Origin of the sequence: Paenibacillus sp. FSL R5-0749, from assembly GCF_038595085.1 — a bacterium.
Taxonomy (GTDB): Bacteria; Bacillota; Bacilli; order Paenibacillales; family Paenibacillaceae; genus Paenibacillus.
The window spans coordinates 4,668,100-4,725,770 of record NZ_CP152005.1; the positions used below are offsets into that span (position 1 = coordinate 4,668,100).

Annotated in this window: 53 protein-coding genes and 1 other annotated feature (2 of these 54 only partly in view); of the genes, 4 read left to right on the plus strand and 49 right to left on the minus strand. The window is 46.1% G+C overall.

Annotation, left to right across the window (positions count from 1 at the left end; genetic code table 11):
* The 36 genes from ileS to MKY85_RS21055 all read right to left on the minus strand — a co-directional run.
* Positions 1-1,861 carry the 5' portion of an isoleucine--tRNA ligase gene (gene ileS / locus MKY85_RS20880; protein ID WP_342570674.1) on the minus strand. It extends 1,238 nt beyond the left edge of the window, so the window shows 1,861 of its 3,099 coding nt (coding positions 1-1,861); it begins with the start codon at positions 1,859-1,861; its stop codon lies off the left edge, out of view.
* 521 nt (positions 1,862-2,382) lie between these two features.
* Positions 2,383-2,675 (minus strand) — a binding site (T-box leader).
* Between the two features lie 57 nt (positions 2,676-2,732).
* The gene (locus MKY85_RS20885) at positions 2,733-3,242 is read right to left on the minus strand and encodes a DivIVA domain-containing protein (protein ID WP_339235898.1); all 510 of its coding nucleotides are present in this window, start codon (positions 3,240-3,242) and stop codon (positions 2,733-2,735) included.
* Positions 3,243-3,389: 147 nt separating this feature from the next.
* On the minus strand, positions 3,390-4,172 hold the full coding sequence (locus MKY85_RS20890; protein ID WP_339256407.1) for a YlmH/Sll1252 family protein: 783 nt from the start codon (positions 4,170-4,172) through the stop codon (positions 3,390-3,392).
* A gap of 238 nt (positions 4,173-4,410) precedes the next feature.
* Positions 4,411-4,671 (minus strand): YggT family protein, encoded by a 261-nt coding sequence (locus MKY85_RS20895; RefSeq protein WP_090810047.1) that lies wholly within the window; start codon positions 4,669-4,671, stop codon positions 4,411-4,413.
* A 16-nt stretch (positions 4,672-4,687) separates the two neighbouring features.
* A complete protein-coding gene (locus MKY85_RS20900; protein ID WP_253439303.1) occupies positions 4,688-5,155 on the minus strand; it encodes a cell division protein SepF in 468 nt (155 codons plus the stop codon).
* Positions 5,146-5,847, minus strand: a complete 702-nt coding sequence (locus tag MKY85_RS20905; protein WP_339235904.1) for a YggS family pyridoxal phosphate-dependent enzyme — start codon at positions 5,845-5,847, stop codon at positions 5,146-5,148. Before MKY85_RS20905 ends, MKY85_RS20900 begins: the two co-directional genes overlap by 10 nt.
* A gap of 6 nt (positions 5,848-5,853) precedes the next feature.
* The gene (gene pgeF / locus MKY85_RS20910) at positions 5,854-6,753 is read right to left on the minus strand and encodes a peptidoglycan editing factor PgeF (protein WP_342570675.1); all 900 of its coding nucleotides are present in this window, start codon (positions 6,751-6,753) and stop codon (positions 5,854-5,856) included.
* Between the two features lie 51 nt (positions 6,754-6,804).
* On the minus strand, positions 6,805-7,197 hold the full coding sequence (locus MKY85_RS20915; RefSeq protein ID WP_339235908.1) for a YlmC/YmxH family sporulation protein: 393 nt from the start codon (positions 7,195-7,197) through the stop codon (positions 6,805-6,807).
* Positions 7,198-7,371: 174 nt separating this feature from the next.
* Positions 7,372-8,154, minus strand: a complete 783-nt coding sequence (sigG, locus tag MKY85_RS20920) for an RNA polymerase sporulation sigma factor SigG (RefSeq protein ID WP_017687309.1) — start codon at positions 8,152-8,154, stop codon at positions 7,372-7,374.
* A 111-nt stretch (positions 8,155-8,265) separates the two neighbouring features.
* Positions 8,266-8,988: an RNA polymerase sporulation sigma factor SigE gene (gene sigE / locus MKY85_RS20925; RefSeq protein WP_017687308.1), complete on the minus strand. Its 723-nt coding sequence runs from the start codon at positions 8,986-8,988 to the stop codon at positions 8,266-8,268.
* 11 nt (positions 8,989-8,999) lie between these two features.
* Positions 9,000-9,980 carry a sigma-E processing peptidase SpoIIGA gene (spoIIGA, locus tag MKY85_RS20930; RefSeq protein WP_342570676.1) on the minus strand — a complete coding sequence of 327 codons (981 nt, stop codon included), beginning with the start codon at positions 9,978-9,980 and terminating at the stop codon, positions 9,000-9,002.
* Between the two features lie 261 nt (positions 9,981-10,241).
* Complete coding sequence (gene ftsZ / locus MKY85_RS20935) at positions 10,242-11,357, minus strand: cell division protein FtsZ (RefSeq protein ID WP_253439311.1); 1,116 nt, start codon at positions 11,355-11,357, stop codon at positions 10,242-10,244.
* Between the two features lie 150 nt (positions 11,358-11,507).
* Positions 11,508-12,794 carry a cell division protein FtsA gene (ftsA, locus tag MKY85_RS20940; RefSeq protein WP_339235912.1) on the minus strand — a complete coding sequence of 429 codons (1,287 nt, stop codon included), beginning with the start codon at positions 12,792-12,794 and terminating at the stop codon, positions 11,508-11,510.
* A 294-nt stretch (positions 12,795-13,088) separates the two neighbouring features.
* Complete coding sequence (locus MKY85_RS20945; RefSeq protein ID WP_339235914.1) at positions 13,089-13,856, minus strand: FtsQ-type POTRA domain-containing protein; 768 nt, start codon at positions 13,854-13,856, stop codon at positions 13,089-13,091.
* 58 nt (positions 13,857-13,914) lie between these two features.
* A complete protein-coding gene (murA, locus tag MKY85_RS20950; RefSeq protein ID WP_339235916.1) occupies positions 13,915-15,198 on the minus strand; it encodes a UDP-N-acetylglucosamine 1-carboxyvinyltransferase in 1,284 nt (427 codons plus the stop codon).
* Positions 15,199-15,215: 17 nt separating this feature from the next.
* A complete protein-coding gene (gene murB, locus MKY85_RS20955; protein WP_253439319.1) occupies positions 15,216-16,121 on the minus strand; it encodes a UDP-N-acetylmuramate dehydrogenase in 906 nt (301 codons plus the stop codon).
* A gap of 150 nt (positions 16,122-16,271) precedes the next feature.
* The gene (gene murG / locus MKY85_RS20960) at positions 16,272-17,381 is read right to left on the minus strand and encodes an undecaprenyldiphospho-muramoylpentapeptide beta-N-acetylglucosaminyltransferase (RefSeq protein ID WP_339235919.1); all 1,110 of its coding nucleotides are present in this window, start codon (positions 17,379-17,381) and stop codon (positions 16,272-16,274) included.
* 7 nt (positions 17,382-17,388) lie between these two features.
* Positions 17,389-18,486, minus strand: a complete 1,098-nt coding sequence (gene spoVE, locus MKY85_RS20965; protein ID WP_339235921.1) for a stage V sporulation protein E — start codon at positions 18,484-18,486, stop codon at positions 17,389-17,391.
* A gap of 48 nt (positions 18,487-18,534) precedes the next feature.
* Positions 18,535-19,956, minus strand: a complete 1,422-nt coding sequence (murD, locus tag MKY85_RS20970; RefSeq protein ID WP_339235924.1) for a UDP-N-acetylmuramoyl-L-alanine--D-glutamate ligase — start codon at positions 19,954-19,956, stop codon at positions 18,535-18,537.
* Between the two features lie 3 nt (positions 19,957-19,959).
* Positions 19,960-20,928 carry a phospho-N-acetylmuramoyl-pentapeptide-transferase gene (gene mraY, locus MKY85_RS20975; protein ID WP_047843751.1) on the minus strand — a complete coding sequence of 323 codons (969 nt, stop codon included), beginning with the start codon at positions 20,926-20,928 and terminating at the stop codon, positions 19,960-19,962.
* A 12-nt stretch (positions 20,929-20,940) separates the two neighbouring features.
* Positions 20,941-22,353 carry a UDP-N-acetylmuramoyl-tripeptide--D-alanyl-D-alanine ligase gene (gene murF, locus MKY85_RS20980; RefSeq protein ID WP_339243147.1) on the minus strand — a complete coding sequence of 471 codons (1,413 nt, stop codon included), beginning with the start codon at positions 22,351-22,353 and terminating at the stop codon, positions 20,941-20,943.
* Positions 22,353-23,840 (minus strand): UDP-N-acetylmuramoyl-L-alanyl-D-glutamate--2,6-diaminopimelate ligase, encoded by a 1,488-nt coding sequence (locus MKY85_RS20985; protein ID WP_339235926.1) that lies wholly within the window; start codon positions 23,838-23,840, stop codon positions 22,353-22,355. Before MKY85_RS20985 ends, murF begins: the two co-directional genes overlap by 1 nt.
* 140 nt (positions 23,841-23,980) lie before the next feature.
* Complete coding sequence (locus tag MKY85_RS20990; protein WP_339235928.1) at positions 23,981-25,933, minus strand: stage V sporulation protein D; 1,953 nt, start codon at positions 25,931-25,933, stop codon at positions 23,981-23,983.
* A 94-nt stretch (positions 25,934-26,027) separates the two neighbouring features.
* Entirely contained in the window at positions 26,028-28,361 is a 2,334-nt protein-coding gene (locus MKY85_RS20995; protein WP_339235931.1) for a penicillin-binding transpeptidase domain-containing protein, read from the minus strand.
* 12 nt (positions 28,362-28,373) lie between these two features.
* Entirely contained in the window at positions 28,374-28,802 is a 429-nt protein-coding gene (locus MKY85_RS21000) for a hypothetical protein (RefSeq protein ID WP_339235933.1), read from the minus strand.
* A gap of 27 nt (positions 28,803-28,829) precedes the next feature.
* Positions 28,830-29,780: a 16S rRNA (cytosine(1402)-N(4))-methyltransferase RsmH gene (gene rsmH, locus MKY85_RS21005; RefSeq protein WP_339235935.1), complete on the minus strand. Its 951-nt coding sequence runs from the start codon at positions 29,778-29,780 to the stop codon at positions 28,830-28,832.
* Between the two features lie 18 nt (positions 29,781-29,798).
* Positions 29,799-30,236, minus strand: a complete 438-nt coding sequence (gene mraZ / locus MKY85_RS21010; RefSeq protein WP_017687291.1) for a division/cell wall cluster transcriptional repressor MraZ — start codon at positions 30,234-30,236, stop codon at positions 29,799-29,801.
* 274 nt (positions 30,237-30,510) lie between these two features.
* A complete protein-coding gene (locus tag MKY85_RS21015) occupies positions 30,511-31,776 on the minus strand; it encodes an adenosylhomocysteinase (RefSeq protein WP_278298908.1) in 1,266 nt (421 codons plus the stop codon).
* Positions 31,777-31,820: 44 nt separating this feature from the next.
* The gene (gene bshC / locus MKY85_RS21020; protein WP_342570677.1) at positions 31,821-33,452 is read right to left on the minus strand and encodes a bacillithiol biosynthesis cysteine-adding enzyme BshC; all 1,632 of its coding nucleotides are present in this window, start codon (positions 33,450-33,452) and stop codon (positions 31,821-31,823) included.
* A 157-nt stretch (positions 33,453-33,609) separates the two neighbouring features.
* Entirely contained in the window at positions 33,610-35,379 is a 1,770-nt protein-coding gene (locus MKY85_RS21025; RefSeq protein ID WP_339235942.1) for an ABC transporter ATP-binding protein, read from the minus strand.
* A gap of 17 nt (positions 35,380-35,396) precedes the next feature.
* The gene (locus MKY85_RS21030) at positions 35,397-36,323 is read right to left on the minus strand and encodes an ABC transporter permease (RefSeq protein ID WP_083657091.1); all 927 of its coding nucleotides are present in this window, start codon (positions 36,321-36,323) and stop codon (positions 35,397-35,399) included.
* Between the two features lie 2 nt (positions 36,324-36,325).
* Positions 36,326-37,258, minus strand: a complete 933-nt coding sequence (locus MKY85_RS21035) for an ABC transporter permease (RefSeq protein ID WP_339235945.1) — start codon at positions 37,256-37,258, stop codon at positions 36,326-36,328.
* 190 nt (positions 37,259-37,448) lie between these two features.
* Entirely contained in the window at positions 37,449-39,146 is a 1,698-nt protein-coding gene (locus tag MKY85_RS21040) for a peptide ABC transporter substrate-binding protein (protein ID WP_339235947.1), read from the minus strand.
* Positions 39,147-39,299: 153 nt separating this feature from the next.
* Positions 39,300-39,674: a DUF3397 domain-containing protein gene (locus MKY85_RS21045; RefSeq protein ID WP_339235950.1), complete on the minus strand. Its 375-nt coding sequence runs from the start codon at positions 39,672-39,674 to the stop codon at positions 39,300-39,302.
* Positions 39,674-40,633 carry a 2-dehydropantoate 2-reductase gene (locus MKY85_RS21050; protein ID WP_342570678.1) on the minus strand — a complete coding sequence of 320 codons (960 nt, stop codon included), beginning with the start codon at positions 40,631-40,633 and terminating at the stop codon, positions 39,674-39,676. Before MKY85_RS21050 ends, MKY85_RS21045 begins: the two co-directional genes overlap by 1 nt.
* A gap of 150 nt (positions 40,634-40,783) precedes the next feature.
* A complete protein-coding gene (locus tag MKY85_RS21055; protein ID WP_215077527.1) occupies positions 40,784-41,434 on the minus strand; it encodes an RsfA family transcriptional regulator in 651 nt (216 codons plus the stop codon).
* A gap of 313 nt (positions 41,435-41,747) precedes the next feature.
* Between MKY85_RS21055 and MKY85_RS21060 the strand changes: the two genes are divergently transcribed.
* Positions 41,748-41,984: a DUF2626 domain-containing protein gene (locus MKY85_RS21060; protein WP_076332330.1), complete on the plus strand. Its 237-nt coding sequence runs from the start codon at positions 41,748-41,750 to the stop codon at positions 41,982-41,984.
* 183 nt (positions 41,985-42,167) lie between these two features.
* Positions 42,168-43,247 carry a hypothetical protein gene (locus tag MKY85_RS21065; RefSeq protein WP_339235958.1) on the plus strand — a complete coding sequence of 360 codons (1,080 nt, stop codon included), beginning with the start codon at positions 42,168-42,170 and terminating at the stop codon, positions 43,245-43,247.
* On the opposite strand, the gene MKY85_RS21070 is transcribed toward MKY85_RS21065, so the two are convergent.
* Positions 43,239-44,516: an ABC transporter substrate-binding protein gene (locus MKY85_RS21070; RefSeq protein WP_342570679.1), complete on the minus strand. Its 1,278-nt coding sequence runs from the start codon at positions 44,514-44,516 to the stop codon at positions 43,239-43,241. The genes MKY85_RS21065 and MKY85_RS21070 overlap by 9 nt on opposite strands.
* 222 nt (positions 44,517-44,738) lie before the next feature.
* On the minus strand, positions 44,739-46,073 hold the full coding sequence (locus MKY85_RS21075; protein WP_024628438.1) for a PhoH family protein: 1,335 nt from the start codon (positions 46,071-46,073) through the stop codon (positions 44,739-44,741).
* Between the two features lie 152 nt (positions 46,074-46,225).
* Between MKY85_RS21075 and MKY85_RS21080 the strand changes: the two genes are divergently transcribed.
* Complete coding sequence (locus MKY85_RS21080) at positions 46,226-46,924, plus strand: YhcN/YlaJ family sporulation lipoprotein (RefSeq protein WP_342570680.1); 699 nt, start codon at positions 46,226-46,228, stop codon at positions 46,922-46,924.
* Between the two features lie 7 nt (positions 46,925-46,931).
* On the opposite strand, the gene MKY85_RS21085 is transcribed toward MKY85_RS21080, so the two are convergent.
* From MKY85_RS21085 to MKY85_RS21110, 6 genes are all read right to left on the minus strand, one after another.
* Positions 46,932-47,384 carry a pyridoxamine 5'-phosphate oxidase family protein gene (locus MKY85_RS21085; protein WP_124116004.1) on the minus strand — a complete coding sequence of 151 codons (453 nt, stop codon included), beginning with the start codon at positions 47,382-47,384 and terminating at the stop codon, positions 46,932-46,934.
* A 98-nt stretch (positions 47,385-47,482) separates the two neighbouring features.
* Positions 47,483-48,544 carry an LCP family protein gene (locus MKY85_RS21090; protein WP_339235969.1) on the minus strand — a complete coding sequence of 354 codons (1,062 nt, stop codon included), beginning with the start codon at positions 48,542-48,544 and terminating at the stop codon, positions 47,483-47,485.
* A gap of 91 nt (positions 48,545-48,635) precedes the next feature.
* Entirely contained in the window at positions 48,636-48,932 is a 297-nt protein-coding gene (locus MKY85_RS21095) for a YlaH-like family protein (RefSeq protein WP_342570681.1), read from the minus strand.
* A gap of 297 nt (positions 48,933-49,229) precedes the next feature.
* Positions 49,230-51,074, minus strand: coding sequence for a translational GTPase TypA (typA, locus tag MKY85_RS21100; protein ID WP_339235973.1), 1,845 nt, complete (start codon positions 51,072-51,074; stop codon positions 49,230-49,232).
* A 176-nt stretch (positions 51,075-51,250) separates the two neighbouring features.
* The gene (locus MKY85_RS21105) at positions 51,251-51,745 is read right to left on the minus strand and encodes a hypothetical protein (protein WP_339256452.1); all 495 of its coding nucleotides are present in this window, start codon (positions 51,743-51,745) and stop codon (positions 51,251-51,253) included.
* Positions 51,746-52,043: 298 nt separating this feature from the next.
* Positions 52,044-52,703: a TerC family protein gene (locus tag MKY85_RS21110; RefSeq protein ID WP_342570682.1), complete on the minus strand. Its 660-nt coding sequence runs from the start codon at positions 52,701-52,703 to the stop codon at positions 52,044-52,046.
* Positions 52,704-52,790: 87 nt separating this feature from the next.
* Here MKY85_RS21110 and MKY85_RS21115 point away from each other — a divergent pair, with 87 nt between their 5' ends.
* The gene (locus MKY85_RS21115) at positions 52,791-53,501 is read left to right on the plus strand and encodes a TerC family protein (RefSeq protein WP_339235981.1); all 711 of its coding nucleotides are present in this window, start codon (positions 52,791-52,793) and stop codon (positions 53,499-53,501) included.
* A gap of 121 nt (positions 53,502-53,622) precedes the next feature.
* On the opposite strand, the gene thiI is transcribed toward MKY85_RS21115, so the two are convergent.
* The 5 genes from thiI to MKY85_RS21140 all read right to left on the minus strand — a co-directional run.
* Positions 53,623-54,864, minus strand: a complete 1,242-nt coding sequence (gene thiI / locus MKY85_RS21120; protein WP_342573447.1) for a tRNA uracil 4-sulfurtransferase ThiI — start codon at positions 54,862-54,864, stop codon at positions 53,623-53,625.
* Positions 54,865-54,870: 6 nt separating this feature from the next.
* Positions 54,871-56,019: a cysteine desulfurase family protein gene (locus MKY85_RS21125; RefSeq protein WP_342570683.1), complete on the minus strand. Its 1,149-nt coding sequence runs from the start codon at positions 56,017-56,019 to the stop codon at positions 54,871-54,873.
* A gap of 170 nt (positions 56,020-56,189) precedes the next feature.
* Positions 56,190-56,942, minus strand: coding sequence for a lytic transglycosylase domain-containing protein (locus MKY85_RS21130; protein ID WP_342570684.1), 753 nt, complete (start codon positions 56,940-56,942; stop codon positions 56,190-56,192).
* A 193-nt stretch (positions 56,943-57,135) separates the two neighbouring features.
* Positions 57,136-57,549 carry a hypothetical protein gene (locus MKY85_RS21135; RefSeq protein WP_253439370.1) on the minus strand — a complete coding sequence of 138 codons (414 nt, stop codon included), beginning with the start codon at positions 57,547-57,549 and terminating at the stop codon, positions 57,136-57,138.
* Between the two features lie 35 nt (positions 57,550-57,584).
* Positions 57,585-57,671, minus strand: partial view of a DUF1540 domain-containing protein gene (locus MKY85_RS21140; protein ID WP_076211597.1) — the final stretch only. The gene runs 132 nt beyond the window's last position; only the last 87 of its 219 coding nucleotides appear in the window; the start codon falls outside the window, past its right edge; it ends in the stop codon at positions 57,585-57,587.

A 57,671-nucleotide genomic window follows, 5' to 3' on the forward strand; every position in this document is an offset into this window, starting at 1 on the left:
ACAACAAAGCCCAGCGGAATGCATCGGTACCGTATTCTTCAATTACTTCCCAAGGATCGATCACGTTACCTTTGGATTTGGACATCTTCTGTCCGTTCTCATCAAGAACGTGTCCTGTAGCCATAACTGCTTTGTAAGGCGCTTTGCCTGTCAAAAGGGTAGAAACCGCCAGCAAGCTGTAGAACCAGCCACGTGTCTGGTCAATCCCTTCACAGATCATATCAGCAGGATACTGCTGTTCGAATACTTCTTTATTTTCAAATGGATAGTGCTGCTGGGCAAACGGCATGGAGCCGCTGTCGAACCAGACATCGATCACTTCCGGTGTACGTTTCATCTCATATTTGCCACAAGAGCTCATGACTTTAACGTCATCCACATATGGTTTATGCAATTCAAGATTCTCAGGCACATCCCCTACCGCACGGGCACGTAATTCTGCAATGCTGTGTGGAGCAAATTGTTCACCAGTCTCCTCGCACACCCAGATGTTCAGCGGAGTTCCCCAATAACGATCACGGCTGATGTTCCAATCCACCAGATCCTCAAGGAATTTCCCGAAGCGACCTTCACGAACATGACCTGGATACCAATCCACTTCACTGTTGTTGGCAATCAATTGGTCCTTGATGGCTGTTGTTTGGATAAACCAACTGTCCATTGCATAGTACAAAAGCGGTGTATCACAACGCCAGCAGAATGGATAGCTGTGTTCATATTTTTCTTTGCTAAACAAACGTCCATTCTCAGACAGATATCGCACGATATCAATATCACAATCCTTCACGAAACGTCCGGCAAAGTCAGTAACCTCAGCGACAAATTTACCTTCCAGGTCCACCATGTTCACAAAGCTGATACCATTTTCACGGCACACACGGTAGTCATCTTCACCATGGGCAGGAGCCATGTGTACGATACCCGTACCACTTGCATCCGTTACAAAGCCTGCACCCAGAATGATGTTGGCTTTCTCAGCCTGAACGTAGTTGAACGGAGGATCATACGTTTTGCCAACCAGATCGGCACCTTTCAGTGCACCAATGATCTCATACTCACCCTTGGTATCTTTCATTACTTTCTCTACCAAATTCGTTGCCATGATGTACACTTCATCACCTTGACGAACACGGGAGTAGTCCATATCCGGATTCACGGCAAGTGCGACGTGTGAAGGCAGCGTCCAAGGTGTCGTTGTCCAAGCAAGCACGAATTCTCCGCTGTCATTCAGCTTGAATTTTGCTGTAGCGCTCAGGTCTTTGACGTCTTTGTACCCTTGTGCAACCTCATGGGAACTCAGTGTCGTCTGGCAAGATGGGCAATACGGGCTCACACGATGGCCCCGATACAGCAGGCCTTTCTCATGGATTGTCGCGAGGATGTTCCATACACTCTCAATGTAGTTGTTATCAAGGGTGATATATGGGTTATCCATATCTGTCCAATATCCGATACCCTCTGTCAGATCACGCCATTGTTGCTCGTACTCGAATACACTCGCTTTACATTCGTTAATGAATTTCTCCACACCGTAATCTTCGATTTCCCACTTGTGGGAGATGCCAAGCTTCTTCTGTACACCCAGTTCTACGGGCAGGCCGTGTGTATCCCAACCCGCTTTACGAACAACACGGTAACCCTTCATCGTGTTATAACGACCAACGAAATCCTTGATTACACGTCCCAGTACGTGACCGATATGCGGTTTTCCGTTCGCTGTAGGCGGCCCTTCATAAAATACAAAGTTTGGCTTGCCCTCGCGGTTTTCGATGGATCTTCTAAATGTATTCTCCGTTTTCCATTTATCCAACACGCGTAATTCTCTGGCACGTGCCTTCTCTTTGACGTCAACTCGTTGCATGGTGATCATCTTCCCTTTCTTTGGTTAAGATTGTGGACCGTCCACAAAAAGCGTTTCAATCCCCCTAAATCCCCCTTTGCCAAGGGGGACCCCATAGGCGCTCCGCCCTCTGGACACCCGGGATGGCTTGTCGATTGGGGGACAGTTGCGCCGCTTGTGGGCGAGGGTTTATGTGCGTGGTGGCGGCCATTTTGCGGCTTGTTCCCTGCGTGAACGCCGCATGGCCTTACCGCGCGCGAGGCGGATGTTGCCGGGTGCTTCGCTCTCCCGGCGGGCGGCTCTCTCCTTGAGGCACCTTCGGGCCTCATGAACGTTCGCCTTAGCGAACCCCGTGTGCCGGGTGCTTCGCTCTCCCGGCGGGTGGCTCTCTCCTTGAGGCACCTTCGGGCCTCATGAACGTTCGCCTTAGCGAACCCTGTGTGCCGGGCGCTTCGCTCCCCCGGCGGGTGGCTCTCTCCTTGAGGTCCCTGTGGGCCTCATGGACGTTCGCCTTTTTTGGACACAAAAAAGCCCCATCCCTGGAAAGGGACGAGGCTATACTCGCGTTACCACCCTAATTCTGTTCATCACAAACCACATCCAGGCAAGCCTGGGTATGCTCTGTCATCAACAGCGCTTATGCCCCGCTAAACTACCGCAGGGTGCCGTTATAACGTACGGCTTACGGTTCGGCTTACACACGGCAATCACGATCACCGCTTCAGCGTCACTTCTCCGGGGAGATATTCGGCTATAACTCATCCATTGGTTTGCACCAACCACCAACTCTCTGAGGGATGAGATCATAACGTACTGAACCCGTCATGGAATCACTATTCATTATGAATATAGTTATAGCCTCTTTGCAGACAAAAGTCAACCAGGCGAGAGACTAATAAATTTCTTTCATCTCCCGCTCACGGTCACGCACTTCCTGCTCCCGGCTCTCCAGCACTTCCCAACCATCCTGAGTCAACAGTTCAAGCTGCGCTTCAACAAGCGTGCGGAAACGGGCACGATAGATCGATGCCTGCTTTTTCAGTTCCTCTACTTCCAAAGCAATCTTTCGTGATTTACCCAACGCTTCGTTCACGATCCGGTCTGCATTTTTCTCTGCTTCCTTAACGATCAACTGCGCTTCTTTCTTCGCATTATTCTTCACATCATCAGCAGCTTCCTGCGCAATAATGATTGTTTTGCTGAGCGTTTCTTCAATCGTTGCAAAATGATCCAGCTTTTCCTGAACGGACAGCAACTGATTGCTCAGCTCTTTGTTTTCGCGAATGACGCCTTCGTAATCTTTGATGACTTGATCCAGGAATTCATTGACTTCATCCTCGTCATACCCGCGCAAACGTCGGGAAAATTCCTTGTTGTGTATGTCCAGCGGCGTTAATGGCATGCTGTCCACCTCCTGTAAAAGTTCCTTCCCGTCCAGAGAAGGTTTGCAGCATAAATCTTTGACTTAATGTATATCGGATACACCGCGTATTTTCTACACCTTTATGATAAACATTTCGACAAGAAAGCGGATTTTCCTGCAACAGACTCAGGCAAATTTGCCGATTTTCACTCGGCATCGTCCTTTTTTGGTCATCCCATCCTGTTCAATGACCTTGAAGCGGCCAAATCCCTGAATGGATACGACATCACCCGCTTTTAGTGATTTGGACGGATCTTCCTCAACCTTCCAGTTTACACGACAGCGTCCAGCTTTGATTGGCACCAACACTTTACTGCGACTAAGCCGGTATACATCTGCACAGATTCCATCCAAACGAAGCGAAGCGACTGTAATGTCCATCGTCTCCAGTTTGTTCTCTGACCACCGCATCTGTTCCAAAGGAAGTAACTCTGTGAACACATGTAACCGATGCACCTGATTCAGTTGAAGCGATAAAAAAGCGCCGGTTTCCGCCGCCACCACTGTATGGCAACCGTCCTCCAGCACTTGGATATCCCCGATCTTTCCACGTTTCATCCCAAGTCCGAGCAGGGAACCCATATAGTCCCCGTGCTCCAGCTCTGAGATTTTCTGATCATCAGACGTGATACTGAGCACCTGCATACCCATATCCTCATCATCCAGATACATGTAATCAGGTGCAACCAGCGCACGCTTTCGCTCAGCAGCCTCGTAACCACCATCCAGACGAATCTGCACGTCATTACGACGATTGACAAGAGTTTGTAAGATAAACACCTGTCTTGGGTCAAGAAAGTCAGTTAGCTTCATCTCATGATACTTGCCTGCACCCTCAACCCAATCTGAAGCCTTATCTACGAAATCTCGCTCATCATGGCTAAAATGTTCGTAAATTTCACCGCTCATCTATGTCACCCTACCCTAATAGTCCGTGTTCAAAAAGACCGGTTTTCAGTACCGAGAAGATGGGATAAAGCTAGAAATGGAGCAGCGGAGCGTAGAGAAAACTACGTGAGCAATCACAATGTTTCCGAAGGAAACATTCTTCGTAAGCCTCCCACTTATTTCAGCTGAATTCCATATTCGATGCTGACGATGCCACTAGGCATCCTTCGTAATCAAAAGCGGACTCTTTGAACAACCTCTAATATACAAAATACCGAAGTATGGAGATCAATCCATTAAGCGCGAGTTGCAGAACGATCAGCGCCACAATCGGGGAAATATCCAGTACACCGAACAAAGGTGGGATAAATCGACGAAATGGTCTTAGATATGGCTCCACAAATTTGCCTAGCCATTCACCAATGAAGCTTTCCCGCGCATTAGGAAGCCAAGACATCAATATGTAGACGATGACCATGTAAAAGTAAATCTGGTATAACGTGTACAGCACGCTTTCAATCTGATACAAAAGTGGCTCACCTCATTCTGTTATAATCTTGCTCGCTGTCAGCCAGTATTTCCGTAATTGATCCCTGAATTTCAACCGTATCTGGCGTGCAGAGAAAAATGTTTCCGCCGATTTTGGAAATACCGCCACCCAATGCGTATACCGTGCCACTCAAAAAATCTATAACACGCAGCGCTTGGTCCTGACGTATCCGCTGTAGGTTTACCACAACGGTACGATGCGAACGCAGATGGTCGGCAATCTCCTGAGCCTCGTCATAAGAACGCGGTTCATACAGGACAACTTTAACATTTTTCTGGGAATGAATGCTCACCACATTATTCCCCCTTTGGTTTCTACGTTTATCGAGACTGGAGGTTTCAGCTTCCTGCTGTTCAGCCTCATTTTCCTCCTGCGAAGCCATCCGTTCACGTTCCACAATCTCTTCCTCTTCCTGAAGTCCGAGGAAATTCATAAATTTATTCATTACGCCCATCGTGAACCCTCCTCTTTTCCTACGAGAATCGATCCCAGCCGTACCCAGGTTGCCCCTTCTTCAATGGCCACTTCAAAATCATTGGACATCCCCATCGACAGCTCAGTTAATGGCTCTGCTGTAAGGGCCTGTCCATTCAATTGATCTCTCAGCTCACGCAATCCACGAAATACAGGACGCGTCAGCTCCGGATCTTCCTCATGAGGTGCCATCGTCATCAGGCCAACGACCTTGAGATTGTTGAACGAACGAATATCACGCAAAAAAGAACTTGCCTGTTCAGGCTGTAAGCCATACTTGCTCTCTTCACCCGAAATATTCACCTGCAAAAACGTTTCCACTTGCATGCCAAGTGAAGCTGCTTTTTTATCCAACTCCTTCGCCAACGACAAACGATCGAGTGAATGTATGTAACGAAACTTCCCGATCACGTCTTTCACCTTGTTCGTCTGCAAATGACCGATAAAATGCCAGGTACCCTGTTGACCAAAAGCTTCCCATTTGGCCTGTGCATCCTGCCATCGATTTTCTCCAATATGCTCAAGACCATGATTCAGCACCGATCCCGTTGTTTCCAGTGAGACATATTTCGTGACTGCAATCACATTCACATCATCACGATGACGGTTACTGCGCCGACATGCATCCTCGATCTTCTGATTTACCTGTTGTATACGCTCCTCCAATGACACAGAGGGTCACCTCTCTTCCAGCCCAATCCAGCTCGCCATCCGCCCTGTAACACCATTTTCCTTCCGATAGGAGAAAAATAATTCGGGATGACAACTTGTACACCATGTTGTACATTCGATATGATCCGGCAATATTCCTGCTTTCATCATAATGTGTCGATTACATTCTTTCAAGTTTAACATCGTTTTACCGTTATCTACGGATCGATATGCTTTTTTAGAAGCAGAATCCTTGTATTCATCATTAACCGGGGAATCATCAAACCAAACCCGTACATGCTGCATAACCGCCTCATCCACTTCATAACAGCAATCCCCAATGGACGGACCGATTGCAGCTCGAATCTCCTGTCTGCGACTTCCGTACTCCCGTTCCATCGTCTCCACCATGGATACAGCGATACCTGCGACTGTTCCTTTCCAACCGGCATGAGCAAGACCAACGGCCTGTTGCACAGGGTCATAGAAATAAAGCGGGACACAGTCTGCATAGAAAGAAGTCAACAGCACACCCGGCACATTTGTAACCAATCCATCCGTATCCTGCAACGCCGACTGACGATCAAGCAATCCTCTGCTCCGATCTTCAGCTTTAATTACAGCCACATGTTTGCCATGCACCTGTTCTCCACAGGTCCAGGCCTCCGCTTCATAGCCAAGCTTCCCGGTTACAAGCCTGCGGTTGTTAAGCACAACTTCAGGATCATCCCCCACATGATAAGCACAGTTAAGTGTAGCATAGGGTACACTTCCGACTCCCCCATGTCTTGTCGTAAATCCGACCGATAACTGTTCAAACTGCTGTCTCCAGGGCTCAACATATAATAATAACGGGTCAGAACCGAAATCTGAATTAGGGTTCTCTATCCGTTCAAGTAATTCCTTATTCAATACAAAGGGTTCCATTCTCTCACCTCACCACTTCCAGTGTACCAAATGAGCCACATTCTGTCTCCTTTATATCGTTCGACGCTGATTACGGTCTGATCGTTCAATGCGTTCCACACGCTCCGTGCGGAGATGCTGCTGTTCGTCATACAGGCGCGCTTCCCGATCACGCTCGTCATACGTGGTTTCCTTCACCTCATCCATCTTCACAAGAATCACATCCGAACCAATCTTTACGATATTTCTCCAGGGAATCACCAGATCCGTTCCCCCGCCAAAAAGTCCCATAAACCGGCTGTACCCCGGCACAACAATCGCTTCAATTCGCCCCTGCTTCAGATCCAGCTCCAAGTCACTGATCTGACCTAGGCGCTTACCATCCGTAATGTTAATGACATCCTTAGTCTGAAAATCCGAGATTTTCATGCCTCGTGCCGCCACTTCGCTCGTATTTACTTTCATTCATTCCCGCCCCCTGTTGTTCCTCTTCTTTCCGTTCCAAACGCTTCTATACAATATATGTTTCAGGGGCGAAAAATGTCCTGTTTTTCATCAAATGTGGAGACGGCTTAACACAAAAAGACGACCAACGGTATACATAGCCCCGATTGATCGTCCTCCTGCCCTTACCTTGTGTTACGACTTCACATGTTTTTGCATCTGTTGTATCGCTGATTTCTCCAGACGTGATACCTGTGCCTGGGAAATGCCAATTTCATCAGCTACTTCCATCTGGGTCTTCCCTTCGAAAAACCGCATGGACAAAATCATTTTTTCCCGTTGGCCGAGACGATGCATCGCTTCGCGGAGCGCAATTTCCTCGATCCACGACACATCCTTGTTTCGGTCATCACTGATCTGATCCATAACATAGATCGGATCTCCACCATCATGATAAATCGGTTCAAAGAGCGAAACCGGGTCCTGAATGGCGTCCAATGCAAAAACAACATCTTCCTTCGGCACATTCAGTACTTCCGCAATTTCGAATATCGTCGGTTCCCGGGAATTTTTATTCGTCAGGCTGTCACGGACCTGAAGTGCTTTGTAAGCAATATCCCTCAAGGAGCGAGATACCCGAATTGGGTTATTATCACGCAGGTATCGACGGATTTCACCGATAATCATCGGCACCGCGTAGGTTGAAAATTTGACATTCTGGGATAAATCAAAATTATCAATGGCTTTCATCAGGCCGATGCAACCAACCTGGAACAGATCATCGACAAACTCCCCCCGATTGTTAAAACGCTGAATGACACTGAGTACCAGACGCAAGTTGCCATTCACTAATTTCTCTCTTGCTGAGCGATCATGGTGTTGCTGAAGGGAATGAAACAATTCCCTCATTTCAGTGTTGGTGAGGACAGGCAATTTTGCGGTGTCCACGCCACAAATCTCGACTTTGTTTCGGGTCATCGTGATTTACCTCCCAAGGAGAAACATTAATGTACATTATCTCCGGGGCAGGCTTTTTTATTCGTACTTGGCACCCTTGCCAGTAATACCCATTCTGAGCATTGATGGTTTTCAGACCATTTTATTGAACTCCTTGCGAAGTCTTTTAATGATTCTTTTTTCGAGACGAGAGATGTAGGATTGGGAGATTCCAAGTAGATCTGCTACGTCCTTTTGTGTCTTTTCTTCCCCATCCGTCAAGCCAAAACGAAGCTCCATAATCATTCGCTCACGCTCCGTTAATTTTTCCAGTGCCTTGTGCAAAAGTTTTCGGTCTACCTGCTCTTCAATATTCCGATAGATTGTATCGTTTTCTGTACCCAGTACATCCGATAATAATAGTTCATTTCCATCCCAATCAATGTTAAGGGGTTCATCAAAAGAAACTTCAGTTCGGATCTTACTATTACGTCTCAGGTACATCAAAATTTCATTTTCGATACACCGTGAAGCATAGGTTGCCAGTTTGATTTTCTTTTCCGGGTCGAATGTATTAACTGCCTTAATCAGTCCGATGGCTCCAATGGAGACCAGATCTTCAATATTGATTCCTGTGTTCTCAAACTTGCGTGCGATGTATACCACCAGACGCAGATTGCGCTCAATGAGCATCGCGCGAATGGCCGAGTCTCCCGAAGATAATTTTTGCAGTAAAAATTCTTCTTCTTCCCTTGTCAAAGGCGGCGGAAGTGCCTCACTTCCCCCGATATAATAGATCTCTTCACTTTTGAGTCCCAACAAAAATAACAGACGGTAATATTGCAGCTGCGCCACCAGTTTCCATTTCACAAGCATGTACGTTCCTCCTATACCACATTCAGCGGCTTTTCTGTTGCTCCCGCAGAGAGAGCCGTAGACTGCGCAGAAGCAGCGTCTTGCACAAGTTCAGGATGAATCACGGCCTGATATTTCCCATCCGACGACAAAACACCTCCATCCAGCCCAATGAGTACCCTTGTCGTCTCATAACATGTTTCCCCCATCGTCACCTTCACCCGGTCCGGCTTCATTGCCAGCATAAACGCAGTGCCTTTGTTAATGCCTCGATAGGGCACTAGCCGCAGTCGATCCTGCCACTGAAAACTTTCCTGATCAAGTTCCATAATAAGGTTGTCCGGCGCCTCGTTCTTGAGTCTGCCCTTCCACGAAGCCGGTAACATGTCTTGCCACAACGAAACCTCCATCACCATGACTGGCATACGCGATAAGGGATCTGTAAGTTGATTGCCCGTATCCAGAAGGCCTGTACAAGAAATGACTACCTCATCGATGCAGACCTCAACTTTACCCAAATAGGTCGTCATGCGATCTGTTTTCCGTTTTGAGCTCTGCACAGCTTTGAATACAAACAGGACAGCAAAGAATACGATAAACGTGAACCAGAAGGCAATCTTCAGATCAAATGACATCCCGCCAGAAGCCGTGAACCAAATGCCGTTAAACAGCTCACCGGAGCTCTGAAGCATGTAATGCACACCCAGAATACCTCCGGCAGCGACAAAATTAATCACATAGAAGGTACCCAGCGTCCTCGTAAAAGCCTGCAGACCCTTAAAACCAAAAGCAATCGTAAGCATGACCAGCGAGAACCCGAACTTGATCAAAAAAGTGAACATAAAATCAAACTCCGGTACAAACATCATAACCACGTATAACGCGCCCACAATGGCTGACAGTAACCATCGCCACCAAACCAGCTTCGTTTTTCGCATCCAGGCGGTCATGCCGATGAGTGCACCGTCAATACACAGGTTTGTCAAAAAAATAAGATCCACATACACAACCAAACTCTTCACCTGCCTGCGCGCAACATATCGAAATACCGGTATCCCGATATCCTGATATTCATGAGCATATTCACAAGTATACGGAGACCCCTGTTCAAAGTCTGTCTAATCATGGGGGTGTGTTTCCAACTTTTTTTGTCGGAATTGCTCAGCCCTTTTGTTCAGAATTTGTTCAATGCTGTATGCTATGATATTTAAAAAAACAGAAAAACCCGGTCGCTCCATAAGGAGTACCGGGTTATCCATAATTTGATTTGGGTATTAATCGTTATTATTATTGCGTGAACGATTGCGTAAAAATGTCGGAATATCCAGCTGATCATTGCTCGGCTGATTTCCGAACGGACGCAGATTCGGCGAACGTGTATCGGTTGTCTCCGTTGTTGCCGGAGCTGGCTTACGTCCTTGTGGAGGTGGAGCAGGTTTGTCTTCGAAACCAGTTGCGATAACTGTAACCTTGATCTCCTCTTTCAAGTCTTCATCGATGATGGCACCAAAGATCATGTTTACTTCCGGATCGGAAGCAGAAGTTACGATCTCTGCCGCTTCGTTCACTTCATACAGGGACAGATTAACGCCACCCGTAATGTTCATAATTACGCCGCGAGCACCTTCAATGGATGTTTCAAGCAAAGGACTCATAATGGCTTTGCGTGCTGCTTCTGCCGCACGATTCTCACCTGTTGATTCACCAATCCCCATAAGAGCAGATCCACGTTCATGCATAATCGTTTTGACGTCAGCAAAGTCAAGGTTGATTAGACCCGGTACAGCGATCAAATCCGAGATACCTTGTACCGCTTGACGAAGTACATTATCCGCTTGACGGAATGCTTCAAGCATCGGTGTCTTTTTGTCTACAATTTCGAGCAACCGATCATTCGGAATAACGATCAGCGTGTCCACTTTTTCCTTGAGAGCTTCAATACCTTGCTCTGCATGGCTGGAACGTTTACGTCCTTCAAATGTAAATGGGCGAGTTACGACACCCACTGTAAGTGCACCGCACTCTTTAGCGATTTCAGCAATAACCGGAGCCGCACCTGTACCTGTACCACCGCCCATACCGGCTGTAACAAATACCATGTCTGCACCTTTCAACGTGTTCATGATCAGATCGCGGGACTCTTCCGCTGCTTTTTTACCTACATCCGGGTTGGCGCCAGCGCCAAGACCACGAGTCAATTTATCACCGATTTGCAATTTATGCTCGGATTTCGCCAGGTGTAATGCCTGAGCATCCGTGTTCACCGTAATAAATTCAACACCTTGTACACCATTTTCAATCATACGGTTGACTGCATTGCTTCCGCCGCCGCCTACACCGATGACTTTAATTTGAGCCAAGCTCTCCATCTCGAAATCAAATTCCAACATATTATTCCATCTCCCCCTCAATGTGCATGGATGGCCCGTCCAATTTTTGCTTTGAACCGAATCAATTTCATATATCGACGAACGAAAGCGTTTATGTTAGTACCAGCGCATTCAGACGGCTTCAAGAATGTATGAAATGGATCCAACCTGTTATATAAATTCACTGAACATATTCTTCAGCCGTTCGAACAGACCAGGTTTTTGCTCCGATTCCTGTGCCGTATTTGGCTTCGGACGGTTGGTCGGTTTCTTATTATTATTATTATTATTGTTGTTATTTCCACCGCCGTTATTGATCGAGGGACGAATGCGCAAACTGCGAATTACACTGTGCAATATGCCGACTCCGCTTGTGTAGCCAGGGTCACGCACACCAATGTAATCCGGAACTGCAACTCGTACTGAAGCCGCAAGCTCATGCTGAGCGACCTGCAGAACCCCAGGCATAGAGACCGTACCTCCCGTTAGTATATAACCTCCAGGAAGCTCATTGTAACCAAGACGCTTCACTTCTTGAGAGATCATCTGGAATATTTCCTGAACCCTAGGTTCAATAATAGCCGCCAGATCCTCCTGTGAAAATTCCTTGTCTACATTACTGCCGATTCGGGTTACTTTGAACATCACATCCGCAGCAGCATCATCCAACCAGGCGCATCCGTATTTCAATTTCACCTTCTCCGCCTGATCCGTCAACGTGCGTAAGCCATAGGCGATATCATTCGTTACGAATTCCCCACCAATAGGCAATGTTGATGTTGCAACAAGACTGTCTTCTTCAAAAATGGCGATGGTTGTTGCGCCTGCTCCAATATCCACAAGCACTGAACCCATCGTTTTTTCATCTTTGGACAAAGCCAGTTGACCCGCTCCGAGCGACATGAGAACCAGATCGCTTACTTTCAGACCCGCTTTTTCCACGCAGCGCAAAAGATTATGTATCGCGGTTTTTGCACCCGTAATGATCGTTGCTTCAACTTCCAGACGAACACCAATCATTCCACGGGGGTCCTGTATGCCCTCCAAGCCATCTACAACATATTGCTTGGCGACAACATCAATAATTTCCCGTTCCGGCGGAACTGCAATTACTTCGGCTGCTTTCAACACCCGTTCCATGTCTTCTTCTCCGATTTCACGATCCTCGTTAGAAACAGCCACGACACCGTGACTGCTCATCAGTCCGATATGATTTCCCGAGATTCCAACATACACTTCGGATATTTGAATACCCACCATACGTTCTGCATGATCCACTGCGTTGCGGATCGACTGCACCGTCTGATCGATATCTACGATTACACCTTTGCGAATTCCCTCCGAGTCGGCAGATCCAACTCCTATAATATTAAAGGTTCCATTATTCATTTCCCCAATAATAGCGCGAATTTTGGATGTACCGATGTCCAAACTAACAATGATGTCATTGTTGCTCAAGTCTGTGGCACCTCCTGACTCCAATAGTAAATTACGTTCGAATTTAAACACTCTTAAAACATATTCAACACACTTCAGGCTTTCCCTCTTTTTTCTACAATGTTTTTGGGTGTCAAAATCTGGTTGCGAGACATAAAACCTTGAAGAAAAAAGAAGGAGGCAACTCATGTGCCATAAGTTCAAGTGTATCATTTTTTCTTCATCTCAGAAAGAACAAGTTTCATTGCTCTGACGGGGCCCAACCCCCGACCAGCCTAGGCTTTCATATTCAGTACAGCCTCATCATGGCAAAGGTCAAGGGCTTGCTCCTGGCTCAGCATCATCTTCCGGGTCATCCGGGATGAACGGGACATAGGTATCTGCCTCAAGCATGGTGATTTTCCCAGGCCGTTCGGTCTCTATCACCTGATTTAGATATTCCACTTTATCCGATAAAAGAGAGACGGTCGTAATCACTTCAAACTGTGATTTGGTATACATCCGAATCTGATCCGGAAATGAAGGCGTTGGGTTCGGAATAATTTCCGAAATATCCGTCGTCAATTCATTCGGGATTTTAGCCAGTGTCTGACTCAGTTTGGCTTTGAGTGGATCATCAGCCTTCCATTGAGTCAATATGGGCTTCTCCACAGCAACACCAATTGTAGCCGGAACCGTCAAGCTTGTCCCACTGGCCAAAATCGCTTTAAGTGTACCGTCAGAACCAAGCTCATACGCAACGGTGTCATATTCCTGAACCTTGATATGGATAATACCCGGAAATTGCTTGTCCACGGTAACAGTTGAAATGGCCTTGTTGGTCTTGAGACGCTCAATCACCTCGGCAGTACTTGTCCCAAAAAATTGATCGCCTTCTTTCAGACCACTTTTCTCCAGTAGCTCTGAAGTCGCTGTATATACATTACCCGTAATTTCTATTGCCGAAATCCGACTCATGGAAGAACGAAAGAATAATACAGCGAGCAATACAATAAATAGTAATAAGAGAATAATTACAATTCTACGGCTTGTGTTTCCTTTTGGCCGATTCTTCTTCAGAACCGGAATTTGACTTTTAGGCATAAGTAGCGCTCCACAAAGCCTCAGGTCCCCTCCCTTCAAGAAGGGGACTCCAAGGACGTTAATTGGCAAAATCCAACTGTTTTGAAACGGGTGACTGTCGCTCAACCGATGCTCCAAGACTTTGGAATAACTTCTCGATCTGATCGTAGCCCCGGTCAATATGATGCACTTGCTCCACAACCGTTTTGCCTTGAGCAGCCAGACCAGCAATGACCAGAGCTGCACCTGCACGAAGATCGGTTGCTTCTACTGTAGCCCCGTACAGACGGGGAACACCACGGATAAATGCTGCGTTCAGATCGACTGAAATATCAGCCCCCATCACATTCAGTTCATCCACATGTTTGAACCGGCCCTCGAATACCGTTTCCTTCATCACACTGAATCCGTCTGCCAGACTGAGCAGCACCATGATTTGCGATTGCAAATCTGTCGGAAATGAAGGATACGGAGAAGTCACAATACGGTCTACTGATTTGGGACGGCTCATACAGCTCACCGTCATTATATCATTGCAGACTGTGATTTGAACACCAGTGCGCTTCAATACATGTATAAGTGAAGTAAGATGAGCAGGATTGCAGTGTGTAAGCGTAACATTGCCACGTGTTGCTGCTGCTGCAATCATCACAGTTCCGGCAACGATTCGATCCGGTATAATCTCATAGGAACAAGGCTTCAGTTTCTCAACGCCATTGATCGTAATCGTATCCGTTCCTGCACCAATGATACTTGCACCCATAGCATTCAGAAAGTTTTGCAGATCCTGTATTTCAGGTTCTCTTGCCGCGTTGCAAATGGTTGTCGTCCCTTTAGCCAGAACGGCTGCCATCATGATATTCTCGGTTGCTCCCACACTCGGGAAATCCAAAAGAATATCTGTACCCACCAGATTGCGGCCATGGCAGATAATCTGTTGGTCCTGCTCTTCAATTAAAGCTCCGAGCGCTTCCAGGCCCCGGAGGTGAAGATCAATTTTGCGTTCTCCGATGGCACAGCCTCCTGGCTGATACACTGACACATGCCCAAACTTAGCCAGCAATGGTCCCATCAAAAAAATGGAAGAGCGCATCTGCTTCATTAGATCTTCTGGCACATCATATGACCGAATCTGCGAGGTATTAATGGTCACTGTTCCCTGTTCATGCCGACACGTGCATCCAAGCCGTTCCAGGATATACAGCATCACTTCAATGTCCAGCAAGTGTGGAACGTTATGCAGTGTAACTTCTCCATCTGCCAACAAACTTGCGGCCATAATCGGTAAAGCGGCATTTTTTGCTCCATGGATGCGTATGGATCCTGAGAGGGGTTTCCCGCCTTCAATCACCAATTTGTCCAATGTATCACCTCCGGGGTTTACCGTTCACCCACTACGAAGACTTCCGGTACCAGGTTAATACCGTTTTGAGATGATATAGTGCTCTGAATCTGCTGCATTAGGGTGATAACGTCCTCTGCTGTTGCTTGGCCTGTATTGACAATGAAATTGGCATGCATGGTGGATACCTGTGCGCCTCCCTGATTCATGCCTTTGAGCCCTGCTGCTTCAATCAGACGGGCTGCATGGTCACCCGGTGGATTTCGGAATACACTGCCTGCACATGCCATCTGCAGTGGCTGTGTGCGTCGTCGGCGATCTTTGTAAGCTGCCATGGTTTCCGAAATGACTTTGCGTTCTCCATGCTGGAGTTCAAATGTAGCTTCCAGCACGATGCCTCTCCGATCATGCAGAACAGAGTGGCGGTAAGCAAAATCCATGTCCTCCTTGCTGTAACGTACCAATTCCCCTGTCTCCAGTACAATCTCAGCGAATTTGAATATCCGTGACACATCCGATCCATGAGCACCTGCATTCATGTATACGGCTCCACCGACAGTGCCGGGGATACCGCTGCCGAATTCCAGACCGGTCCATTCCTTTTTGGCAGCAACCACACTGAGTTTAACAAAAGAATGTGCTGCTCCGGCAGTTACACCACCTTCGTGAAATTCGGCATAATCAAAGCCATCGCCTGGTTTCACAACAACACCACGTATTCCTTTGTCTGACACCAGCATGTTTGAGCCCCGTCCAAGTTGCATCCACGGAATCTGAAACTTGTGAAGCAATTGAACGAGATTCATCATCTGCTCTTTATTCTCGGGAATGACCAGTGCATCCGCAGGACCGCCGATCTTCCATGTGGTGTATTTGGCTAGCGATTCGTTTTCAAGAACTCTGCCAACATTATTCTGGGATAGTAACGACATCCACTGGTGCATGTTTGCTTCCTCCTTTGCTTCCAAACCGATGAGCACGGTATTCTGTTGTTGCTAAAGAACGTGCTCTGGCGCCATGGAACGATGGTCACGATTTATACGGTATCTTATGTCAGCCCCGTCTTGTGTGTGACAATCGCCCACAAACGCACTTTACCGGCGTGCAGCAAGACGCTGAATTTCATGAACAAGCACTTCAGCAGCATCGGGTTTACCCAATTTCCGGGAGGCCTCAGCCATTCGTTTTCGTCCCAATTCATCATTCATAATTTTGGCGATGGCTTCATACAGGACTTGGCCTGTAAGATCCTTCTCCAGCATCGTGAGTGATGCGCCCCCACCTTCAAGCGTACGTGCATTGGCTTCCTGATGATTGTTAGTCACGTTAGGTGACGGAATCAGAATGGAAGGAATGCCCAGTGACGTAATCTCCGCAAGGAATGATGCACCTGCGCGGTTTACAATCAAGGATGTACAGGCAAGCACCTCAGGCATATTATGCACGTAAGGCAAGACATGCAGATGGTTTGGCATTGTACCCAATGAGCTGCGAATGGCTTCACGCGTTTCATCAAAATAGGTATCCCCTGTCACATAAACCACATGTACATCGTCCAGTTGTTCCAGCATTGGCGCCATGTCCACCATGGCCTGATTGATTGCTTTTGCCCCTCGACTGCCACCAACCACAAGAACAACACGGCTGTTCATCGGTACACCTAACGTGGCAAAACCACGATCACGGCTAGCCTGGGCTACCGTAGTCGCCCGTGGATTACCGGTGTAGATCACCTTTTTCGCGCCGGAAAACGATTTTTCAGAACCTTCAAAGCTAACTGCAACCGTGTCCACATACCGCATCAAAAATTTGTTCGTCAGACCCGGGATGGCGTTCTGTTCATGAATTATACTCGGAATTCCCAGTTTTGTTGCTGCATATACCACAGGTCCACACACATATCCACCTGTACCTATCACAACATCCGGTTTGAATTCCTTCAGCATTTTTTTGGACTTGCGTACACCTTGAATGAAACGCATGACCGTTTTCAGGTTGTCGATGGACAGTTTCCGTCGAAAGCCGGTAATATCAATGGATTTAAAAGGGATATTTTCCTGGGGAACCAGCTTGCTTTCCAACCCTCTGGTTCCTCCAATGTATAGAAATGTCGAGTCCGGGTTCTCCGCCTCGCATTGTCTTGCTATGGCAACGGCCGGATAGATATGTCCACCCGTACCGCCACCGCTTAGAACGACTCGCATCGCATAGTCACCTCGCATAACGGGATAAATTCACTAAAATGCCTAGTGCTGTGAGCATGAGGGTCAATGATGATCCGCCGTAGCTGATCAAAGGCAAGGTAATGCCCGTTACAGGCATCATGCCAATGACAACACCAATGTTAATAATAACCTGTACGGCTACCATACCTACGATACCCACACCCAGCAGACTGCCGAAGGCATCCGGAACGGTCATGGCTACACGCATTCCTCTCCACACCAGCACCAGAAACAACAATAATACAATCATTCCACCGATAAAGCCGAGTTCTTCGGCCAAAATACTAAAAATAAAGTCCGTTTGCGGTTCAGGTACATAACTGTACTTCTGCCGGCTCATACCCAGTCCCAATCCCGCCAGTCCACCAGGACCAATCGCGTATAAGGATTGAATGATCTGATATCCGGCACCCAACGGATCGGACCACGGGTCCAAAAACGCTGTGATACGCTGCAACCGATAGGGTGCTGCTGCAATCAAAGCTGCAAACCCCGCTACGCCGCCAAGAGCAAGCAAGCTCAGATGTTTCATTCGCGCTCCGGCTGTAAAAATAATAAGCATCGATGCGCCCATCATCACGGTGCCAGTCCCCAAATCAGGTTGCAGCATAATAATTCCAAAAGCCAAACCGATCAATCCCAGCGGTGGCAGAAGCCCCGTTGTGAAGGTCTTGATTTTGCCCGGTTCCTTGCTCAGCCAGTGAGCGAGAAACAGAATCATGCCCAGCTTCATGAATTCTGAAGGCTGGATACCGAACGAGCCTATGCCTAACCAACTTCGTGCACCGCCGCGAACCACACCGATCCCAGGAATGAGCACCGCAATGAGCATAATAAAACAGGCAATCAATATCGGCTTGGCATATTTCCTCCACACCCGGTAGTCTACGTTAGCGGTGACGAACATGGCCATAAGCCCAAGCACCGCAAATAGGGCCTGTCTTTTAACAAAATAGAAAGAATCGCCATAGTCATGAAAGGCAAGCACCGAGCCCGCACTGTATACCATTACGATGCCGATGGCAAGCAATGCCAAAATACTAATCAGCAACCAAATATCTGGTGCCGGTCGCGTCTGTTTCATCAGGAGGCCACCCCTTGCATGGAAGTAGGGGCTTTTCCACCCCCCTACTTACAAGTTATGCGCCGCCTCTTTAAAAATGCGTCCCCGCTCTTCATAGGAAGCAAACATGTCCCAACTTGCACATGCCGGAGATAACAAAACGACATCACCCTCACTGGCAAGCTTCGAAGCTTCCTGCACAGCAACAGTTAACGTCCGGGCAGCGTCCTCTTCATTATCGACGACCTTAATTTGCTTTAATCCGGCAAGTTCCGCGACTTTGGCAATTTTCATCCGTGTTTCTCCAAGCGCAACGACAGCTTTTACCCGTTCCTGGAACAAGGGTAACAACTCCATCATGTCTGACCCGCGATCCAACCCTCCAGCAATTAATACAACCGGCTCCTTAAACGAGTTCAGAGCCATGACCGTAGCCTTCGAATTGGTCGCTTTGGAATTGTTGTAATACGCAGCGCCATTATGATCTAGTACATATTCAAGTCGGTGCTCAACCGCCTTGAAGTCTGCAAGCGGCGCAGCCAGTATCGCTGGATCAGCTCCTGCAGCTACGGCAATAGCCACAGCAGCCATTGCATTTTCCACATTAAATCGTCCAGCGATGCCAATGTTCTCAATATCAATGATCATGTGCTGATCTCCGTTTTCATCCGCGTAGATAATCTGGCGCTTCACATCATCCTCTTCTCCATCCACATAAGGAGGATCTGCATACACACCTGTATCCAATTTCTCAATCATAGAGAAGGGAAGCAATCTGCTTTTGATGTAAGGAACCAGACCACGACATACCGCATCATCCCAATTCAGAATGGCTACGTCGTCAGGCTGCTGATTGGCGAACAGTTTGGCTTTGGAGGCCACATAATCATCCAGATCCCCATGATAGTCCAGATGCGTCTCTGTAACGTTAAGCAAGCACGCAATACGAGGACGGAAATCAACCGTTCCTTTGAGCTGGAAACTGCTCAGTTCGACAACCATCCAGTCATCTGGAGAAGCTTGCTCTGCCGCTTCAGAGAGAGGTGTCCCAATATTACCGGCAACAATTGGCTTGAGACCGGCATGTTCCAGCATTTTGCCCACCCAAGTGGTTGTTGTGGTCTTGCCGTTGGAGCCCGTAATCCCGATCATGGGTGCAGCACATAGATGATAAGCAACCTCGACTTCGGTCACCACTTCAATGCCCAATGCCAAAGCTTGCTGCACAGGAGCTGCACGGTATGGGATACCCGGATTTTTGACGACCAGCTTCACATCACTGTGAATCAGATCGTCCGGATGTCCTCCGCATACAACAGAAATTCCCAAAGCCTCCAATTCGGAAGCTTCGGGACATTGATCTCTCTCTTTTTTGTCATTAACTGTAACTTTCGCTCCGGCGCGATCTAGCACTTTGGCGACCTGTACGCCGCTTTTGGCCAATCCGAGCACGACTACTTGTTGTCCGCGATATGATTCAGGATGGTTCATGATCTACAACCCCTTGTTGAGATAAAGTCCAAGAGCGGCCAAAATTGCGCCTACCGCCCAGAAGGTAATAACAACCCGCCATTCCGACCAACCACTTAATTCAAAGTGATGATGAATGGGGCTCATTTTGAATACACGTTTGCCACGAGTCTTGAATGATACCACTTGAATAATAACAGACAGGATCTCGATGACAAAAATACCGCCAATGATGACAAATAAAAGCTCTGTTTTAGTTACTATCGCTACCGCACCTATGGCACCGCCAATGCCCAGAGAACCTGTATCGCCCATAAACACTTTGGCTGGATGTGCATTGTATACCAGGAAACCGAGCACGGCTCCGATCATCGCTGCTGCACACACTGCCGCCGGCATCGACGTGGCTTGCATCGCCACAATGGCAAATGCGCCAAAGGCAATCGCACTTACCCCTGACAGCAACCCATCCAGACCATCGGTAAAGTTAACCGCATTGGTAATGGCAAGCATCATGAATACGACAAACGGATAATAGAACCATCCAGTCCAGTCAAACGAGAACGACGTACCCGGAATAGAAATGGCTGTACTGTGTCCATTCTGAATCAGCAAGAAACACATCACTGCACTGAAGAACAACTGGCCCAGCATTTTTTGTCTGGCCGTCAGTCCCAGGGAACGTTTGAACACAATTTTGATGTAATCATCCAGGAAGCCAATCAACCCGAATCCCAGCGTAGCCACAAGCAAGACATAAAAGTCTGTATTCTTGACAGCCGAAAATTTCAAAAAGGCCAATGTGAACGCAACTAAAATGACGACTCCACCCATTGTAGGTGTTCCGCTTTTTTTCAAATGGCTCTGAGGCCCATCTTCCCTAACTTGCTGTCCGAATTTCATGCGTCGTAACAGCGGAATCAGGAGCGGTGCGGCAATCACCGCCAGAATAAATGAAACGCCGATTGTTAACAGTAATACCTGAAAATCCATGGGTTCACCCCTCTAGTCTACTCGATTCTGTAATGTTGCCATTTGTAGTGCTTCGACCACGTCCTCCAGCTTCATGCCCCTTGAGGCTTTGAACAAGACAACGTCTCTGGGATGAAGTTTCTCCAGTAGATAACGGGTCATTTCTTCTTTATCTATAAAAGCATGCACAGCCTCTGCCGGCATATGCTTTCTTGCTCCTTCGGCAATATGCGCTGATAGCGGGCCGTATACGAGCACCATGTCCATTTTGGCAGATGTAATATACGCTCCAATTCCAAAATGAAGGTCCTGCTCCTGAGGACCAAGTTCAAGCATATCACCAAGCACAGCCACTTTCATGCGGTATCCTTTCAGACCTTCTAGTACATCGATTGCGGCCTTCATGGAGGTAGGACTTGCATTGTATGCATCATTCAGCAGAGTTAGACCACTAACACCTTGAGTAACCTCAATACGCATGCCTGTCAATTTCAAGCGAGACAACCCAGCGGAAATCTGCTCCGTTGTCACTCCAAAATGACGGGCTACAGCCAAAGCAGCCAGACAGTTAACGACATTATGCGTTCCCAGAAGAGGGAGCGTAAATGCATGTTCTCCAGACTGTTTGGTGGTGAAAACGACTCCGCTCTGCGCATTCATAAGTCCGGTAGGATAATCATCATTATCGGTTTGCAGACCAAATGTAAACCGCTGCAAACCATCGGGTTGTTTCGTTGCGGGCTCTTCAAGAACTTGTGCAATTAAAGGCTCGTCTCCGTTGTAGATCAGTAATCCGCCAGGCTTCAGTCCCGCGGCAATCTCAGCTTTGGCTCTGGCAATCTCCAGTCTGGACCCCAGCTGAAGCAGATGAGATTCACCAATATTGGTAATGATCGCTACATCAGGCTGAGCAATAACCGACAGATCGTTAATTTCCCCGCGACCACTCATACCCATTTCCAAAATGATAATCTCCGTATCCGGGGCCATACTTAATACGGTCAGTGGTAGACCAATGTGATTATTGAAGTTGCCTTGTGTCTTATGCACTTTGAATGTAGTTGAGAGAATCGCATCCACGATGTCCTTCGTTGTTGTCTTGCCGTTGCTGCCTGTAATGCCAACAACAGCTGCTTTATTCTCCGTTAGATAAGCCGATGCGAGTGCTTGCAGTGCGACAAGTGTGTCATCCACCACAATGACAGCTCCTTGTGGTGGAATACCATGATCCTTTTGCCAGATCGCCCCTGCGGCACCCTTCTCTAAACAATCTTGCACAAACTCATGTCCGTCAAACCTTTCACCCACTAGCGGGATAAACAAACTGCCTTCCAAGGGTTTACGCGAATCGGTAAACACCCCTTCAACCGTTACATGGCCATGAGCAGCAGCGTCACTTAATGTTCCTCCACACATCTCGGCCAATTGTGCCAATGTTCTTTTTATCAATTGGATTTGCCCCTTATCGCTTCTTTGGCTATGATTCGGTCATCAAAATCGGTTTTGGTTGTGCCGATAATCTGATAGGTCTCATGACCCTTGCCCGCAATCAATACTACATCGGCTGGGCTTGCCATTTCAATAGCTTCATGAATCGCCTGGCGCCGATCCACAATCATCGTATAACGTTCAGCAGGAACAGATTCTTCAATCAGGCCCTGTTCAATGTCTTTGAGAATCAGATCCGGATCTTCTGTCCGTGGATTATCGGAAGTAACCAACACATAATCACTATACTTCGCAGCAATTTTCCCCATGAGAGGGCGTTTGGTACGGTCCCTGTCACCACCACAGCCAAACACGCAGATTACACGTCCTTCGGCAAACTCCTTCACCGTCCGTAACACATTCTCCAGTCCATCCGGTGTATGGGCATAATCGACAATAACAGCAAATGGCTGTCCTTCGTCCACTCCTTCAACACGTCCATCCACGCCTGGAACCGTCTCCAGACTGCGCTTGATCTCTTCCAGTGGAATACCTTCCACCAGTGCTGCAGAGATTGCTGCCATGGCATTGTACACATTGAATTTCCCTACCATGCGCAAGCGAATATCCGTGCTGCCCGAAAATGTATCCACGTGGAAAGAAGTTCCTTGAGAAGTGATTGAGATTTGGGATGCACGTACATCGGCCTCTTCACCCATGCCATATGTAATCACTTCAGCAGCCGTCACAGAGATGAAATAATTCGCAGCTGCATCATCTGCATTGATGACCGCGAACTTACGCTGCGAAGCATCTTGCGTATAGCCGTTACCCAGCCGTGCAAAGAACAATCCTTTCGCCCCACGGTATTCCTCCATGGAATGGTGGTAGTCCAGATGATCCTGCGTCAGGTTAGTGAATACCGCAGTACGGAAGTTGGTTCCCTTTACTCGTCCTTGTTCCAATGCGTGAGAAGAAACTTCCATGACACAGCAGTCCGTACCCTTCTGAACCATATCATGCAGACTGCGCTGCAGATCAAGCGCTTCTGGTGTCGTTCCTGACATCGGGTAGGTCCGACCGTCATACCGCATTTGAATGGTACCGATCAATCCTGTCTTGCGTCCATAATCACTCATGATTTTTTCAATCAAATACGTGGTTGTTGTTTTTCCGTTCGTTCCCGTAACACCAATCATATTCATCTTCTGGCTTGGCGAGTCAAAAAAGAAATCTGCCAGAACAGCCATTGCAAACCGGCTATCCTTCACAAGCAATTGTGGTACAGGCAGATCCAGTTGCCGTTCAACCACCAATGCGACTGCACCGGAATTAACCGCTTTTTCTGCATAATCATGACCATCTACCGTATGTCCCGGAAGACAGATAAACAGATCACCCGGTTTTACCTGCCGGGAATCTGTCTGAAGGTTTTGGCATTCTGTATTTGGTTCGCCCACGAGGCGGGCGGTGGTCAGCATCGATGCAAATTGTTTTAAAAGCACATGAATAACCTCACTTTTCCAATTATACTTCTGTTTTAGCATATGTCTGTATTTATTAATATCGTCAATACAGCCAAATAATGAAACGCACTTGGATGAACTTTGTTGCGCTTGAAGCCGAAACTGCTCCAGTGCACAAGTTATTCATCCTTCGTGTGATCGTGCGCATCGTTCAGTACATTCCCCATATAAATGCGGATGGTGGATCCCTGATCTACCCTTGCCCCGGGCTTGGGTGCCTGATTGATTACGTATTTACCACTGCCAGACTTGGCCAGCATAAAATTCATGTTCAGGTCTTCGTACAGATCTTCGACAGTAGCTCCTGTCAGGTCTGGAACTGTCACGATTTGGGTCTCACCATACTTGTATTCTTTCGCGACCTGATCCTTCCGAACAGGGACATTCATATAATGCAACGCATCTTCAAGGATGTTCTGTACAATCGGGGCGGCAACCACGCCTCCGAACTGAATTCCTTTGGGATTATCCACTGCGGTATAGACCACAATCTGAGGGTCATCTGCTGGTGCAAATCCGATAAAGGATACGATATGCTCGGTTGAGGAATAACGTCCGTTGATGACCTTCTGGGCTGTACCTGTTTTGCCACCGACCCGGTATCCATCAATGAACGCTGGACGTCCTGTTCCTTTGGCGACAACACTCTCGAGTGCTTCGCGTACTTGCTTGGACGTATTCTCCGAGATCACCTGACGAACCAGTTCCGGTTTGGCTTCTTCCATGACTTCTCCCGTAACCGGATGGACCCATGCTTTCGTAACATATGGCTTGTAAAGTTTACCCCCATTGATTGCGGCTGACACAGCTGCTACTTGCTGAATGGGTGTTACCGATACACCTTGACCAAAAGCGGTCGTTGCAAGCTCAACAGGGCCAACTCTGGACAGTTTGAACAAAATTCCACTGGCTTCTCCGCTGAGGTCGATCCCTGTCTTGGTGCCGAAGCCAAAGTCTTTAATATAGGAGAAGAGTGACTCTTTCCCCAGCCTTTGCCCGAGGGCCACAAATCCAGGGTTACATGAGTTCTCCACCACTTGCAAGAAGGTCTGACTTCCGTGGCCTCCCTTTTTCCAGCAACGCAGGCGGGCTCCACCCACCTCAACATATCCGGGATCAAAAAATTGATCCTGTTGCAGATTGACTTTTTTCTCTTCAAGCGCTGCTGCCAACGTAATGATCTTAAAGGTGGAGCCTGGCTCGTAGGTCATCCAGATTGGTAAATTCCGATTGTAGATCTCTGCGGGATATTGCTGATAATCGGCAGGTTCGTATCCAGGCCTGCTGGACATGCCCAAAATTTCACCTGTTTTGGGATTCATCGCTATGGCCAATGCTGAGTTCGCCTGAAACTTCACCATGGCCTGATCCAGTTCTCTCTCCATGATGGACTGAATGGATTTATCAATGGTCAGCTTGAGGTTAAGGCCGTCCTTCGGTTCCACATACTTCTCGGATGAGCCCGGCATTAGCCTTCCGGCCGCATCGGACAAGTAGGACACACTGCCATTCAGACCATTCAGCTTATCATCATATTTCTTCTCGACACCCGTTAAACCCTGATTATCAATACCCGTAAAACCAAGAATATGGGCAGCCAAATCATCATAGGGATAAAAACGTTTATTGTCCTCAGCAACAACGATACCCGGAAGCTTCAAATCACGGATGCGCTGAGCTTTATCCATCGTAATTTTGCGGCCGCCGGGTTGTAGTCGTACAATCAGTTCTCGTTTCTTGATGGTTGCCAGCACTTTTTCTTCCGTCATCCCAAGCAATGGGGCCAGTGCTTTAGCTGTCGTTTCAGCTTCTTTGACCTGAGCCGGAATAGCCATAATGGTCGGTGTCGTCACATTATAGGCCAGAGAGGTTCCATTTCGATCCAGGATCTCCCCTCGCTTGGCTGAGTAAGGAATATTACGCCGCCAGGATTCTTCTGCTTTTGCTGACAACTCCGGGCCTTTCCCGAGTTGTACATAAGCAAGCCTGATCATCAAGGCCGAAAATAACAAAACTAAAATCATTAAACTCCATAGCAACCTGCGCCGCAGATTTACACTTGATCCCTTCACGAAAAGATCCCCCCACTCGTCCCAAAATCATGACATTCGTTCCCTTCATGAATATTCAGGACAACCGGGGGTTAGAACAAGCTGTCAGAGCTCCCTATGGTAGCGAAGCCCCGTCTGTTGCTGGATCATCAGAGGATTCGGATTCATTGGCGGGAGCCTTGTTGTTGTCTGTTTCGTCTGTTCCATCGGTTTTACCTTCGTCGCCCGAGGCCTCTTGTTCCTTCACTTCAGAATCTGACGACGGATCAGAAGAGATTGGAGCCTCATCGGCTATACCTGTCACTGCCGCTTTGGCAGTTTGCAAGTTCAACTTCACGGTTCTCTGCTCACCTGCGACCTGCTCGGTTTGCTTCACGACATAGCCCTCACCTTCGACCGTTACCCCCACTTTCATGAGTGAAAGTACTTCAAGGGCATCACGAAGAGATTCACCTGTTAGATCTGGAATCTTCATCTTGCTGCTTTCTTCCGTTAGCAGATAGATTCGTTGGCCTGGATTCATAGAGGCGCCAGCAACCGGATACTGCCGAATTACATTATCTCCTTGACCAAGAGTAACATAAGCAATACCTGCGCTTAGAAGTTGGCTTCTGGCCTGTTTGGCTGTCTTGCCACTCAGGTCAGGCGCCTTCGCTTGCACGACAGAGACTTCTTTTGACTTTTTGTCAGGAGTTTTGGCAGTGTCCTTCGGTATTCCCATGTATTGAAGAGTCTGGCTGACAATCTTTTTGAATACCGGAGCAGCCGCGGTTCCTCCACCGATGTTGGTTCCATCCGGTTGGTCAATGACAACAAGTATGGCAATCTTCGGATTATTCACTGGTGCAAATCCAATAAACGATACAACGTCTTTGGACTTGCTGTATTCTCCGTTAACTACCTTTCTTGCCGTACCCGTCTTACCAGCTACACGGTAACCTTCAATATAGGCATTACGACCGGTACCAATCGTTTGATCTGCAACCACTTGTTCCAGATAACCGCTCACCAGCTTGGAAGATTCCTTGGAAATCACCTGACGAACCACTTTAGGTTTGATCACTTCCGTGGTCCCATCATTCGGGTTCTTGATCTCCTTCACCAGATGTGGCTCCAGCAATTTGCCGCCGTTGGCAATCGCAGAGATAGCTGCGACCTGTTGAATTGGTGTTACCTGTACAAGACCATGACCGTAGGCTGCCGTGGCAATCTCGGATTTGTATATAAGTGGCTTGATCGGTGACGCTGACTCATTCGGCAGATCAATACCTGTCTTTTTACCAAAACCGAATTCGTCTATGTAATGACGCAGACGTTCACCACCAAGCATGTTATAACCCAAGTTAACAAAGGCAATGTTACTCGACCGTTTGACACCTTCAAGATAAGATATCCAACCATAGGCATGTCCATTATCACTAATTGGGAAACCACCGATATATATGCGTTTGGATTCGAAACTAGCATTGGGATCAAAGAGTTTTTCTTCCACAGCTCCTGCCAGCGTAACTATTTTGAATGTACTACCTGGCTCATAGATGGATTGAGTGGCATGATTGATAAAATTCTTTTGATCAGGTGTACTCCCATACGAATTAGGGTTAAAGGTTGGCCAATTCGCCATGCCTAGAATCTCCATCGTGCTCGGATCTGCTGCAATGACCGTCATACTCAGTGGATTATATTTGGCAACGGCTTCTTTCATTGCATCCTCAATGTAAAACTGGATCGTGTCATCGATGGTTAGCGTAAGGTTTTTCCCGTTCTGAGGCGGCAGATAGTTATCCTGTGAATCCGGAAGTTTGATGCCCTTGGCATCCTTCTGATAATTCAAATATCCGTCTGTACCAGTCAGTGCTTCATCATATGAGACTTCAAGTCCATTGACAGCTTTCCCGTCACGGCTCATATATCCCAAGAGGTGAGAAGCAAGTGTTTCTTCAGGGTAAAACCGCTTCGACTCTTGAGCCATGACAATGGCATTACGAGCCTTGTATTCTTCTTGTAATTCCTCACGCAGTTCGTTGACTTTTTCCGCAAGCTCAGGACTTATCTTATACCCTTCACTGCGTACTTCACGCTGCTGATAGAACTTGCCATCTTCCTTTTTGGCTGTGACCAGAGCACGCATCTCACTCTCATTTTTACCAAGAAGGGCTGAGAGCTTTTCCGTCACTACATCCTGAATCCCAAGTTCATTAATTAACAGAGGATTCACGGAAACCGTGTATGCAGGCGCATCAGTAGCCAGAACATTACCATTGCGGTCCGTAATCGTCCCACGTGCGGCCTTAATCGTCTGTTCCCGCTCTACCAAACCGGCCGCCCTTTCCTGCCATACACCACCATTTACTACTTGAATGAAGAAGATTCGGGTTACGAGTACAAGAAAAAAGAGGGTAATACATCCCCCTATAAGCAACGTGCGCATCTTTATTCTTTTTATCATCGGAACACCTCTTTACTTACTGCTTGCTGTATTCGAAGACGATTCAGTACCTGTTGATTTCGTACTTGTTGAGCGTGGTACAAAAATGACATCCTTACCGGAAGCTTCAACGTAACCAAGTTGTTTTGCATTTTCGATGACCTGATTATTTAAGGTTTCTTTTTCCACCTGCAGGTCTGCAATTGTCTTCTCATACCCCTTGATATCCGTAATAGTAGCCTGGGCCTGTTTGTTCAGATCATAGATATGAGCATAACGAGACATTAAAGCTCCACCAACAAGGATAACTGCAACCAGGGTAATCAGATACAAAATCTTCTCGCGTGCCGGAAGACCCGTACGACGGGTCACCACTTTGGTGGTTTCTTTGTATCGTTGCTGGGTCACACGTTCCTGGGACGCTTTTTCTTTTACAGCGAGATTACCACGTGTATATGCCATACTCCGATTCTCTCCTCCACTCTTGATCTACAATTTCTCGGCAACGCGCAGCTTGGCTGAACGTGCACGTGAATTTTCGGCCAATTCCGTTTCCGTTGGAATTAGCGGTTTTCTGTTAACTAAACGCAGGGTACCCTTGCCGCCGCATACACACAACGGAAAATCGGGTGGACATGTACATTTTTCCAGATAACTGCTGAAAATTTGTTTACATATCCGATCCTCAAGGGAGTGGAAGGTAATAACAGATACACGTCCTCCTGGTGCCAGACAACGAACAGCCTGATGCAAGCCTTCTTCAAACGCACCCAACTCATCGTTAACGGCAATACGCAATGCCTGGAAGCTGCGTTTGGCAGGATGTCCACCCGTACGGCGAGCTGCCGCCGGGATGCCTTCCTTGATCAGTTCCACGAGTTCACCTGTCGTCTCAATGGTGGACTGCGCTCGTTTTGTGACGATAACACGGGCAATTCTTCTCGAAAACTTCTCTTCACCATAGCGATACAAAATTCGAGCAATCTCTTCTTCAGGCCACTCATTCACAATCTCTTTGGCCGTCAGCATTGCATCCTGGTCCATTCGCATATCGAGCGGAGCATCGTGATTGTAGCTGAATCCACGTTCTCCTTCATCAAATTGCGGAGATGACACACCCAAGTCGTACAAAATACCGTCGACCTGTGGTGCACCATCCTTCATTGGCACATCCAGATCCTTAAGTACCTGTTCCAGATCTCGAAAATTGGTTTTCACCAATGTTACACGATCTCCATAGGCAGCGAGCTTCTCGCGCGCATTATCCAAAGCCCAATCATCCTGATCTAGTGCGATCAGACGTCCCCCTGGACCGAGCTTGGACGCAATCACGGAGCTGTGTCCGCCACCGCCTAAAGTGCAGTCCACGTATATACCGTCCTGCTTGATGTTTAATCCCTCTGTTGCCTCTTCTTTGAGTACGGTTATGTGGTGAAACAACCTGCACCCCTCCTGACTTTATAAATCAAAATTAAAATCGACCAGCTTTTCGGCAATGTCGTTGAATGCTTCTTCGGATTGATTGAAATAACTCTCCCATATGCCTTTGCTCCAAATCTCCACCCGGTTCGACACGCCAAGGACAACACAATCCTTGTCCAGCTTGGCATACTCTCTTAGATTGCCCGGCAGATTTACCCTGCCCTGTTTGTCCAGTTCACATTCGGTTGCACCCGAGAAAAAAAACCGGGTAAACGCACGTGCGTCAGATTTCATCAATGGCAGTGCTTTGAGCTTCTGTTCCATGACCCCCCACTCCTCCATGGGGTACACGAAAAGACACTGGTCCAAACCCCGTGTGACAACGAAAGACGGTCCCAGAGATTCGCGGAATTTGGCCGGAATGATAACCCGACCCTTATCATCAATGCTATGTTGGAACTCCCCCATAAACATTGGCCCACTCACTCCTCACCCGTTTCTCCCACTTTGCCCCACTTTCCACCACCTAAGCATAATAGATTCGCACAAAAAAATCAAAACCCTTCTTGCAATACTTGATTTTTTAATTTTTCAGCATAAAAAAACGTCTTTGATCCTGTCACTCAGGATCAAAGACGTTTCCCGTAAAACGGGCAATCGTATGTCTACACGCACATGAGCCATATCATCAATAAACCATTCTATACCCTTTGAATCAATTCATCAGCTTGTAATTATTGGATAAAACTTAAAATTTCCAGCTATCCAGGTATTTTTCTTGCTCAGCCGACAAAGAGTCGATACCAATATTCAAACTTTCCAGTTTATAGCTGGCAACCTGTTGGTCAATATCATAAGGTACATTAACAACGTTTTTACCTAACTCCGCATAGTTCTCACTCACATAACGCAGGCCCAGAGCCTGCAGAGCAAACGTCGTATCCATGATTTCGGCAGGGTGACCATCTGCTGCACCTAGATTCACGAGACGACCTTCTGCAAGAAGGTACATTTTGCGACCGTCTTTGAAACGATATTCCTCAATGTTACGGCGAACTGTGCGAATCGATTCCGAACGTTTAGCCAGTTCAGGTTTGTTCACTTCAACATCAAAGTGACCTGCATTACTCAGGATTGCTCCGTCCTTCATCACATCGTAATGCTCGCCCGTGATAACATCCTTATTGCCTGTAACTGCGATAAAGAAATCACCCAATTTGGCTGCTTCCACCATCGTCATGACACGGAACCCATCCATATGTGCTTCTACCGCTTTGATTGGATCAATCTCGGTTACGATCACATTCGCTCCAAGACCTTTGGCGCGCATCGCTACACCTTTACCACACCAGCCATAACCTGCTACCACTACGTTTTTGCCAGCGACAACCAAGTTGGTTGTACGAATAATTCCATCGAATGCAGATTGTCCTGTACCGTAGCGATTATCGAACAGATACTTGCAGTATGCGTCATTAACTGCAACCATTGGAAACTTCAATTGGCCTTCTTTCGCCAATGCTTTCAAACGAATAATACCCGTTGTCGTTTCTTCTGCTCCACCGCGAATTGTTGCTGCGAGGTCAGGGCGCTCGGATGCAATAATGGTTGCAAAGTCTCCGCCATCATCAATAATGAGATCAGGCTTCACTTCAAGCGCACGCAGTTGCAGAGATTTGAATTCCGCAGGTTCCGGATTGTATTTCGCATATACGGTAACACCGTCTTCCACTAATGCTGCGCAGACATCATCTTGTGTAGACAATGGGTTACTGTGCGTAATCGTTACTTCCGCCCCACCCGCTTGGATCACTTTTGCCAAGTAAGCTGTTTTTGCCTCCAGATGAAGACATATCGCAACCTTCAAACCTTTGAAAGGCAGATCCTGTTCGAACTGGCGACGAATGCGGTTTAATACCGGCATATGTGCCTCTACCCAGTCTATTTTCAGATGACCCTCTGAAGCGAGTCCCATATCTTTAACAATACTGTTTTGCAACGCAGGTGTAGTCATTCCATATCCTCCTTGTTTATGTGTTTCTTCTATTATAAAGGGCTCTATAGTTCAATAACCTTGTGCTCTCCAAGGAATTCGCTTGAGGCCTTAATCAGTTCTTCGATCCACTCGGAGCCATAACGATTCAGGTAAAAGAGTGCATTATGTACTCGTTCCTGTGGTTTGCCCGTTGGAAACAAGGAGTTTTGAATGCCGTTCCAGTGCCTTAGACTCACATTGTGTTTATCTTCAATGGCTTTGTGAGTCTGCTGTTTCAGATACTGCATTTGCTCGTTGATTTTACTCAAATTGGTATCGCCAATTCGTTCCAGCCCCGGATGAATCTCCGCGATCTCATCTAGCAATGGTCCATACAGATCAAGAAACGCTTCCTGAATCTTGTCAAACTGCTCATCTACCTGGAACGTCTCCTGTTGTGCGAGCCACTGTTCCTTCTTTTCTTCCAGATGATATTGTACATCCTGGAAAGAAAGTCCATATTGTTTCATATGTTTGTGATGAATATCTTCCATAATGGTGAAGGACAACCGCGGCAACAGAATGGGCATTTGCAGTCCGAACTGACAAAATGCTTCCCGAGTCAAACCCCAATATGCAATTTCACCTTGCCCCAAAATCACAGCGGCTACAGGCAGCACGGAATCCTGCATTAAAGGTCGCGTCAATACGTTGTTACTGAAGCGCTCCGGATGTTCTTCCAGTTCCTGAAGCAAACGCTCCTCCGTGAAAGAAACCAAACCTTTGCGATCACTATACAAACCGTCCTTCAACAACAGGAGCAGACGTGTACCTTCGTGAATGTAGAACAGATTCGCCCCATCCTCTGCTACTTCGGCAGGCATAGCATAACCCGCTTGTTGTACCAGGGAAGCTCCTTGTGCATATGCGTTGCGCAGCACTTCATTTTTGCGTATCATCCGCTCAAACACGGGCTGTTCCAACCTGCGTAACTCTGGATCGGCTGCATCCATTAGAACAAGTCCACTGCTGGCAAACAATGCAGATATCATACGGGCAAATGCATCACTCAGATTTGAACTGGATTGATGGATCTCCGTGATACTTTTCATCAATCCTGGTTTATGTATCGTATCAGGTAACAGATGCTCCACCTGTTCGAGTACATTTACCCATTGCTGCGTATCCACATGAACATTACTCACAGAATCCCTTCCTGCGAACCGTCCTTGTAACTTGATCTTCTTCATATCTCCCTGATGATCGGGTAGATACGTATGATTAACTTCATCCCAGTCATGGTCTTCACCGGCAATCCAAAATACGGGAACTACCGGACGTTGAAGTTTATCTTCCGCTTCACGCGCAGCTGCCACTACACTGGCGGCTTTGTATATGACGAACAGTGGTCCGGTGAGCAGACCGCTCTGCTGTCCTCCTGTAACCACCAGTGCATCTTGTTCTGCAAGACGTGTAATGGACGCATGAACCTCTTCATGGTCGTTCACCCGCTTATTATATATACGTAAATACTCTGCCAGATCACGACGATCAATACGTGTGTTCTCCGATTGATCCAGCCACTCGGCACGCGCCTGAAGTCCTGATTCCCAGCGAATGTCATACTCGTAAAGGCCACGCGCAGCATCTCTTGAACAGATATAATCTTCTGCAAGTCTCGATCCGCTGCGGAGTGCCTCGGTAATACCGTTCATGAGGTCTGCCTCCTATTCTGCTTCAAAGAGCCTTTCTTGATTGTACCGAATTCAAGGCCGCTTCGTCAAAAGAAAGTGATGAAAATACGAAAAAAACCGCCGAACGAGTCGGCGGCACTTAATACATCAATAATAGCATATCGCTTTAATATTCCTATTATACGTAAGGCTCTGCAACCCAGTGACCTTTGGAAACCTCAATCAATTGAGCATTTTCCAGATTGTACGGGTCATTCGCAGGACCACCAGATCCATTCTGAATCGGACTCATATGCTCTTCCGGCAGCAAGATGCGACGTTTGTTCGCTTCCACTTCCGGATCAGGTACAGGGATCGCTGAGAGCAACGTTTTGGTGTAAGGATGGACAGGGTTCGCATACAGTTCTTCACTTTCAGCGAGTTCAACCACTTTACCCATGTACATTACGGCAACACGGTCACTGATATGTTTAACCATTGACAAGTCATGCGCAATGAACAGGTATGTCAAACCGAGACGTTGCTGAAGTTCTTCAAGCAATTTAACGACCTGCGCCTGAATGGATACATCCAGTGCAGACAATGGCTCATCACAGATGATGAATTTAGGGTCTACAGCAAGTGCACGCGCAATCCCGATCCGTTGTCTTTGACCACCGGAGAATTCATGTGGATAACGAAGTGCATGACTTGGATTCAGACCTACCAGATCAAGCAGCTCTTCCACTCTTCTCTTGCGCTCTTTGGAGCTGGAAGCCAGGCCATGAATATCCAGGGACTCCCCGATAATATCCATAACGTTGAAACGCGGGTTAAGAGATGCATATGGATCTTGGAAAATCATCTGCATATCTTTACGCATTTCTTTCATTTTGCGCGGGGACAACTTGTAGATATCCGTTCCGTTGAAGTTAACATTTCCGCCAGTTGGCTCATAAAGACGCAGAATGGTACGACCTGTTGTGGATTTACCACAGCCGGACTCGCCTACAACGCCAAGCGTTTCACCTTCAAAGATATCAAAGCTTACGTCATTGACCGCTTTGAGAATGTTACCTTTACCCAAATTAAAGTACTGTTTCAAGTTTTTCACTTGTACCAGAGGCTTATTGCTACCTTTGATAATACCAGCCGGAGCTGGTTTTTCCTTTTTGGGCTCGTCTAGACGAGGCAAAGCATTCAGCAATTTAATGGTGTATGGATGTTGAGGGTTACTAAAGATTTCAGCAGTTGTTCCTGTTTCAACAACTTCGCCTTCCTTCATAACAACAACACGGTCACACATACCCGCTACGACACCAAGGTCATGCGTGATCAGCATGATAGATGTTCCCAGCTTTTGCTGCATGTCTTTCATGACATCCAGAATTTGAGCCTGAATGGTAACGTCAAGTGCAGTTGTCGGCTCATCCGCAATCAGAAGGGATGGACGACATGCAAGCGCGATCGCAATCATGGCACGCTGACGCATACCACCAGAGAATTGGTGAGGATAATGATTCATGCGAATAGCCGCATTTTTAATACCTACAAGTTCCAGCATCTCCAAAGCAGCTTTATTCGCCGCTTGTTTGGACATGTTCTGATGCTTGCGCAATACTTCAGTAATTTGTTTACCAACTTTAATGGTAGGATTCAAAGAAGTCATTGGATCTTGGAAGATCATACCAATATCTTTACCACGAATCGCTTCCATTTGTTTGTCTGTCTTATTCAGCAGGTCTTGCCCGTGAAAAGTAATTTCTCCGCTTTTGACCTTCGAAGGCGGGGAGGGAATCAATTTCATGATGGTTTGGGCGGTAACACTCTTACCACTGCCCGATTCACCTACGATCCCCAGCGTCTCTCCTTTGCCAAGTTCAAAACTCACATGTTTAACGGCATCAAATTCACCAGAACGTGTTGAGAACGACACACTCAGGTCTTTGACAGTTAAAATCGGCTCCATAATCCCACCTCCTGTTTCTATTTACGTAATTTCGGATCGAGTGCGTCACGCAGACCGTCTCCGAGCAAGTTAAATGCAAGCATTGTAAGAACCATCAGACCTGCTGGGAACCACATCCGCCACGGGAATAGCGTCCAGCCTGTAAGTGCATCATTGATCATAGAACCAAGTGAAGATCTTGGTGCTGATACACCCAATCCAAGGAAGCTCAGGAACGCTTCGGCAAAGATTGCATTTGGAATAGACAACGTCAATGTTACAAGAATCGGTCCTATTGCATTTGGTAACAAATGACGGAACAATTGACGCCCTGTGCTTGCTCCCATGGACCTTGCAGCAAGAATAAAGTCTCTGTTTTTGAGTTGCATAATCTCACCACGCACAATCCATGACATGCTGATCCAGCCTGTGATGGTGAGGGCAATGATAATCGTTGTCAGACTTGGTTCCAATACAACCAGCAACAAGATAACAACGAGCATGTACGGCAGGGAATAGAGGATTTCGGAGAATTTGTTCATAATTCCATCTACACGTCCACCGTAGAAACCCATGATCGCTCCATAAATAACCCCGATAACAAGGTCAATCAAGGCTGCGGCCAAACCTACAGTAAGGGATACACGTGCTCCTACCCAAGTTCTTACCCACACGTCACGACCAAGCTCGTCCGTACCGAACCAGTGCTCTGCACTCGGCGCTGCATTGGCATTCAACAAATCATTGGAATAATAATTATAACTTGTAAACAAAGATGTTGGACCAATCAAAGAGAAAATCACGACAAGAACCAATACACCCAGACTTATCATAGCAGCCTTATTGGTTGCAAGTCTGTACATGGCATCTTTAAAAAGGGATACACTTTCTTGCGGTTTAACCGCTGCCTGACTAGTCAGGTTCGTGTTCGCCGTTTCATTCTTTTTATTATTCGTGCCAGACAACGTTATGCCCCCTTCCGGCTTTCCAGCTTAATTCTAGGATCAATCAGCACGTAAGCGATATCCGTAAAGAAACGAGCCAACATCAGGAGGATACCATAGAAAATCGTAATCCCCATGATCATCGTGTAATCACGGTTTGTGATACTCTCTACGAATACTTTACCAATTCCCCCGATGTTAAAGATCTGTTCAATTACAACGGAACCTGTGATGATATTCGCTGTCATTGGACCAACATAAGTTACTACCGGTAGAATACCGTTTCTTACAACGTGTTTAAACATAATTGCAGGCCATTTTAAACCTTTGGCTTTCGCTGTTTTGATATAATCTGCATGTAAAACTTCAAGCATGCTCGAACGCGTCAAACGAGCGATAAAAGCAATCGGAGATGCAGATAGCGCTGCAACCGGAAGAACGTAATCCAATGGACCATCAAAGCCCATAACGTTAAACCAGCCTAATTTAGTAGCAAAGAGATACTGCAATAGTGACGCAAGCAAGAAGCTCGGTACAGCTATACCTATGACAGCGAGGACCATTGTGATATCATCAATGAGTTTACGGTGGTATACTGCAGCAATAAGGCCCAGCAAAACACCTACGATAATGGAGATAACAATTGCAAACACTCCAAGCTTCAGCGAAGCGGTGAATGTTTCGCCGATCATTCCGGCTACATCTCGATTGAGATATTTCATTGAGACTCCGAAATCTCCCTTAAGGATTCCACCCATATACTTCAGGTATTGTTCATACATCGGTTTGTCCAATCCATACTTCTGTTCCAGCAAGACCCGAATTTCAGGCGATACTTTCTTCTCGGATGTAAAAGGGTCACCCGGAATAGCCTTCATCAGGAAGAAGGTTGCAGATGCGAGTATGAAAAGCGATAGCAGCATAAATAGTAGTTTTTTCAACACATACTTAACCAACCCTTGCACACCTCCACAAACAATATTTTGTATACAAATCGATTGTAGAATTAGACAGAAATAAAGTCCAATCCATTTATCGGAAATTTCAAGAATTATAAGGAAAATCGGTGCACATACAAAAAAATCGGGATATATATGGAATTCCACATATATATCCCGAAGTAATCATATTAGACTTCAGAACAACTTATTTCTCTTCCAGATATGCACGAGTGAAGTCAATAGCTCCACTGAAATCAAGTTGTACGCCTTTCAGGTAAGGCTTAGTCAAAGATACGTTAGTGTAGTAATAGATCGGCATAACGCCCATTTCATCTTGAATCAGGATTTTCTCAGCGTCAGCAAATGCAGCCATACGTGCAGCTGGATCAGCGGATTTTACAGTTTCTTTAACATCTTTGTCATACTGTTCGTTGCTGAATTTGGAATCATTGTTTGTGTTTCCAGTAGTCCACATTTCCAAGAAGTTGTATGGATCGTTGTAGTCAGCAGACCAACCTGCACGAGCTACTTGGAAGTTTTGGTTTTGACGGTTCTCAAGGAATACGCCCCACTCTTGGTTTTCTGTTTTCACATCAACACCAAGATTTTGTTTCCACATATCAGCAATTGCCAAAGCGATTTTCGCGTGACCATCACTTGTGTTGTAGATCAAAGTAACAGCTGGCAATGTAGTGTAACCTTCTTCTTTCATACCTTCAGCAAGCAATTTTTTAGCTTCATCCACATTTTCTGTGAAGTAATCGTCTTTGTGCTCATCACGGAATTCGCCGTTTTCACCACGGATACCTGGAGGTACAAAGCCGAATGCTGGAATTTGTCCACCTTGTGTTACTTTGTCAACAATCAGTTGACGTTGAATTGCCATTGCAAATGCTTTACGGATTTTAACGTTGTTGAATGGTGCTTCATTTACGTTGAACTGGTAGTAGTACGTACTTGCAATACCAGTAGCTTTGAACTCGTCCGGCAATTCCGCTTTTACAGAAGGAATTTGGTCGGATGGGATTTCACCGTTAGGTGCACCAGTGTAGTCCAATTGTCCTGATTTGTAAGCTTGCAGTTCGGAAGCACTGCTGTTTGTCAAAGACATATCGATTTCAGCCAGTTTAATGTCAGCAGCTGCATGGTAACCATCATTTTTCTTCACAACAATTTTTTGACCTTTAGAGTATTGATCCATTACAAATGGTCCGTTAACGATCATGTTTTTGTAGTCTGTGAAGAATTTGTCATTTGTATCAGCAGATGCATGTACTGGGTAGTACGTGTAGAATGCTGTCAGACCCAAGAAGTAAGGTGTTGGGTTTTCCAACGTTACTTCAAGCGTGTGCTCATCAGTAGCTTTAACACCTACTTGAGAGAAGTCTGTAACTTTAGTACCTTTATATGTTTCGTCTTTGCTCAGGTTGTAACCTTCAGCACCTTTGATGTAGTACAATTGGTATGCATATGGAGAAGCTGTTTCCGGTTTCAAAGCACGTTCCCAAGAACGAACAAAGTCTTCGGCAGTGATTGCATCACCATTGCTCCATTTGGCATCCGGGTTCAGGTTGAAAACATATTTCAAACCATCTTCGGAGATTGTCCAGTCTTTAGCTACGCCGGCTTGTTCTTTACCGTCAGCATCGATGCGTACAAGACCTTCATACAAGAACTTCAGAACTGTGTTGGTTTGGCTGTCTTTTGCTTGAGCCGGGTCCAACGTAGGAGGTTCAGCTGACAGGTTAATTTTCAGGATTTGATCTTTAGCAAGACCATTTCCTTCGCTTGCAGAACCAGTATCGGTGTTACCTGTGCCTTCGTTTTTCGATCCGCACGCTGCAAGTACGGTACCGAACGCCAGAATCAGCGTCAAAAGGACTAATAGACTTTTCCTTTTCATCTAACACGTTCCCCCTAAATTGATATGGTTTATATGTTTATAGATTATACAACCACCGGTCAAAAAAATCTACATTACTTTTTCAGAAAGTAATGTTTTTTTCAGTTTTCGACAAAATCGACACATTTTTCAGCCCTTTTGCGTTATGTATCCTCACATCTGTTGCATGAAGTATCTAAATAATCCAAATAAAGTAAACAAAATATATCCGAAACTCATGATTACAAAAGCCATGCGCCAAACGGCCCGGAACATTCTACCCCCATCAACCTTTCCCTTTAGTCGATTTTGCGCTCCCCCGATGAATCCAAGTGCTAGTAGTATGAGTAATAATGTCAGATAAAAACCAAAATTCGAATCAAATGTTAAGTTGAATAACGCCGATACTGAAAATACAAGGAAAAAGGTGGTTACATCCATTGCCGTCCGCAATGCTGTGCGCTTGTCTTTTTTCCATAAGTACATGCCCCAATAGACGAGAAAGAACGGAAAAAAAGGTAATATACTCAGCACGATAAAAAGTCCCATTAATTCACTCCTTCCGGTTGCATTCCTTCAATCAGTTGAAGCAGTAGTTCATGTGTAGGTGCAGTAAGGCCCGACTTTTGTGCCATCTTTACAATATGTCCGTTAATTGATCCGACTTCTGTACCACGTCCAGCGAGAACATCTGCAAGCATGGAAGAAGTGTTCGTTGCAGTCGAACGACAGACTAATATCAATTGATCCCACATATCCTGATCCAAACATATTCCGCGTTCAGAGTAGACTAACAATACTTCTTCATATAACTGCCGCATTAGCCTCTTGCGTTCTTCCGTGGTGATCAATTCTCCGTTCGGGATTCGCCATAACGCTGTAAGCGGGTTAATGACTGCGTTAATTAATAGTTTCCTGTATATCAGCTTATCGATTTCATTCGACACTGTACAGTCAAATCCTGCCTGCTCCAGGACTCTTGAAAGAGTAAATATTCCTTTTTCCTCTATAGAGATAGAAGCTTCTATATGTGTATTATGATTTCCCAACCTGGTTTCACCCGCCCCTGCACGAGTCACCTGACGCTGTGAACGCTTCGCACCTTCTGTTGTAACCGCACTACAGAGAAGCGAATTTGGCATAGCAGCATGAAGTTTTTCCAGATGGCCCATCCCATTTTGAAAACAAGCGATATTCAGCATATGATCTTGCAATGGGCTAATCTCATGAATGAAATCATCAATGCCTGTCTGCTTAACCATGAGCAGTAACCATTCTCCTGGCGTGTTCTTCCATGTGTCAGTCAGCTCACTTATGGGTTTCACATGTATTTGATCCGGTAGAATATGTATCTCCTTGTCTCGTTCCACAAGGGTTACTCCATCATGACTGAGAAGGTCTGCCTGAGCCGTTGTTCTTGTCCAGAATCTGACCTGGTTACCTGTCAACAGCAGTTTCCCGCCATATAATAGACCCAGCGCCCCCGCTCCAACGATGTCAATGATCATATCATGCACTCCTATCCGCTTCAGTAGTTACGCTTCCCTTATCTATAATAGAACAAAAACACTAAACTAAAAACCCGTCATACCTGCCGTTATGTAACGGAGGTGTGACGGGTTCATACCTGACTCTCACAAATCAGACGTCTGTACTTGCTATTCAATTCGTTCCAGATTCCCGTTGGCATCCATCTTGAAACGTGTCTTGAGTTCTTCTTCTTCTTCGGACAAAAATGCAAGTCTGCGAGCACGATCCATAATCTGAATCAAAGCTTTGTAGTCGTCGTTCACCACGCGGTAATCCGTTTGTACTTCATTCACTTCCTTGGAGAGACGATCATTCTCAAGACGCAGTTCAAGCAATTCATCTTCTTTCTCACGAAGCTCCTTCTCCAACATCTTGAGTTGACGATTACTCTCCTGCACGGTTCCCTTCCATTGTCGCAGAAAGCGAATGACTGCATCCATCGATAATGAATCGTCCGAGATCCCATCTGATTTGTACAGATGTTCTTCAGTGTCCAGTGTAGACAATGCAGCAACCTGTGGTCCGAGCATCGCTGGCTGCTTTCTGAGATAACTTCGTTTTTGCCGTTGTGCCTTGGCGTTACTGATGGCAGACTCATACTTTTTACGTACACAACTGTTCCAGCGAAAACCGCATGCGGCAGATGTTCTGCCTATTTTTTCGCCTACCTCTTCAAAAGCGGCCAATTGTGTACTGCCTTCCCGAATATGACGCAAAGTAACCTCAGCTAATATCAAATCGTCCTCTGTACTCCAAGCATCCTGTCTCACTGCAGTCATGCTATAATACCCTCCTAACAACATCCTAAAATAACCGTCCGCATTACCGGAAGCCCGGTATGTGAATTAGGTATAAAAGCTGCTTCATTCATTCTTATGCCTCTCATAGAGTTCATAGAATTGATTTCATACTAAAATGTATTTCCACATTCAGGCTTGCTCATACGTGACACAAGTAAAACTTCTCTCTTTATACTTCATTTGAGCAAAAAAAGAATTCGCTTTCATATCCAAATTTGTTTACACGTTTTTCCTTTCCCGGTATAATGTTGTGTAGACAATCTATGATCGTACTTAGAGAGGAGGATTTACCGTGGCACGCATGTTTCGGGTACTCGGGTTCTTCACGCTTGCGATTGGCCTGATGGCTTTTGCGGGAGATCTGGTCGAAATGGCTTTGCTTTTTTTCCTGCAGACTGCGTTTTTTGTCATTTTGGGATACTTGAAATTTACTGAAAGAACGTACATATTGCTCTTCTGGGGTTATATGATCGTCACATTCACGGGGTTCAGCTACTGGACCGTATTCCAAATGGGTTTGCCGCTATAATCCACCTGCAGCATCAAAGTAATCCGATATCTGTCGGGTTACTTTTTTGTTGTGTTCAGATTAAATGGTTGTTCATGGTGTTATGTAACCTCTAAGGATAATTCACGTATTTGTTTCATATATTGTCTGGAAGACAACTAGCCTGTACTATTGTCATTGAAGAAGTGGAAAGGAGAATGATCGTTGAGACGTCATAACGGCATTGCCGCATTTATATTATGCATCATTGTATTTCTGCAACTACCCTCCAACTATGCCTATGGAGAGCCTTCATCTGAGGATACACGTGAAATATTGCAAAAAAGTCTATCCATCGTCGAAATCGATCATGAAATTGAACGTATCGCAGGCAGACAGAAGCAGCTGGCTCAACAATACGAGAGATTATCCGTCCAACTTCAGGATCAGGAAGAACAGATACATATTCAGCAAGATCGGGCCGGAGCTGTAGTGAGGTCCTACTATACTGGAGAACGTGACAGTCTTCTTATGACGGTCCTAGGGGCCCGGTCATTCAAAGACCTGTTTGTACTGTATGATTATTATCAGATTATTATTGGCCGGGATCAGGCTGTGCTGGACAAGTATCAGGACCGGTATCGCAACCTGCAACAGACTTCCACTCAGATTCGTCAGACTACAGCAGAACTAACCGAAATGAAGACTAATCTTCAAAACCAGCGGGAACGTGTAGTCGCCTTGCAAAAAGAAGTAGATGCCCAAATAGCCACCAGCGGAGATGCGGCGGCGATTCAGAAACTAATGGATGAATTAACTCTCTATTGGGAGAATATCGGCATCTATGAGGTGAAACGATATTTCAAAGCATTGGCATCTGCCATGCAGAACCTGCCTGATTTTATACAAAAACAAAACGGAGGCATATCCACAACTGGAACAACGTATACGATTCGTATTGGGCAGGATGAGCTTAACGCATTTTTACGTTCGCAAAATCCTATCTTTGAAGACTTTGCCTTTCAGTTTAATCAGGATAAGATTATCGCATCCGGTCAGCGGGATCAGTTGCAATTAAGCATTGAAGGACATTATACGGTAGAAAATGAACCTCAGAACTCCATTCGTTTTCATGTAGACAAACTAGTATTTAATCAGCTTGAATTGCCCGACACCACCCGCCGAATGCTGGAAAGAGAATTCGACCTTGGATTCTATCCACAGAAAATCCTGTCTTTTGTCAAAGCAACGGATGTTTCAACAAGTGAAGGCATACTGGAAGTTAAACTAGCTATATCATTTTAAAGAGCTTGTTCTAATACTATTTACGTATTGATTCGCTGTAATCTCTCCCTTTAAGAATTGTTGTACCTTTTTATGAAAACGAGTGATTAGAGCAAGACTTTCTGTCGTTGACGCAGGGGCATCTTGGGTTGTTGAGAACCAGGAATGTCTCTTTGTCATTTCATAACGTCCAGTAAGTTTCTCGGACTCCAAATCCAGTTCCTGTTGCTTTGCAGGCAAACGGTTGACCTGTTGGTACCATTTTAACTGTGAAGGAGCGGACGTCATGCCTTCAATCCATCTACTGGCCTCCTCAGCCTCAACCGAACCCGAAGTAATGACAAGGCTTCTGGAGCTTACTGTTTCCAAGGATTCAAAAGAAATGCGCTCCAAAGAATCTTTATGAACGGTACTCGCTTGATCTGCACTTAATAATTGAGATAACAAGGATACAACCATTGGTATGTTAGTCTCGTCAGCAGTTGATGAGAACATCGGATAGGTAGACTGGACCATTATATGAGGTTGAATGTGATTCATCAATTGAATCCCCTGCGGGAGGTCTCCCGGTTGCGAATCTAATTGCGTTTGATTAACTTGATCAGGCGCCATTCTCGGTTCAAGATGATTTAACCACGCATTTGTCCCGTACATATCATTGATGTTCATTGTAATTAAAGGGATTCCTTCGGCATTCGCTTGTTGAGTAAGTTTGACCCACTGATCTTTATTGTGAGGTAATGACTCCATTCCAGCTCTCTTCAGAAATGAAGATTGTGCAGCCAGAATGTACGGATCAAAATCAAAAGGCATTCCCCATTGATAACCATTCCACTCTGTCATTCCCCGTAATCCAACTACTGTATCACCGAGAGACTTCGATAATGTTGTTCCATTTAACGGATACAGGTACCCTTTTTGGGCATAGTATTGCACTTCTTCACTATCGAGCAGAACCACATCGCCGTTCTCTCCTAGTGAAAATTCAAGATCCAAAACACGCTTATATGTATCCGGCTTCTCATTCCGAAGATTAATCTCTACCAGTTGGGAAGCAGCAACTTCTTTGGCTAACTTTTGAAAAGCTTGGAACTCTTCATCCGACATGGCAACCACAATCTCCAGCGGAGATTGAGCATCTTCATTACGTGACGAATTACCCGGAAAAGCATCTTTCTCCTTCTCTTGTTCCTGATTGAGCTGCGAACCTCTAAAGTCAAAACTCGGTGACAAGATCGTTAACGAAAGCAGCAATACCGCGAACAAAACAACCTGATGTTTACGCTTCATTAACTTCCCTCCTTGTTCACCTAGTTTTTTCCTGCAGCAATTATTGTAACAAATAAGTAGTACTCTTGTCCTACCCTGCCGAAAAACACTTTTTCGGATTTTTGCATACTACGAGCATATCGAGTTCTGTGCAATAACGCTTTCTTATTTTTTCAGCAAAAAAGCCGGCTCCAGGAGCCGGCTTCAATAACAACATTTTCCGGGAAATAAATCCCCTGAATTTTACAATAAATCAGCCGCAAGTTGTGCCAGCTTGGACCGCTCACCTTTTTCGAGCATAATGTGTCCGCTGATTCCCTCTTGCTTAAACCGTTCCACGATATACGTCAGACCGTTACTGGCCGAATCAAGATACGGATGGTCGATCTGTTCGGGGTCACCCATCAAAATAATTTTACTGCCTTCACCGACCCTGGATACAATGGTCTTCACTTCATGGCGGGACAGATTCTGAGCCTCATCAATGATGATAAACTGTCCAGGTATCGATCTTCCACGAATATATGTTAATGCCTCCACCTGAATACTGCCAAGCCCCATTAGAATTTTATCGATATCTCCAGCTTTTTTGGTGTCAAACAAAAACTCCAGATTATCATAAATCGGCTGCATCCATGGACGAAGTTTTTCTTCCTTCTCACCAGGCAAGTAACCGATATCTTTCCCCATCGGAACGACAGGACGAGCGATTAACAGTTTTTTGTATTTATGATCATCCTCTACCTTAAGCAGACCTGCTGCAAGTGCCAGCAAGGTTTTCCCTGTTCCAGCTTTACCGGTAATGGTAACAAGCGGGATGTCGTCATTTAAAAGCAGTTCCAGTGCCATGCGTTGTTGTGCGTTACGTGCGCTAATGCCCCAGACATTATCATTACTGAGGAAAAGCGGCTCCAGCTTTGTTCCCTCTGTATTCACTTTAAGTAAAGCCGATTTATTGGTTCCCATCTCATCCTTGAGAATGACGAATTCATTCGGATATAACGAGTAAGACAACTGTAGCGGTTTGATTGGTAAAAAACGATATGTGTAAAACTCATCAATCACTGACGGATGAACTTTTAGGGCCGTATAACCTGGATATAACTCGCTGAGTCCTGCCGTCCGATCTGATAAGTAATCCTGTGTAAACAGACCAAGTACATCCGCTTTGATACGCACAAGAACATCTTTACTGACAAGCACGACCTGACGTTCGACTACTTCCTTTTCATTCTCTTCGATCTGATAATTCAGTGCGACAGCCAGAATTCGATTATCGTTGGATACTTCACCAAACATTTCCTGAACTTTTACGAAACTCCGATGATTCAGCTCTACTTTCAGGTTACCTCCATTAGCCAAAGGTACCCCACTGTGCAGGTGACCCAGCTCACGTAATCCATCCAACAGTCTGGATACATTACGGGCATTACGCCCAATTTCATCGGCATTTCTTTTTTTGGAGTCGATCTCCTCCAATACAACCGCGGGAATGATTACCTCATGTTCCTCAAAGGCAAATATGGCATTGGGGTCATGCAGAAGCACGTTGGTATCCAATACAAAAATCTTTTTCATTCAATCCCCTCCAAAGCGGCGTCGTTAAAGGCATGGATAGTGTGATCTTTCAGCAGCGGCATGGACAATCATGATCCCATACATAAATGTATTCGACTAGGGCAAAATAATTGTCAACCATTCTGAAAAACTCCAAGAAAGGATGAACATTTATGAAAATATGGGTTTGCACGCTGCTTCTGATCTTTATACTTACAGGTTGCAATAGTACCACTCGTAACGCTTCTCAGGAACCGCATACGTCACATCCAAGAAGCTACGGAGGAAATATTACAACTCAGCAAGATCAAATGAAAGGATCTCACATGCTCGATGCACAGGAAGATCGGTTGAATCCTTCACGTTTGGACCGTCTTAATGAAAATACAGGTGAAGTCCACGATACCAACATTGCGGATGATGCAAAGAGTGGCCGGATGCCAAATGAAAAACGAATCAATCACCTTAAAGCACTTGCCAAGCAAGTGGAAGGTGTTAAAGATGCGAACTGCGTTATACTCGGTAATACGGCTGTGGTCGGTATTGATGTTGATGGTGAACTGGAACGTGCTCGGGTAGGTACCATCAAATACGCTGTTGCCGAAGCGCTTCGTAAAGATCCCGAAGGTGTAGATTCCATTGTTACTGCTGATGCCGATGTCACTGAACGAATTAAAGAGATTGGTGAACATATCCGTCAAGGGCACCCCATATCCGGTTTTGCTTCAGAACTCGCTGACATGGTGGGACGAATTATCCCTCAACTCCCGAAAGACGTCAAAGTCCGTCAAAATCCGGATGAACACGTGAATCAAAAACAACAAATGCAGCAGCTGCATTCATCAGACAAAAGACAACAAAAAGCCCAGTGATCTCTCACTAGGCTTTTTTCATGGCAGCAAAAACCTGCCCATCTAATTTTTCAGCAGCACGCTGATCATATACTTTGACATATTGAGGCACGGAGGACAGTTGAGCGCCGTAAAACAGAGCATTCCTCACCGCTTCAATCGTAATGTCGAAACAGCACATATTAAATGGAACATCCTGCAGCGGATCTTGTCGTACCGCAGCACGTCCGTTCACTGCGTACACTGTCTCTTCTCCAAAGACAGTAATCGTAATGAGTGGGTTAGTCATCATGTTATTCACTAAGCGCGAACGATGATCGATCGCTAAACGAAAAGTAGAAGCATTCTCCGCATAAATCCAGGAGATGGCTGTTGAAGTCGGACCTCCGGATTCTACATCCACTGTGCTCAGCAGCACAAAGGTCTCATTCTTGAATTGCTGTAAAAGAGATTCAGTTAATTGTGTGACGGCTTCGGACATTCAACCAGCCCCCTAACCTTCTTTATGCAATTCTTAAACTTGGTTTATATTATTATAGCATACGAATTAATGTGCTTCCAATCCCAAAAGAATGAAGGTTATTCACTCGAAGTTGAAGTCGTTACCTTACCTGAAAGAGTATCTTGTAATGCCTGCTTCGCATTGGCGAGTTCCGTTTCATTAATATACACATAAGGACTTCTCCACTCTCCGGTTACCGGAGTATAATGTACATCCGAGGTGGAGATGTTCCAATACGTCGAGATAAAGTTTTTCATTTGTTCCGATTCCACATCTGTCGTCATGTTCTTGTCAACTGCACCAATCACTTTGCTAATCTTCGTAATTCCCCCAAGAGATTTCATCTGATCCAACATGGAGTTCAATACTTGGTTTTGACGTTTGTTACGGTCAAAGTCATTGGATTCAGCAGTCTTCGGATTACAATTGGATTTGCGGTAACGCACAAAATCCAGTGCCGCTTTACCATCAAGATGTTGTGCGCCTGCGACCAGATTGATATCTGTCCCATCGGCTGTATCTCTATAACACATATTTTTATCCACAGTCACATCCACGCCACCCACGGCATTAACAGCGTCACGGAAAGCCTGGAAATTCAGTACGGTTGTATAATTAATATCTACATCCAAATACTTACTCATCATTTCTTTCATCTGATCCTCTGCATTTTTACCAGTGGTTTTTTCCTGTGCTTTAAACCTCGGATAATAGGAATTCAACTTGTTGGATTTGTACCCATCCAATTGAATACGCGTGTCTCGTGGCAAAGATACAATAGTTGCCGTCTTGGTCTCCGGATTCAACGAAGCCACCATTACGACATCCGAGAGATATGTGCCCGTTTCAGGACGGTTATCTGTGCCTAATAACAGCATCGTGATCGGTTTGGTTGTGGCTGACATGCCGGGAGGTACCGGTTTATCGATGCCTGTGTCCACGACTTGATTGTATACCCAGTACGCATATCCACCACCTACCAGAATGGCAATAACCAATAGACTTAAAAAGATTCTGCCAAAAGCATTCATTCTCTTTTTCTTCTTAGGTTGCTTGCCCTTGCCATTCTTCGATCCAGAAGCACCGGATTGCGTTGGTGCCTGTCTCCGTGGAGGCAGTCCGTTCGAATTTGAGTTCATATCTTCAACACCTTTATCACATCTGTTTTTTGTCTAAATAAAAGACAACCGCTTTCCCTAAGGAAAACGGATGGTCTGTACAAGACAGGATTTATGAATTTCGAGCGGCAGCTTCCGCTTTTTTCTTTTGACGGCCTTCGATAAAATAACGCACTCTCACTAACAACATCAAACCAACCGCAACCAACAAACATTGAATGATGGGAAGCTTGTCGATCTGGAAAATAAGAAGCATGAATGTGCCCATCGCCATCAATATATAGAGAACGATTTCCTTACCAAGCGGCAATTTCTGACGTACCCGAAACACCTTGTTATATACGTAAGTAATCAATACAAAGATGACGATGTAGGCTACGATCGGGTGTGATGCGAACCATGATTGCATGCACAGCCAGCTCCTTTCGTGTTCATGCTAGAGTATAAGTTAACTGGTTGATGAAACTCCCTTTAGCAACTTAGAGAGCCAGTACGTGCATCGTGACCGTTTCGGTCTCAGCTCGTTCTTCCGATCGCTGTTATCCCCAGATTTTTTGATTCATTTTCAATGGTAAAATCCGGGGATAAAGGCGAACGCTTCGCTTCTTCCGAATCGATTCTGTTCCCTACACTACGTTAGCTGTACAAGCTCTCGTTACTAGCCGGGCCCATCAAATGCTAACTTATATAAATTATTTTGTTGTTATTAGGCTTTGGAAGCCATTTTGCGTTGTTTTTCTGCACGTTCACGCTCGGATTTATTCAGGATCTTCTTACGAAGACGAATGGATTTCGGTGTGATCTCACAATATTCATCTTCATTCAGGTACTCAAGCGCCTGTTCCAATGAGAAGATAATCGGAGTTTTAATTTTAACTGTATCATCTTTACCAGAAGAACGAACGTTAGTCAGTTGTTTTTCTTTGCAGATGTTAACAACGATATCATTATCACGTGTGTGTTCACCAACAATCATACCTTCGTAGATCTCAGTACCCGGCTCCAAGAAGAGCGTTCCGCGATCCTCAACACCCATCATTCCGTAGAACGTAGATGTACCCGTTTCAGTTGAGATCAGCACTCCTTGGTGACGTCCACCCACTTGACCGGATACTACTGGAGCGTAGCTGTCAAATGCATGGTTCATAACACCGTAACCACGAGTCAATGTCAGGAAGTTTGTGCTATATCCAATCAAACCACGTGCTGGAATCAGGAACTCCAGACGAACTTGACCACTACCTGTGTTAACCATGTTAACCATCTCTGCTTTACGTGCACCTAGGCTCTCCATTACGGAACCCATGCTCTCTTCAGGGATATCAATCAACAAGCGCTCAACAGGTTCCATTTTCTTACCGTCAACTTCTTTAACGATAACTTCTGGTTTGGATACTTGAAGCTCATATCCTTCACGACGCATGTTCTCAATCAGGATACCCAAGTGAAGCTCACCGCGTCCGGAAACGACAAATGCATCCGGGCTGTCCGTTTCATCAACACGAAGGGAAACGTCAGTTTCCAGTTCTTTCAACAAACGCTCACGAAGTTTACGGGAAGTTACCCATTTACCTTCACGACCTGCGAATGGACTGTTGTTCACGAGGAACGTCATTTGTAGTGTAGGCTCATCGATTTTCAAAACTGGAAGTGCTTCTGGATTGTTCGGATCGGCAATGGTTTCACCAATGTTGATGTCCTTGATCCCTGCAATGGCAACGATGTCGCCTGCTCCTGCTTCTTCCGTCTCAATACGTTTGAGACCCTGGAAACCGAACAGTTTCTCGATACGTGCAGTTTTGCTCTTGCCATCACGCATAATAACCGTTACCGATTGTCCTTGACGGATCACACCGCGGTTAACACGACCAATGGCAATACGGCCAAGGTATTCATTGTAGTCCATCAAAGTAACGAGGAATTGAAGTGGTTCTTCAACATTTTCGGTAGGGTGTGGGATATGACTAACGATCGTATTGTAGATCGCCACCATGTTGTCATCCTGTTTAGCAGGATCACTTTCCATGCTGGATGTTCCGTTCAATGCGGAAGCATATACAACAGGGAATTCAAGCTGTTGATCGTTGGCACCCAGTTCAATGAACAGGTCCAATACTTCATCAATTACCTCAGCCGGACGAGCCGCTGGACGGTCAATTTTGTTTACAACAACGATAGGTGTCAGGTTGTGCTCCAGTGCTTTACGAAGTACAAACTTCGTTTGTGGCATACAGCCCTCATAAGCATCAACAACGAGCAATACGCCGTCAACCATTTTCATGATACGTTCCACTTCGCCACCGAAATCGGCGTGTCCTGGTGTATCCACAATGTTGATCAGATAATCTTTATAAGTTATAGCCGTGTTTTTGGCCAAAATCGTAATACCGCGTTCACGCTCCAAATCGTTGGAGTCCATTGCGCGCTCCTGTACCGTTTCGTGATCACGGAAAGTACCGGATTGCTGGAGCAACTTGTCGACGAGCGTAGTTTTCCCGTGGTCGACGTGGGCAATAATCGCAATATTGCGAATGTGTTCTCTTGAATGCATGGTTTGTATCCATATCCTTTCCAATTTCAATTCTTATCTACTAAACTTCCCGCAATTTCGCAGGTTACTCACAAAATAAGCGTCGGTGATATCCCGACGCATGTCTATATCCCTTATATTATAGTTTATTATAGGTAAAAATCAAGATATTTCGCACGAAAAGACCATTGGGAATGTTACCAGCCTCTCCCTTGCCGTCCTCGTCCAAGCAATAACCAGACTCCGCCCAGGATCAAAAGAACAGCAAGGACATAGATTATTCCCGTTTGCAGCAAGGTAAATCCGAATAATATGATGGATACCGCACCAAGGATCAAAGCTGCAGGTAATACATATTCCGGTCTTCGACGCTCAGCCATTCCATATTCGAGCAGCCCTATGGCGATCCCAAGCAAAATTGCTGGCCAGAGCCTGCTCATCAGTCCAGCACCCCATGTATTGGTTATACTGAATAACACACCATACACCGTTAGTATGCCGGCTGGAACAAGTGACCACGACGGTGAAATACGCGCATAATATAACGCATGAAGGGCTATGCCTGGCAGCAAGATCAGCAAAGGCCAGAAGTTACGACCAATAAATCCAAACACGCCAAACTTACCGAGCAGAATAATAATTCCAGCAGCTACAATAAATATGCCAATTGCTTTTTCATTTCTCATCCTCATCTGCAATCACCTCTTATACCATGGCTATGTACTTTATTTCTTTGATAAACAATTTACAATCCATGCTGACTGTTGATTTCCTAACCTGTTATCCTGCTTCTAGTGTATCTGATGTTTCGGCAAAAAACTATACTTTATGTCGCACTTTGCAAGTGCCCTTTACCTGTATTACCCTAAAATGTGCAACTTATGACTAGCCCAATGGAACTTCTAATGGCAAGAGTATTCGCTCAACACAGGACCGCCTAAACCTGAGGGTTCGGGCGGTCCTGTGTTCAAGCTTTTATCCATAGTCAAACTATGCGTTCTTCCTCACAAATTTATGGGCTCCTCCAACCGCTATTACAAGACAAGCCATTGCTGCGGGCAACAGCGTGTGTACCTCTGATGCCATTCCTCCCAGCCATTCTCCTAACTTGGGGTCTTTCATCACCATCTCACCAGCTGTGAAAGCCAGAATGCCTGATCCGGCGAATACCAGAATCGGAAATCGCTTGAGCAAACCAACAATTAGCCCACTGCCCCATACGACAATGGGAATACTTATTGCAATCCCGATGACGATCAAAGCCAAATCTCCATCTGCCAAAGCCGCTATAGCCAAAACGTTATCCAGGCTCATTACAAAATCGGCAATCAGAATGGTTTGAATGGCTTTCCACGTCGTAGAAGCTTCCCGAATATGTACTTCATCCTCATTTTGAAGCAGTAGCTTCACTGCAATCCAGAGTAGCAACAGTCCACCTGCCGCTTGGATAAAGGGAATCCCGAGTAATAACACTGCGACGAAGGTTAACACACAGCGTAGCAGCACCGCCCCAAAAGCTCCCCACCATACCGCTTTTTGGCGTTGTATCGGTGGCAGATCCTTGCTAGCAAGCGCAATAACAACCGCATTATCTCCACTCAATACCAGATTGATCATTAAAATCTCAGTCAACAGCCAGAGTGTATCCATGTCCTCATCCCCCCACATTAACTTGTATGTCAGAGTTGTCCATGCTATTCTTAATGATTGAACCGTATATAAGGAGTGACATAATACATGGAGCTATTTAGCCCCGCTTTCTGGCTGGCTTTGCTGAACGTTGTCTTTATTGATCTCATTCTGGCTGGAGATAATGCCATCGTCATTGGTCTTGCAGCTCGAAATTTGCACCCTTCCGTGCAGAAAAAGGCAATTCTATATGGAACGGGCGGCGCACTTCTGATTCGAATCTTGGCAACCGTTGTTGTTTTATGGTTGCTTAAAGTGCCTTGGCTCTTGCTGGTGGGAGGCATACTGCTGATCTGGATTGCCTATAAATTATTGGCGGATCAGGGAGATGAACACAATGATATTCAGGCGGGGACTTCCTTATGGACTGCTGTTCGTACCATCGTGATCGCAGATGCAGCCATGGGACTCGATAACGTGATTGCCGTTGCCGGAGCTGCGCAGCAGCATCTTGTGCTTGTCATTCTCGGGCTCCTGATCAGTGTACCTATTATCGTCTGGGGCAGCACTCTGTTTATCAAGCTCATTAATCACTTTCCCTGGATCATCTATGTCGGAGCCATCGTTCTCGGGTATACGGCATCCAATATGATTACCGAGGAGCAGCGACTCTCGCCTTACTTTACTGAACATCCGGCATTGCGAATTCTCTTCATCGTTGTGGTTATCGCAGGCGTAGTCTTTGCAGGTTATCGCAAACGCTCCAGCAGTTCGAGTCACAAGGGATCTGGCGGGGAACAGCAACGCTCCTATTCGTAGGCTATTTAATTTTATAATTGCTCCTGAACACAGCAAAGGACTGAACGATATTTTATCGGACAGTCCTTTTTTGCAGTTAACATAGCCCTTATTATGTCAGCCATGCTCATTTTTATTGAGTTTAGAACCAGTCATCCTTCATGGCTTGATCGCCTGACTGATTCGTTACCACAGTAGTTTCACCGGCGTGCAGCGTGATGGTTTCTGTTAATTCTACCGCTTGATCGACCCATTCTGGCAGATGGCTCATGGTTGATTCAATTTTATCCACAATCCGAAGATTGGGATTGGTAGAAGGTGACTTTGGCACAAAGAGAGTACAGCAATCCTCATATGGCAAAATCGATATGTCATACGTTCCAATTTGTTTGGACAGGGTGATGATCTCCTGTTTATCCATCATAACCAGTGGTCGCAACAGTGGTAGATCCGTCGCACGGCCAATGACATTCATACTCGGAAGAGTCTGACTCGCTACTTGGCCCAGGCTATCCCCGGTGATCAGTGCTAGTGCACGCTCCCGCTCGGCAAGTTTGGATGCAATTCGCAGCATTGAACGTCTCATTAGGGTAATAATCAGATTGTCCTGACCCAGTTGGGTGAATGCCGTTTGGATCTCCGTAAATGGAACCAGATGCAGCTTGATTGTTCCTGCATGATCAGCAAGGGCACGCGCCAAATCAATGACTTTTTCTTTGGCCCGCTGGCTTGTGAACGGATAACTGTAAAAATGTACACATTCCACTTCGAGTCCACGACGCATGGAAGACCAGGCAGCAACAGGGCTATCTATCCCACCTGATAGCAGTACCATTGCTTTGCCATTCGTCCCCAGCGGAAACCCACCCACCGCAGGAATGGTTTCATTGAAAATATATGTGCCTTGATCCCGAATTTCCACTCGCAGTTCAATATCAGGCTGACGAACATCAACACTCAATTGCTGAAACTTCCGAAGGATCGGGGAACCAACCAGATGATTCATTTCATGTGAAGAGTTCGGGAACTCCTTCCATACCCGCCTTACATTTACCTTGAATGTGGTGCCTTCCTTAAATTCGTCTTCCCTTTCGTCCATAAAAGCAACTGCGGTTTTCACAATCTCATCAAGCTCGGATGGAGTAACTTTAACCGGACTAATCGACATCACACCGAATACCCGCTTTAACACCTTAATCAGTTCAGTATGTGATTCACCGCCAAGATCCACATAGACACGGCCATATTCTTTGCGAAGACTTGCTCCTGGATAAGGTTTAAGTAAAGCTTTCACCTGTGTAATGATCGTTTTCTCGAATCGCGCACGATTTTTCCCTTTTAACATAAACTCTCCGAAACGGAGAAGCAGCATATCATATTTCATATCCATTCACATCCGCCTTTCAAGGGGTCGCAACTGCGCCACCATCTGATGTAAAGCCCGTTCAAGCGAGGCTACATCTTCTTCTGTATGTTCATCTCCAAGACTAATACGCAATCCGCCAGCAGCACAAGCTGTATCTCTGCCCATCGCAAGTAGAGCTCTACTTGGTTCAGCCGAACGCGAAGAACAGGCAGATTGGGTGGATATGGTTATGCCAAGTTGCTCCAAGGTGTGCAGCGCCACTTCTGCCTTCATCCCGGGATAGGAGAAGTGCACAATATGAGGTGCACCCTCTGTGCGACTGTTCAATTCAAATTCAGGAATGTGACGTATCGTTTCCATCAATCGATCACGGAGTACCTGAGTACGACGGGCAAAATCAACCTGGCCTTCTGCTGCCATCCGCATGGCCTTTGCCATGCCTACTAACAAGGCCACGTTCTCCGTGCCAGCTCTTAGACCCTGCTCCTGTGATCCCCCTGACATGAGTGGCGTAAGTTCCACTCCACTTCGCACATACAAGAGACCTGCTCCCTTCGGTCCACGGATCTTGTGAGCAGACAAACTGTACAGATCTGCGCCCCAAGCGGCAGGTGAAGCCTCCATTTTTCCAAACCCCTGAACACCATCCACATGAAAAAGCACTCGGGGTGCTTTCTTTTTGAGCTCTTTGCCAATCTCTGCAATCGGATGGATAGCTCCTGTTTCATTGTTTACAAGCATCAGACTTACTAGCACTGTATCCTGTCTGATTGCATCTATAACCTGCTGAGCATTCACAACACCAGCGGAATTGACAGGAATTAGCGTTACATCCCATCCCCACTGTTGCAATTGCATAAAACTTTCATACACCGAGGCATGCTCGGTAGCCGTTGTGACAATATGTCTTCCTCGTGACTGATAACGTAATGCAGCACCTTTTATCGCAAGATTATTGCTCTCGGTCGCACCGGAAGTAAATACAATCTCCTCAGGCTTAACGCCTATCGCCGCAGCACAGCCAGAGCGTGCACGACGCAACAATTGATGAGCACGCTCTCCATATCCATGAATAGAGGACGGATTACCGAATTGTGTCTCCATAATCTCGGCCATCGTACGAACTACATCCGGATGGGGAGGCGTGGTAGCAGCATAATCAAAATATTTCAAATGAGGTTAGACCTCCCTTATCTCTTCGTTCATGAACCCACAGTGAGCATTGTAACACGATACCCATACAACACAAAAAGACCAACCGGGAACAGGCGTTTCAAGCGCTGCTGTCCCCACATTTGATCTCATCCTGCCTATCATGTGTTATCGCAAATGTTACTGTGAGTTTAAATCACATATTTAGACTGTGCCTTTTCCACCTTGGAGATATAATTCTGTGTTTCTGAAGGCAGACGGTTAAGTACACTCATCAGTTCGCTATCACTCGACACGCCCAGACGTGAAACACGCCCCGGTCCTGCATTATATGCAGCAAGCGCCATCTTCACTTCTCCACCGAAACGCTGGAGCTGAAGAGAAAGATATTTCGTCCCGGCATCAATGTTCTGGGCAGGATCAAATGAATTATTTACACCCAGCCCTGCAGCTGTCCCATCCATTAATTGCATAAGCCCTTTGGCACCGGCAGAGGAAACAACATTTGGGTTAAAATTGGACTCTGTGTCAATGACGGCCTTAATCAATGATTCAGGCACACCATATTTCGCACTTGCTTCCGCAATCAATGATTCAAAATCCGTAGGTACGGATGCACCGGGATCCACGATTCCTGTATTGGATGAAGATAATAAAGACTCAACGATGTTATTGGAGACAGAGGACGATCCTGCCGTATTTATATCCGGATTGTACGTGCTTCCGAGTTGCAGCCACAACAAACCATCACTGGATCTTTTGGAGACCGTAGCGGTGGAATCCGTATTGCTCGTCGAATTGGCACCCGTGCCTAACAGCCCGTCCATCACATTGGCGAAATCCACTGTTGAACCAGCATCTGGTTGTGACCCACTGGTTTGGTTATTCACATTGGACAATTGCAGTTCCAACAACTGCCGCGATCCGCTTGGATCTATCTGCATGACTTATACCCACTCCCGTAGTATTAAGCGTAATATGACCTTATTCTACATCGTTTTACAGCAAGGTTCCATTGTTTTCAAAAAAATAGTTAAATCCCACGGTCTAACCTGCGTATATACGAAAAAAAAAAAACCTCCTGTAAGTCACCACACATGGGTGCAAACAGAAGGCTTGGTGAAGCATATTTTACACCTAGCGCGCAAAAGGGATCATGAAAAAATAACTCAGCGTAGCTACAATACCCAGTCCAATGGACCAAGCCCCCGCCGTTTTCCGACCATTTACATAAGCATAGTAACCCAGAACAGCTGCCGCTGGTCCAAGTACGATTGACCACATGAACAAGGACGCAATACCGAAGGCCAGCCCCATATAACCTGCGACTTTGCCTGTTGACTCCATGACACGGTCCGCCTCATGCTTCTCAACTACAGGTTCTGAACGTTCGGTGCCTCCAGTTCTTACAACAGTTGGAGGAGCCACCTCAGCCCCGTACTCTTCCCGATGTACTTTCCTTGGATAATCCACACGCATACGTTGTTTTTCAACCTCACCTTTGTTTTCAGGGCGATCAATAGAACGAATGTTGTTATCGTCATTTTTCATTTGGAAGCACCTCCATTATGAATAGGGATGACTGCTCACTTGGGTTTGAACGTGTGACAGCAGGTTGCAGAGGATGTACGCGCATGATCATGATGATCCGAGTCGAATGTCTCACCGGCAAA

What these genes read in the sequence shown, in the direction of transcription:
- MKY85_RS20885 (WP_339235898.1), bottom strand. Translation starts at nt 3,242, where the DNA reads ATGCCATTAACGCCGCTGGACATACACAACAAGGAATTTTCCCGACGT.
- MKY85_RS20890 (WP_339256407.1), bottom strand. Translation starts at nt 4,172, where the DNA reads ATGAGCGGTGAAATTTACGAACATTTTAGCCATGATGAGCGAGATTTC.
- MKY85_RS20900 (WP_253439303.1), bottom strand. Translation starts at nt 5,155, where the DNA reads ATGGGCGTAATGAATAAATTTATGAATTTCCTCGGACTTCAGGAAGAG.
- pgeF (WP_342570675.1), bottom strand. Translation starts at nt 6,753, where the DNA reads ATGGAACCCTTTGTATTGAATAAGGAATTACTTGAACGGATAGAGAAC.
- MKY85_RS20915 (WP_339235908.1), bottom strand. Translation starts at nt 7,197, where the DNA reads ATGAAAGTAAATACGAGCGAAGTGGCGGCACGAGGCATGAAAATCTCG.
- sigG (WP_017687309.1), bottom strand. Translation starts at nt 8,154, where the DNA reads ATGACCCGAAACAAAGTCGAGATTTGTGGCGTGGACACCGCAAAATTG.
- sigE (WP_017687308.1), bottom strand. Translation starts at nt 8,988, where the DNA reads ATGCTTGTGAAATGGAAACTGGTGGCGCAGCTGCAATATTACCGTCTG.
- ftsZ (WP_253439311.1), bottom strand. Translation starts at nt 11,357, where the DNA reads ATGTTGGAATTTGATTTCGAGATGGAGAGCTTGGCTCAAATTAAAGTC.
- MKY85_RS20945 (WP_339235914.1), bottom strand. Translation starts at nt 13,856, where the DNA reads ATGCCTAAAAGTCAAATTCCGGTTCTGAAGAAGAATCGGCCAAAAGGA.
- murB (WP_253439319.1), bottom strand. Translation starts at nt 16,121, where the DNA reads ATGCACCAGTGGATGTCGTTACTATCCCAGAATAATGTTGGCAGAGTT.
- murG (WP_339235919.1), bottom strand. Translation starts at nt 17,381, where the DNA reads ATGCGAGTCGTTCTAAGCGGTGGCGGTACGGGTGGACATATCTATCCG.
- spoVE (WP_339235921.1), bottom strand. Translation starts at nt 18,486, where the DNA reads ATGAAACAGACGCGACCGGCACCAGATATTTGGTTGCTGATTAGTATT.
- murD (WP_339235924.1), bottom strand. Translation starts at nt 19,956, where the DNA reads ATGAACCATCCTGAATCATATCGCGGACAACAAGTAGTCGTGCTCGGA.
- mraY (WP_047843751.1), bottom strand. Translation starts at nt 20,928, where the DNA reads ATGGATTTTCAGGTATTACTGTTAACAATCGGCGTTTCATTTATTCTG.
- MKY85_RS20995 (WP_339235931.1), bottom strand. Translation starts at nt 28,361, where the DNA reads ATGATAAAAAGAATAAAGATGCGCACGTTGCTTATAGGGGGATGTATT.
- MKY85_RS21000 (WP_339235933.1), bottom strand. Translation starts at nt 28,802, where the DNA reads ATGGCATATACACGTGGTAATCTCGCTGTAAAAGAAAAAGCGTCCCAG.
- mraZ (WP_017687291.1), bottom strand. Translation starts at nt 30,236, where the DNA reads ATGTTTATGGGGGAGTTCCAACATAGCATTGATGATAAGGGTCGGGTT.
- MKY85_RS21015 (WP_278298908.1), bottom strand. Translation starts at nt 31,776, where the DNA reads ATGACTACACCTGCGTTGCAAAACAGTATTGTTAAAGATATGGGACTC.
- bshC (WP_342570677.1), bottom strand. Translation starts at nt 33,452, where the DNA reads ATGAACGGTATTACCGAGGCACTCCGCAGCGGATCGAGACTTGCAGAA.
- MKY85_RS21025 (WP_339235942.1), bottom strand. Translation starts at nt 35,379, where the DNA reads ATGGAGCCGATTTTAACTGTCAAAGACCTGAGTGTGTCGTTCTCAACA.
- MKY85_RS21040 (WP_339235947.1), bottom strand. Translation starts at nt 39,146, where the DNA reads ATGAAAAGGAAAAGTCTATTAGTCCTTTTGACGCTGATTCTGGCGTTC.
- MKY85_RS21045 (WP_339235950.1), bottom strand. Translation starts at nt 39,674, where the DNA reads ATGGGACTTTTTATCGTGCTGAGTATATTACCTTTTTTTCCGTTCTTT.
- MKY85_RS21050 (WP_342570678.1), bottom strand. Translation starts at nt 40,633, where the DNA reads ATGATCATTGACATCGTTGGAGCGGGGGCGCTGGGTCTATTATATGGC.
- MKY85_RS21055 (WP_215077527.1), bottom strand. Translation starts at nt 41,434, where the DNA reads ATGACTGCAGTGAGACAGGATGCTTGGAGTACAGAGGACGATTTGATA.
- MKY85_RS21070 (WP_342570679.1), bottom strand. Translation starts at nt 44,516, where the DNA reads ATGAAGCGTAAACATCAGGTTGTTTTGTTCGCGGTATTGCTGCTTTCG.
- MKY85_RS21075 (WP_024628438.1), bottom strand. Translation starts at nt 46,073, where the DNA reads ATGAAAAAGATTTTTGTATTGGATACCAACGTGCTTCTGCATGACCCC.
- MKY85_RS21080 (WP_342570680.1), top strand. Translation starts at nt 46,226, where the DNA reads ATGAAAATATGGGTTTGCACGCTGCTTCTGATCTTTATACTTACAGGT.
- MKY85_RS21085 (WP_124116004.1), bottom strand. Translation starts at nt 47,384, where the DNA reads ATGTCCGAAGCCGTCACACAATTAACTGAATCTCTTTTACAGCAATTC.
- MKY85_RS21090 (WP_339235969.1), bottom strand. Translation starts at nt 48,544, where the DNA reads ATGAACTCAAATTCGAACGGACTGCCTCCACGGAGACAGGCACCAACG.
- MKY85_RS21095 (WP_342570681.1), bottom strand. Translation starts at nt 48,932, where the DNA reads ATGCAATCATGGTTCGCATCACACCCGATCGTAGCCTACATCGTCATC.
- typA (WP_339235973.1), bottom strand. Translation starts at nt 51,074, where the DNA reads ATGCATTCAAGAGAACACATTCGCAATATTGCGATTATTGCCCACGTC.
- MKY85_RS21105 (WP_339256452.1), bottom strand. Translation starts at nt 51,745, where the DNA reads ATGAGGATGAGAAATGAAAAAGCAATTGGCATATTTATTGTAGCTGCT.
- MKY85_RS21110 (WP_342570682.1), bottom strand. Translation starts at nt 52,703, where the DNA reads ATGGATACACTCTGGCTGTTGACTGAGATTTTAATGATCAATCTGGTA.
- MKY85_RS21115 (WP_339235981.1), top strand. Translation starts at nt 52,791, where the DNA reads ATGGAGCTATTTAGCCCCGCTTTCTGGCTGGCTTTGCTGAACGTTGTC.
- thiI (WP_342573447.1), bottom strand. Translation starts at nt 54,864, where the DNA reads ATGAAATATGATATGCTGCTTCTCCGTTTCGGAGAGTTTATGTTAAAA.
- MKY85_RS21130 (WP_342570684.1), bottom strand. Translation starts at nt 56,942, where the DNA reads ATGCAGATAGATCCAAGCGGATCGCGGCAGTTGTTGGAACTGCAATTG.
- MKY85_RS21135 (WP_253439370.1), bottom strand. Translation starts at nt 57,549, where the DNA reads ATGAAAAATGACGATAACAACATTCGTTCTATTGATCGCCCTGAAAAC.